Source organism: Phytohabitans houttuyneae (genome assembly GCF_011764425.1).
GTDB classification, from domain to species: domain Bacteria; phylum Actinomycetota; class Actinomycetes; order Mycobacteriales; family Micromonosporaceae; genus Phytohabitans; species Phytohabitans houttuyneae.
In genome coordinates, this window is record NZ_BLPF01000001.1 from 960,795 (window position 1) to 1,017,716 (window position 56,922).

The 56,922-nt window shown below is 71.3% G+C and carries 49 protein-coding genes, 1 tRNA gene and 5 pseudogenes (2 of these 55 running past the window's edge); 18 read left to right on the forward strand and 37 right to left on the reverse strand.

What is annotated here, in order from left to right; translation table 11 throughout:
- The 10 genes and pseudogenes from Phou_RS55315 to Phou_RS04525 all read right to left on the reverse strand — a co-directional run.
- Nucleotides 1-405 (reverse strand): annotated as a pseudogene (locus Phou_RS55315) (Gfo/Idh/MocA family protein) (its annotated part extends 207 nt beyond the left edge of the window); the annotation flags it as partial.
- A gap of 11 nt (nt 406-416) precedes the next feature.
- Nucleotides 417-1,187, reverse strand: a complete 771-nt coding sequence (locus tag Phou_RS04485) for an ATP-binding cassette domain-containing protein (protein WP_173053789.1) — start codon at nt 1,185-1,187, stop codon at nt 417-419.
- A gap of 2 nt (nt 1,188-1,189) precedes the next feature.
- Nucleotides 1,190-2,176, reverse strand: coding sequence for an ABC transporter permease (locus Phou_RS04490; RefSeq protein ID WP_173053791.1), 987 nt, complete (start codon nt 2,174-2,176; stop codon nt 1,190-1,192).
- A complete protein-coding gene (locus Phou_RS04495) occupies nt 2,173-3,177 on the reverse strand; it encodes a sugar ABC transporter substrate-binding protein (protein ID WP_246273225.1) in 1,005 nt (334 codons plus the stop codon). Before Phou_RS04495 ends, Phou_RS04490 begins: the two co-directional genes overlap by 4 nt.
- A 13-nt stretch (nt 3,178-3,190) precedes the next feature.
- Nucleotides 3,191-5,071, reverse strand: a complete 1,881-nt coding sequence (iolD, locus tag Phou_RS04500; RefSeq protein WP_173053793.1) for a 3D-(3,5/4)-trihydroxycyclohexane-1,2-dione acylhydrolase (decyclizing) — start codon at nt 5,069-5,071, stop codon at nt 3,191-3,193.
- Nucleotides 5,068-5,853: a 5-deoxy-glucuronate isomerase gene (iolB, locus tag Phou_RS04505; protein WP_173053795.1), complete on the reverse strand. Its 786-nt coding sequence runs from the start codon at nt 5,851-5,853 to the stop codon at nt 5,068-5,070. The genes iolD and iolB overlap by 4 nt, the downstream gene beginning before the upstream one ends.
- Nucleotides 5,850-6,728: a Cgl0159 family (beta/alpha)8-fold protein gene (locus tag Phou_RS04510; protein ID WP_173053798.1), complete on the reverse strand. Its 879-nt coding sequence runs from the start codon at nt 6,726-6,728 to the stop codon at nt 5,850-5,852. Before Phou_RS04510 ends, iolB begins: the two co-directional genes overlap by 4 nt.
- Nucleotides 6,718-7,713 (reverse strand): 5-dehydro-2-deoxygluconokinase, encoded by a 996-nt coding sequence (gene iolC, locus Phou_RS04515; protein ID WP_173053800.1) that lies wholly within the window; start codon nt 7,711-7,713, stop codon nt 6,718-6,720. Before iolC ends, Phou_RS04510 begins: the two co-directional genes overlap by 11 nt.
- Nucleotides 7,713-8,558, reverse strand: coding sequence for a TIM barrel protein (locus Phou_RS04520; RefSeq protein WP_246273227.1), 846 nt, complete (start codon nt 8,556-8,558; stop codon nt 7,713-7,715). Before Phou_RS04520 ends, iolC begins: the two co-directional genes overlap by 1 nt.
- 86 nt (nt 8,559-8,644) lie before the next feature.
- Nucleotides 8,645-9,460 (reverse strand): phosphatase PAP2 family protein, encoded by an 816-nt coding sequence (locus Phou_RS04525; RefSeq protein WP_246273229.1) that lies wholly within the window; start codon nt 9,458-9,460, stop codon nt 8,645-8,647.
- A gap of 120 nt (nt 9,461-9,580) precedes the next feature.
- Between Phou_RS04525 and Phou_RS04530 the strand changes: the two genes are divergently transcribed.
- Nucleotides 9,581-10,768, forward strand: a complete 1,188-nt coding sequence (locus Phou_RS04530) for a GNAT family N-acetyltransferase (protein WP_173053802.1) — start codon at nt 9,581-9,583, stop codon at nt 10,766-10,768.
- Here the strand turns inward: Phou_RS04530 and Phou_RS04535 are convergent.
- Together Phou_RS04535 and Phou_RS04540 are read right to left on the reverse strand one after the other, a co-directional pair.
- On the reverse strand, nt 10,676-11,611 hold the full coding sequence (locus tag Phou_RS04535; protein WP_173053804.1) for a cytochrome c biogenesis CcdA family protein: 936 nt from the start codon (nt 11,609-11,611) through the stop codon (nt 10,676-10,678). The two genes, Phou_RS04530 and Phou_RS04535, sit on opposite strands and share 93 nt — an antisense overlap.
- Nucleotides 11,612-11,614: 3 nt before the next feature.
- Nucleotides 11,615-12,193 carry a redoxin domain-containing protein gene (locus tag Phou_RS04540; RefSeq protein ID WP_173053806.1) on the reverse strand — a complete coding sequence of 193 codons (579 nt, stop codon included), beginning with the start codon at nt 12,191-12,193 and terminating at the stop codon, nt 11,615-11,617.
- A gap of 162 nt (nt 12,194-12,355) precedes the next feature.
- Here Phou_RS04540 and Phou_RS04545 point away from each other — a divergent pair, with 162 nt between their 5' ends.
- The 3 genes from Phou_RS04545 (at nt 12,356) to Phou_RS04555 (ending at nt 14,931) form a co-directional block, all read left to right on the forward strand.
- A complete protein-coding gene (locus tag Phou_RS04545) occupies nt 12,356-13,129 on the forward strand; it encodes a hypothetical protein (protein ID WP_218578726.1) in 774 nt (257 codons plus the stop codon).
- A 73-nt stretch (nt 13,130-13,202) separates the two neighbouring features.
- Complete coding sequence (locus Phou_RS04550) at nt 13,203-14,099, forward strand: aminoglycoside phosphotransferase family protein (RefSeq protein WP_173053808.1); 897 nt, start codon at nt 13,203-13,205, stop codon at nt 14,097-14,099.
- A gap of 28 nt (nt 14,100-14,127) precedes the next feature.
- Nucleotides 14,128-14,931 (forward strand): class I SAM-dependent methyltransferase, encoded by an 804-nt coding sequence (locus tag Phou_RS04555; RefSeq protein WP_173053810.1) that lies wholly within the window; start codon nt 14,128-14,130, stop codon nt 14,929-14,931.
- Between the two features lie 5 nt (nt 14,932-14,936).
- On the opposite strand, the gene gsmA is transcribed toward Phou_RS04555, so the two are convergent.
- From gsmA to Phou_RS04570, 3 genes and pseudogenes are all read right to left on the reverse strand, one after another.
- Complete coding sequence (gene gsmA, locus Phou_RS04560) at nt 14,937-16,007, reverse strand: sporangiospore maturation cell wall hydrolase GsmA (RefSeq protein ID WP_173053812.1); 1,071 nt, start codon at nt 16,005-16,007, stop codon at nt 14,937-14,939.
- Between the two features lie 103 nt (nt 16,008-16,110).
- Nucleotides 16,111-16,899, reverse strand: coding sequence for a lytic transglycosylase domain-containing protein (locus Phou_RS04565; protein ID WP_173058113.1), 789 nt, complete (start codon nt 16,897-16,899; stop codon nt 16,111-16,113).
- Between the two features lie 138 nt (nt 16,900-17,037).
- Nucleotides 17,038-18,417, reverse strand: a pseudogene (locus tag Phou_RS04570) (DedA family protein); the annotation flags it as partial.
- 118 nt (nt 18,418-18,535) lie between these two features.
- Between Phou_RS04570 and typA the strand changes: the two are divergent.
- Genes typA through Phou_RS04590 form a run of 4 tightly spaced genes read left to right on the forward strand, consistent with a single transcriptional unit; the run spans nt 18,536 to nt 23,123 of the window.
- On the forward strand, nt 18,536-20,398 hold the full coding sequence (gene typA, locus Phou_RS04575) for a translational GTPase TypA (RefSeq protein WP_173053814.1): 1,863 nt from the start codon (nt 18,536-18,538) through the stop codon (nt 20,396-20,398).
- On the forward strand, nt 20,388-21,146 hold the full coding sequence (locus Phou_RS04580) for a serine hydrolase (RefSeq protein ID WP_173053816.1): 759 nt from the start codon (nt 20,388-20,390) through the stop codon (nt 21,144-21,146). The genes typA and Phou_RS04580 overlap by 11 nt, the downstream gene beginning before the upstream one ends.
- Nucleotides 21,143-22,225 (forward strand): mandelate racemase/muconate lactonizing enzyme family protein, encoded by a 1,083-nt coding sequence (locus Phou_RS04585; RefSeq protein WP_173053818.1) that lies wholly within the window; start codon nt 21,143-21,145, stop codon nt 22,223-22,225. Before Phou_RS04580 ends, Phou_RS04585 begins: the two co-directional genes overlap by 4 nt.
- Nucleotides 22,215-23,123, forward strand: a complete 909-nt coding sequence (locus Phou_RS04590) for a C40 family peptidase (RefSeq protein WP_173053820.1) — start codon at nt 22,215-22,217, stop codon at nt 23,121-23,123. The genes Phou_RS04585 and Phou_RS04590 overlap by 11 nt, the downstream gene beginning before the upstream one ends.
- On the opposite strand, the gene Phou_RS04595 is transcribed toward Phou_RS04590, so the two are convergent.
- Nucleotides 23,107-24,108 (reverse strand): TerC family protein, encoded by a 1,002-nt coding sequence (locus Phou_RS04595; protein WP_173053822.1) that lies wholly within the window; start codon nt 24,106-24,108, stop codon nt 23,107-23,109. The two genes, Phou_RS04590 and Phou_RS04595, sit on opposite strands and share 17 nt — an antisense overlap.
- Nucleotides 24,109-24,406: 298 nt before the next feature.
- On the opposite strand from Phou_RS04595, the gene Phou_RS04600 reads away from it, so the two are divergent.
- The gene (locus Phou_RS04600) at nt 24,407-24,700 is read left to right on the forward strand and encodes an antibiotic biosynthesis monooxygenase family protein (protein WP_173053824.1); all 294 of its coding nucleotides are present in this window, start codon (nt 24,407-24,409) and stop codon (nt 24,698-24,700) included.
- 671 nt (nt 24,701-25,371) lie between these two features.
- Here Phou_RS04600 and Phou_RS04605 read toward each other — a convergent pair.
- A complete protein-coding gene (locus Phou_RS04605) occupies nt 25,372-25,818 on the reverse strand; it encodes an SRPBCC family protein (protein ID WP_173053827.1) in 447 nt (148 codons plus the stop codon).
- Nucleotides 25,819-25,832: 14 nt separating this feature from the next.
- Here Phou_RS04605 and Phou_RS04610 point away from each other — a divergent pair, with 14 nt between their 5' ends.
- On the forward strand, nt 25,833-26,420 hold the full coding sequence (locus Phou_RS04610) for a TetR/AcrR family transcriptional regulator (RefSeq protein WP_173053829.1): 588 nt from the start codon (nt 25,833-25,835) through the stop codon (nt 26,418-26,420).
- Here Phou_RS04610 and Phou_RS04615 read toward each other — a convergent pair.
- Genes Phou_RS04615 through uvrB form a run of 4 tightly spaced genes read right to left on the reverse strand, consistent with a single transcriptional unit; the run spans nt 26,383 to nt 30,602 of the window.
- On the reverse strand, nt 26,383-27,234 hold the full coding sequence (locus Phou_RS04615; RefSeq protein WP_173053831.1) for a GNAT family N-acetyltransferase: 852 nt from the start codon (nt 27,232-27,234) through the stop codon (nt 26,383-26,385). The two genes, Phou_RS04610 and Phou_RS04615, sit on opposite strands and share 38 nt — an antisense overlap.
- Before the next feature lie 60 nt (nt 27,235-27,294).
- On the reverse strand, nt 27,295-27,666 hold the full coding sequence (locus tag Phou_RS04620; protein WP_173053833.1) for a VOC family protein: 372 nt from the start codon (nt 27,664-27,666) through the stop codon (nt 27,295-27,297).
- A gap of 5 nt (nt 27,667-27,671) precedes the next feature.
- Nucleotides 27,672-28,469 (reverse strand): helix-turn-helix domain-containing protein, encoded by a 798-nt coding sequence (locus Phou_RS04625; RefSeq protein WP_173053835.1) that lies wholly within the window; start codon nt 28,467-28,469, stop codon nt 27,672-27,674.
- 3 nt (nt 28,470-28,472) lie between these two features.
- Nucleotides 28,473-30,602 (reverse strand): excinuclease ABC subunit UvrB, encoded by a 2,130-nt coding sequence (gene uvrB, locus Phou_RS04630; protein ID WP_173053837.1) that lies wholly within the window; start codon nt 30,600-30,602, stop codon nt 28,473-28,475.
- 371 nt (nt 30,603-30,973) lie between these two features.
- On the opposite strand from uvrB, the gene Phou_RS04635 reads away from it, so the two are divergent.
- Nucleotides 30,974-32,428 carry a hypothetical protein gene (locus Phou_RS04635; RefSeq protein ID WP_173053839.1) on the forward strand — a complete coding sequence of 485 codons (1,455 nt, stop codon included), beginning with the start codon at nt 30,974-30,976 and terminating at the stop codon, nt 32,426-32,428.
- On the opposite strand, the gene coaE is transcribed toward Phou_RS04635, so the two are convergent.
- Together coaE and rpsA are read right to left on the reverse strand one after the other, a co-directional pair.
- A complete protein-coding gene (coaE, locus tag Phou_RS04640) occupies nt 32,409-33,260 on the reverse strand; it encodes a dephospho-CoA kinase (RefSeq protein WP_173053842.1) in 852 nt (283 codons plus the stop codon). The two genes, Phou_RS04635 and coaE, sit on opposite strands and share 20 nt — an antisense overlap.
- Nucleotides 33,261-33,420: 160 nt before the next feature.
- Nucleotides 33,421-34,917, reverse strand: a complete 1,497-nt coding sequence (gene rpsA / locus Phou_RS04645; protein WP_173053844.1) for a 30S ribosomal protein S1 — start codon at nt 34,915-34,917, stop codon at nt 33,421-33,423.
- A 271-nt stretch (nt 34,918-35,188) separates the two neighbouring features.
- Between rpsA and Phou_RS04650 the strand changes: the two are divergent.
- Nucleotides 35,189-35,988: pseudogene (locus Phou_RS04650) on the forward strand (class I SAM-dependent methyltransferase).
- A gap of 4 nt (nt 35,989-35,992) precedes the next feature.
- Here the strand turns inward: Phou_RS04650 and Phou_RS50905 are convergent.
- Entirely contained in the window at nt 35,993-36,574 is a 582-nt protein-coding gene (locus tag Phou_RS50905) for a DUF7144 family membrane protein (RefSeq protein WP_218578735.1), read from the reverse strand.
- Between the two features lie 84 nt (nt 36,575-36,658).
- On the opposite strand from Phou_RS50905, the pseudogene Phou_RS04660 reads away from it, so the two are divergent.
- Together Phou_RS04660 and Phou_RS04670 are read left to right on the forward strand one after the other, a co-directional pair.
- Nucleotides 36,659-37,701, forward strand: a pseudogene (locus Phou_RS04660) (AI-2E family transporter).
- Nucleotides 37,702-37,789: 88 nt separating this feature from the next.
- On the forward strand, nt 37,790-38,299 hold the full coding sequence (locus Phou_RS04670) for a DUF1269 domain-containing protein (protein WP_173053850.1): 510 nt from the start codon (nt 37,790-37,792) through the stop codon (nt 38,297-38,299).
- A 202-nt stretch (nt 38,300-38,501) separates the two neighbouring features.
- Here Phou_RS04670 and polA read toward each other — a convergent pair.
- A pseudogene (gene polA, locus Phou_RS04675) lies at nt 38,502-41,191 on the reverse strand (DNA polymerase I).
- Between the two features lie 158 nt (nt 41,192-41,349).
- Here polA and Phou_RS04680 point away from each other — a divergent pair.
- Complete coding sequence (locus Phou_RS04680) at nt 41,350-42,141, forward strand: SAM-dependent methyltransferase (RefSeq protein ID WP_173053852.1); 792 nt, start codon at nt 41,350-41,352, stop codon at nt 42,139-42,141.
- A 280-nt stretch (nt 42,142-42,421) separates the two neighbouring features.
- On the opposite strand, the gene Phou_RS04685 is transcribed toward Phou_RS04680, so the two are convergent.
- The 6 genes from Phou_RS04685 to Phou_RS04710 all read right to left on the reverse strand — a co-directional run bounded on the left by Phou_RS04685 (nt 42,422) and on the right by Phou_RS04710 (nt 48,127).
- Nucleotides 42,422-43,132, reverse strand: coding sequence for an ABC transporter ATP-binding protein (locus tag Phou_RS04685; protein ID WP_173053854.1), 711 nt, complete (start codon nt 43,130-43,132; stop codon nt 42,422-42,424).
- Complete coding sequence (locus Phou_RS04690; RefSeq protein ID WP_173053856.1) at nt 43,122-43,940, reverse strand: ABC transporter ATP-binding protein; 819 nt, start codon at nt 43,938-43,940, stop codon at nt 43,122-43,124. The genes Phou_RS04685 and Phou_RS04690 overlap by 11 nt, the downstream gene beginning before the upstream one ends.
- Nucleotides 43,937-45,031: a branched-chain amino acid ABC transporter permease gene (locus Phou_RS04695; protein WP_218578744.1), complete on the reverse strand. Its 1,095-nt coding sequence runs from the start codon at nt 45,029-45,031 to the stop codon at nt 43,937-43,939. Before Phou_RS04695 ends, Phou_RS04690 begins: the two co-directional genes overlap by 4 nt.
- 38 nt (nt 45,032-45,069) lie before the next feature.
- A complete protein-coding gene (locus tag Phou_RS04700) occupies nt 45,070-46,041 on the reverse strand; it encodes a branched-chain amino acid ABC transporter permease (RefSeq protein WP_173053860.1) in 972 nt (323 codons plus the stop codon).
- Nucleotides 46,042-46,135: 94 nt separating this feature from the next.
- Nucleotides 46,136-47,308: a branched-chain amino acid ABC transporter substrate-binding protein gene (locus Phou_RS04705; protein ID WP_173053862.1), complete on the reverse strand. Its 1,173-nt coding sequence runs from the start codon at nt 47,306-47,308 to the stop codon at nt 46,136-46,138.
- A 198-nt stretch (nt 47,309-47,506) separates the two neighbouring features.
- Complete coding sequence (locus tag Phou_RS04710) at nt 47,507-48,127, reverse strand: ANTAR domain-containing response regulator (protein WP_173053864.1); 621 nt, start codon at nt 48,125-48,127, stop codon at nt 47,507-47,509.
- A gap of 103 nt (nt 48,128-48,230) precedes the next feature.
- On the opposite strand from Phou_RS04710, the gene Phou_RS04715 reads away from it, so the two are divergent.
- The 3 genes from Phou_RS04715 (at nt 48,231) to Phou_RS04725 (ending at nt 51,384) form a co-directional block, all read left to right on the forward strand.
- A tRNA-Leu gene (locus Phou_RS04715) sits at nt 48,231-48,304 on the forward strand.
- Between the two features lie 223 nt (nt 48,305-48,527).
- Entirely contained in the window at nt 48,528-50,015 is a 1,488-nt protein-coding gene (locus tag Phou_RS04720) for a TldD/PmbA family protein (protein WP_173053866.1), read from the forward strand.
- Nucleotides 50,016-50,025: 10 nt separating this feature from the next.
- On the forward strand, nt 50,026-51,384 hold the full coding sequence (locus Phou_RS04725) for a metallopeptidase TldD-related protein (protein WP_173053868.1): 1,359 nt from the start codon (nt 50,026-50,028) through the stop codon (nt 51,382-51,384).
- Nucleotides 51,385-51,390: 6 nt separating this feature from the next.
- On the opposite strand, the gene Phou_RS04730 is transcribed toward Phou_RS04725, so the two are convergent.
- The 6 genes from Phou_RS04730 to desII form a co-directional block, all read right to left on the reverse strand.
- Nucleotides 51,391-52,098, reverse strand: a complete 708-nt coding sequence (locus Phou_RS04730) for a winged helix-turn-helix transcriptional regulator (RefSeq protein ID WP_173053870.1) — start codon at nt 52,096-52,098, stop codon at nt 51,391-51,393.
- A 45-nt stretch (nt 52,099-52,143) separates the two neighbouring features.
- The gene (locus Phou_RS04735) at nt 52,144-53,427 is read right to left on the reverse strand and encodes an ABC1 kinase family protein (RefSeq protein WP_173053872.1); all 1,284 of its coding nucleotides are present in this window, start codon (nt 53,425-53,427) and stop codon (nt 52,144-52,146) included.
- 5 nt (nt 53,428-53,432) lie between these two features.
- Nucleotides 53,433-54,071, reverse strand: coding sequence for an NHL repeat-containing protein (locus tag Phou_RS04740; protein ID WP_173053874.1), 639 nt, complete (start codon nt 54,069-54,071; stop codon nt 53,433-53,435).
- A gap of 3 nt (nt 54,072-54,074) precedes the next feature.
- Complete coding sequence (locus Phou_RS04745) at nt 54,075-54,929, reverse strand: class I SAM-dependent methyltransferase (protein ID WP_246273726.1); 855 nt, start codon at nt 54,927-54,929, stop codon at nt 54,075-54,077.
- Nucleotides 54,930-55,079: 150 nt separating this feature from the next.
- A complete protein-coding gene (locus tag Phou_RS04750; RefSeq protein ID WP_246273232.1) occupies nt 55,080-56,279 on the reverse strand; it encodes a DUF6004 family protein in 1,200 nt (399 codons plus the stop codon).
- 163 nt (nt 56,280-56,442) lie between these two features.
- Nucleotides 56,443-56,922, reverse strand: partial view of a dTDP-4-amino-4,6-dideoxy-D-glucose ammonia-lyase gene (desII, locus tag Phou_RS04755; protein WP_173053880.1) — the 3' end only. The gene runs 954 nt beyond the window's last position; the window shows 480 of its 1,434 coding nt (coding positions 955-1,434); the start codon falls outside the window, past its right edge; it ends in the stop codon at nt 56,443-56,445.

Below are 56,922 nucleotides of genomic sequence, written 5' to 3' on the forward strand. Positions count from 1 at the left end.
CGCGCTCTTCACGGTGAGGTAGCCGACGTCGTACCGGCGCATGAAGCCCACCTGCACCAGCCGCCGCCCGTACGTCATCTCGGCCTCGACCACCTTGAGCGCCGCGCCGGACGTGGTGGCGAGCGGCTTTTCGCACAGCACCGGCTTGCCGGTGGCGACGCAGGCGAGCACGAGGTCGGCATGGGTGTCTCCGGGCGAGGCGATGAGCACCGCGTCGACCGCCGGATCGTCGATGACGTCGTGCCCCTCGCGATGGACGGCCGCCCCGGCGACGGCGGCGACGCCGGCGGCGCGGTCGGTGTCCACATCGAACACGGCGGTCACCCGCGCACCCGCCACCCGGCTCGTCAGCCGGCGCACGTGCTCGGTGCCGATCATTCCCGTGCCGATGACCCCAACGTTCATCGCGTGCTCCCTCAGTTTCGCTGCAGCTCGTGCGTGAGCGCGGTCAGCTCGTCTCCCCCGGCCATCTCGCGGGTCAGGTCGTCGAGGCTGATCTGGTCGCGCTTGCGGTCCAGCCGCATCCGGCCCCGGTTGAGCAGGATGAAGTGGTCGCCGACCAGGTACGCGTGGTGCGGGTTGTGGGTGATGAACACGACGCCGATCCCCGCGTCCCGCGCCGCCGCGACGTACTTGAGCACGACGCCGGACTGCTTGACGCCCAGCGCCGCGGTCGGCTCGTCGAGGATGAGGACCCGCGCTCCGAAGTGGATGGCCCGGGCGATGGCCACGCACTGCCGCTCGCCGCCGGAGAGCTGGCCGATGGGCTGCTCCACGTCGTTGAGGTTGATCCCCATCCGGGCCAGCTCGTCCCGGGTGGTGCGGCGCATGGCGTCGGCGTCGAGGCGGCGCAGCGGACCAAGGCCTTTCGTCTGCTCGGAGCCGAGGAAGAAGTTGCGCCACACCGGCATCAGGGCCACGACCGCCAGGTCCTGGTACACGGTGGCGATGCCCCGGTCGAGCGCGGCGCGCGGCGATCCGAAGCGCGCCGGCTCACCGTCGACCAGCATCTCGCCCTCGTCGTGCTGGTGCAGCCCGGACATTATCTTGATGAGCGTGGACTTGCCGGCGCCGTTGTCGCCCAGCACGCACGTGATCTCGCCGGCGTTGACCCGCAGCGACACGTCCTGCAGCGCGACGATCGTGCCGTACCGCTTGCCCACGCCGGTCATCTCGATGAGCGGCATCGTCACCTCCGTACCGCGAGTCGCCGGACCCACATGTTCAGGACCGTGGCGAAGAGAAGCATCACGCCGAGGAAGAACTTGAACCAGTCGGCGTCCCACCCGGCGTACACGATCCCCTGGTTGGTCATGCCGAAGATGAGCGCACCGAACGCGGCGCCGATCGCCGAGCCGTAGCCGCCGGTGAGCAGGCACCCGCCGATGACGGCCGCGATGATGTAGATGAACTCGTTGCCGACGCCCTCGCCGGACTGCACGGTGCTGAACGCGAAGAGCCGGTGCATGCCCATGAACCACGCGCACAGGCCGACGCCCATGAACAGCGCGATCTTCGTCTGGCGCACCGGCACGCCGACCGCCCGCGCGCTGTCCTCGTTGCCACCCACCGCGAAGATCCAGTTTCCGGCGCGGGTGCGCAGCAGGATCCAGGTGCCGACCGCGACGAACAGTAGCCACCACAGCACGGTGATCCGGATCGTCACGCTGCCGATGTCGAACGAGGACGCGAAGATCGCCTTGGCGGCGCCGAAGCCGTCCATGTCGGAGATGTTGTCCGTGGCCACCTGGCCGCTCACCTGCTTGGTGACCGCGATGTTCGCACCTTGGAGCATGAGGAACGTGCCGAGCGTGACAAGGAAGCTCGGTATCCGCGTCGTCGTCACCAGAAAGCCGTTGAAGAAGCCCACGCCGAGCGCGAAGAGCAGCGAGACGAACACGCCGACCCACACGTTGAGGCTCAGCTGGTAGCTGAGCATCGACGCGGTGAGCGCGGACGCGGTGACGTTGACGCCGGCCGAGAGGTCGAACTCGCCGCCGATCATCAGCAGCGCCACCGGCACCGCCATGATGCCGATCGTCGAGCTGACGTAGAGCACCGTGCCCATCGAGGTCGCCTGCCGGAACGGGTCGGCGATCGCGAAGAAGAACACGAAGATCGCGATGACACCCACCACCGAGCCGAGCTCGGGTCTGGCGAGCAACCGATGAGTCATCGGGTGCCCTTCTCCGCGTACTGCGCGACGCTCTCGATGTTCTTCTGGTCGATGAAGGACGGTCCGGTCAGGACGGTCTGGCCGCCGCCGATGACGTTGCCGTTGGTCAGGTACAGCCAGAGCGAGTCGACCGCGAGGTAGCCCTGCAGGTACGGCTGCTGGTCGATGGCCCACTGCACGTCGCCGGAGCGGATCGAGCCGACGAGCTCCTTGTTGGTGTCGAACGTGACGATCTTCGCGGCGGAACCGGCCTCCTTGGCCGACTCGACGGCGGTGATGGCGATCGGGGCGCCGAGCGTGATGACCCGGTCGACGCTCTTGTCCTGCTGCAGCTTCGCGGTGATGGTCGACTTGACCGACGGCATGTCCTTGCTGTTCACGTTCAGGTTTTCCACGACACCGGCACCGCCGAAGCCCTTCTTCACGCCCGCGCACCGGGCCTCCAGCGCGACGTGGCCCTGCTCGTGGATGACGCACAGCACCTTCTTCGCGCCGTCCTGCGCCAGCCGCTGCCCGGCCGCCTCGCCGGCGATCGACTCGTCCTGCCCGAAGAACTCGGTGACGCCCATCGCCTTCCACTGCTCGAGGCCGGCGTTGAGGGCCACGACCGGGATGCCGGCGGCCACCGCCTTCTGCACGGCGCCCTGCAGCGCGTCCGGCTTGGCGAGCGTGACCGCGATGCCGTTCACCTTGCTGTCGATCGCGGTCTGGATCAGGTTTGCCTGCTCGGGGCCGTCGGCGTTGTTGGAGTAGCGCAGCTCGATGTTGTCCTTCTTGGCCGCGGCCTCGGCACCCTTGCGGACCAGGTCCCAGAACGTGTCGCCGGGCACCTCGTGCGTGATCATCGCGATCGTGTACCGCGGGGTGTCGGCCACGCCGGTGTTGCCGGAGTCGCTCTTCTCCTCCTCCTGCTTGCCGCCCTCGCTGCTGCAGCCGGCCGCGGCGAGGGTCAGGACAGCGGCGATGGCGAGCATTCTGCTGGCAGTGCGGTGCGTGGTCACGGGTGTTCCCTCCTCAGCGTCGGGGTGGGGGTGCCAGATACGGCCGCTGGTTGCCCTTCGCGGCCTCGTACGACTTGCGGGCCTGGCGCGTCGCGTCCAGGGTGGACACCTCGGCGACGGGCACGTCCCACCAGGCTCCGCCGTCCGGCGCGGGCACGAGCGGGTCGGTCTCGACGTGCACGAGGATCGGGCCGTCGTGGGCTTTCGCGTCCCGCAGGGCGGCGCGCAGGTCCTCGATGGTCCTGGCCCGCAGCACGGGCACGCCGAGGCTGGCCGCGTTGGCCGCGAGGTCCACCGGGAGGACGTCGCCGTCGAGGCGGCCGGTGTCCGGGTTTCGGTAGCGGTAGCGGGTGCCGAAGCGCGGTGCGCCGACCGTCTCGGAGAGCGCGCCGATGGAGGCGAAGCCGTGGTTCTGCACGAGGACCACGATGAGCTTGACGCCTTCCTGCACGGCGGTGACAAGCTCGGAGGACATCATCAGGTACGAGCCGTCGCCGACGAGCACGAAGACGTCCCGGTCCGGGGCCGCCATTTTCGCGCCGAGGCCTCCCGCGATCTCGTAGCCCATGCAGGAGTACCCGTACTCCACGTGGTAGCCCTTCGGGTCCCGGCTGCGCCACAGCTTGTGCAGATCGCCGGGCATCGAGCCGGCCGCGCAGACGACCACGTCGCGGGGCGCGGAGACCTCGTTGACCGCGCCGATCACCTCCGACTGGGCGGGCAGCGGGCCGTGGCCGAGGTGGTACGCCCGCTCGACCGTCCCGTCCCACTCGGCGGCGAGCCGGCGGGCCTCCTCGCGGTACCCGTCGCCGACCGACCATCCGGTCAGCGCGCCGGTGAGGGCCCGCAGCGCCTGCCGGGCGTCGGCGACGACGCTCAGGCCGGCGTGCTTGGCGGCGTCGAAGGCGGCCACGTTCACGTTGACGAAGGCCGCCTGCCCGAACGCGCTCCGCGACGCGGTGGTGAAGTCGCTGTACCGGGTGCCGACGCCGATGACGAGGTCGGCCTCGCGGGCCATGTGCACGGCGGCGGTGGTGCCGGTCGCGCCGGCGGCGCCGAGGGCGAGCGGATGGTCGTACGGCAGCGCGCCCTTGCCCGCCTGGGTCTCCGCGACCGGGATGCCGGTGGCCTCGGCGAGCGAGCGCAGCGCGTCCGTCGCGCCGGAGTAGATGACGCCGCCGCCGGCGACAAGCAGTGGCCGGCGGGCGCCGCGGATGGCCGCGACCGCGCGGGCGAGCGCGGCCGGCTCGGGCACCGGCCGGGGCACGTGCCACACCCGGTGTGCGAACAGCTCCTCGGGCCAGTCGAACGCCTCGGCCTGCACGTCCTGCGGCAGCGCGAGCGTGACCGCGCCGGTCTCCGCCGGGTCGGTCAGCACCCGCATCGCGCCGAGCAGTGCGGACGGCAGCTGCTCGGGCCGCCACACCCGGTCGAAGAAGCGGGACACCGGCCGGAGCGCGTCGTTGACCGACACGTCCCCGGCGCGCGGGTCCTCCAGCTGCTGGAGCACGGGGTCGGCGACGCGGGTGGCGAAGACGTCGCCGGGCAGCAGCAGGACGGGCAGCCGGTTGATGGTGGCGAGCGCCGCGCCGGTCACCATGTTGGTGGCGCCGGGCCCGATCGACGAGGTACAGGCGAGCGTGCTGAGCCGGTCGCGCATCCGGGCGAACGCGGCGGCCGCGTGCACCATGGCCTGCTCGTTGCGGGACTGGTAGTACGGCAGCGCGCCCGGCTCGCGCTGCTCCGCCTCGTAGAGCGCCTGGCCGATGCCGGCGACGTTGCCGTGGCCGAAGATGCCGAAGCAGCCGGCGAAAAGCCTGTGCTCCACGCCGTCCCGCTCGGTGTGCTGGGCGGCGAGGAAGCGCACGAGCGCCTGGGCGACGGTGAGCCTCATGTGGTCACTCCACTTCGGAACGGCAGCCTGGGGTCGACGGCCTGGGAAGCCCAGGTGTCCCGGATCCAGGCGTGTGCCGGGTCGTCGCAGATCTCCCAGGCGCGGCGGGGGCCGGCCATCACGTTGAGGTAGTAGAGGTCGTAGCCGGGCGCGGCCATCGACGGCCCGTGCCAGCCCCGCGGGATCAGCACCACGTCGCCGCCGCGGACCTCGGCGAGCACGTCGACGTCCGGGCCGTAGACGCGCTGGTACGCCATGCCGGAGCCGCGCACCTCGAAGTAGTAGATCTCCTCCAGCACGGACTCGCCGGGCCGGTCCTCGTCGTGCTTGTGCGGCGGGTACGACGACCAGTTGCCGCCGGGTGTCAGCACCTCGCAGGCGATCAGCCGGTCGGCCTCGAAGACGCCGGGCGTGCAGAAGTTGTTGACCTGCCGCGAGCAGCTGCCCGCCCCGCGCAGCTCGACGGGGACGCCGGCGGCCGGTCCGTAGCGAGGCGGGAGGCGCCGCGAGGCCCGTGCGGTGGGTACCGCGAAACGCCCCTGCCCGGTCACGGTGACGGCGGCGTCGCGGGGCGCGTACGCGAAGTCGGTCACCCCGGCGAAGACGTCCTCCCGACCGTCCAGAGTGAACACCTCGCCGTCACACTCCACAGTGCACGATCCGGACAGCGGCACGACGAGCACCTCGTCCTCGCCGGTCTCGAAGGTGACCGCCCCGTCGAGGTCGAGCACGCGCAGGCCGGAGTACCGCCAGCCGGCCGACTCGGGGGTCACGGAGGTCACAGCAGGCTCACCGCCGTGTCGACCGCGCCGGCCACGTCGTCGTCGGCCGGGTAGAGCAGCGAACGGCCGGCCACGATCCCCTTGACGGTCGGCAGGCGCAGCGCCTTCTGCCAGCCCTCGAACGCGGCGTCGCGGTCGGCCGGCACCTCGCCGCCGAGCAGCAGCGCGGGGAGCGTGGACGCGGCCATCACGCGCTCCATGTCGTCGACGACCGGCACCTTCAGCCACGTGTACGCCGAGGTCCCGCCCAGCCCGGACGCGACCGAGATGGCGCGCACCATCGCGTCGGGGGTCAGCTCGTTTGTCGAGCGGCCGTCGACGCGGCGGCTGACGAACGGCTCCACCATCGCCATCAGCCGCCGCCCGGCGAGCGCGTCGACCGCCCGCGCGCACGCCTCCATCGTGGACACCGTGGCCGCGTCGTCCGGGTCGATGCGCAGGAGCATCTTGCCGCCGTCGAAGCCGGCCGCGGCGATCGCCTCCGCGCCGTACCCCGTGAAGCGGTCGTCGATCTCGAACGCGCTGCCGGAGAGCCCTCCCCGGTTCATCGAGCCGACCACCACCTTGCCGTCGAGCGCGCCGAGCAGCAGCAGGTCCTCCAGCACGTCGGCGGTGCCGAGGACGCCGTCGACGCCGGGGCGGGCGAGCGCCACGCAGAGCCGCTCGAGCAGGTCGGCGCGGTCCGCCATCGCGGTCGGGCGGCGGCCGGCGCCGAGCGAGCCGCGCGCCGGGTGGTCGGCGGCGACAAGGACCAGCCGGTCGTGGCCGCCGCCGGTGAACAGCAGGGCCCGGTGCCGCGCGGCGGCCGCCTCGGCGATGGCCCGCGGGCGGTGCACCCGGGCGTCGATGACGGCGGCGAGCCGCTCAGCGAACATGCTCTTCGACCTCGTCCACAGTGGGCATCGCGTCGGAGCACGCGAGGCGCCCGGCGACGATCGCGCCGGCGGCGTTGGCGAAGCGCATGACCCGGGCGGTCTCCCACCCGGCGAGCAGGCCGTGGCAGAGGGCACCGCCGAACGCGTCGCCCGCGCCCAGCCCGTTCACCACCTCGACGGGCACCGGCGGCACCTCGACCGCGCCGGAGGCGTCGACGGCCAGTACCCCTCGCGGGCCCTGCTTGACGACGGCGAGCTCGGCGCCCCGGTCGCGGAGCGCCTTCGCCGCGGCGGCCGGGTCCCGCTCGGCGACGGCGGTGTGGCACTCGTCGAGGTTGCCGACGGCGACCGTGGCGTAGGGCAGCGCCTGCTGGAGCCAGCGCCGCGCCTCCTCGCGCGACGGCCAGAACATCTCCCGGTAGTCGAGGTCGAGCACCGTGATCCCGGCCCGGTCGCGCAGGCGCAACGCGGCGAGCGTGGCGGATCGGCTCGGCTCCTCGCACAGCCCGGTGCCGGTCACCCAGAAGACGCCCGCGCCGCGGATCGCCTCGGCGTCCAGCTCGTCGGCTCTGATCTGCAGGTCAGGGGCGCTGGGCAGGCGGTAGAAGTAGAGCGGGAAGTCGTCCGGCGGGAAGATCTCGCAGAACGTCACGGGCGTCGGCAGGTGCGGGACCGCCGTCACGTACCGGTCGTCCACGCCGTAGCCGCGCAGTGCGCTGTGGACGAAGTCGCCGAACGGGTCGGCGCCGGTGCGGGTGATGACCGCGACCCGCCGCCCGTAGCGGGCGGCGGCGACCGCGACGTTGGTGGGGCTGCCTCCCAGGTACTTGCCGAACGTCTCCACCTCCGCCAGCCCGACGCCCACCTGGAGCGGGTAGATGTCCACACCGACCCGGCCCATCGTGAGAACGTCAAGGTTTTCTGGACGCTTCTCGTCGTTTCGCGGGCCCGCGAAACGACGGCCAGCGCCGGGAGGGTTGCCCATCAGAGGCTCCGCAGGTATTCCACGCTCGCGGCCACGTCCGGCAGCGGGTCGGCGTCGGGCCCGGTGAGCACGACGTCCTGCTCCAGCACGAACCACCCGTCGTAGCCGGCGGCGTCGAGCGAGCGCACGATGCCGGCGATGTCGACGTCGCCCTTGCCCAGCGGGCGGAACATGCCCGCGCGCACCGCCTCCGTGTACGACACGTCGCCGCCCCGCACCCGCGCGGCGAGCCCGGCGTCGACGTCCTTGAGGTGCACGTGCGCGACCCGCCCCGGGTGCTCGGCGGCGATCCCGGCCGGGTCGGCGCCGCCGACCGTGAGGTGGCCGGTGTCCAGGCAGAGCGGGACCGCGCAGCCGGCGAGGACCCGCTCGACGTCGTCCGCCGTCTCCACCATCGTGCCGACGTGCGGGTGGAGCGTGGGTGTGAGGCCGGCGGCGGTCACCGCGGCCGCGGCACCGTCCAGGTTGGACAGCAGCGTGGCCCAGCCGGCCGTGTCGAGCTGCGGACGTGCGTCGTACCCCTGGCGGCCGGTGTCCGCGGCGAGCACCACGGTGTCGGCGCCGGCGGCCGCGTAGCGCGTGGCGACCGCGCCCACTTCCGGCCGGGGATCGTGGCCGGGCTCGTGCAGGACGGCCGGCACGAAACCGCCGACCGCGCGCAGGCCGTGCGCGGCGAGCAGGCCGGCGGGATCATCGGGGAGGTATCCCACCGGCCCGAACTCGGTGGCCGCGAGGCCCAGGGAGTGCATCTCGCCGAGCACGCGCCCGGCCGGCAGCTGGAAGCCCCAGCCGGGCACCTCACACACGCCCCAGGAGATGGGTGCGCCCGCGATGCGCAACTCCACGTAGTCCCTCCCCAGGATTAGCAGAAAGTGACACCCGTGTTACGGGTCACACTCCCCGGGTCGGAGACTTTGTCAATACATTCTGACTAAGTGCCAGCCAGCTGGCGCTGCAGCTCGCGCCGCCTTGTCCACCAGCGGACGGCAAACCAGCAGCTCGTGGTCAGTGCGGCACCGGCGACCGCATCGACGATGTAGTGGTTCGCGGTGAGCACGACCGCGAGTGTCATCGCCACCGGCATCGCCACGCCGAGCACCTTCACCCACAGCCGCCTCGCGGCGACCGCGATCGCGATGCCCATCAGCAGGTCCCAGCCGACGTGGAGGCTGGGCACGGCCGCGTACTGGTTGGTGAACATGGGCGGCTGCAGCACCCGGTACGCGTGGGAGCTGACCGTCACGGTGTCGACCATGCCCATCGGCGCCAGCCGCGGCGGCGCGACCGGAAACGTCGCGAAGATCACCATGCCGATCGCCCCGGAGAGGATCATCGCGTTGCGCGTGCGGAGGTAGATGACCGGGTGCCGCCGGGCCAGCCAGATGAGCGTGACCGCGATGACCGGCCAGTGGCCCCAGATGTAGATCCAGTTGAACACGGTGCTGACCCGCGAGGAGCTCGCGAACGTGTCCTGCAGCCACTGCTCGTGGTGCAGCCCGAGCGCCGCCTCGAGGTCGACCACGCGGGCCGCGTTCGCGACCGCCGTCGTGACTGAGCCCTCAGTCAGGTGCCGGACGCCGAAGTAGATGACAATGGCTCCCAGCAAGATGATGATCTGCTGCCCGAGCCGGACCGGTGGATGCGTGCGCGCGGTGCCGGTATCCACCGTGGTCTCGGCCCGCGCCCTCGTCATGGGCGGTGCGCCGGCACCCGGCCGGACCTGCCCCGTCCCCGTAATGACCGCCATGAGCACAGCCTCCAACCTGATCTTCACACTTCCATCCGGGCCCGGCACCGACTTCCCCTGATTCCGGAATGGGACTGGAGGGTGAGAACGCCCTAGGGGTTACGTGGTTTGCTGGTGCGCATGAAGATCCGGCGGATCAATGGAGACGAGCGGCTCACACACGCTTTCCCCCTTCAGGCGTACGCCTTCGAGGCGAGCCCGGCTCCCCTGGAAGACGCAGCCAAGTACCGCGGCTATCTCCCCTTCCAGGAGGACAGCGTCACCCTGGTGGCGGAGGAGGACGGCACCTCCCTCGCCGCCGTCTCCGCCGTCCCGATGCGGCAGAACGTGCGCGGCACGCTCCACCCCATGGCCGGGGTCGCGAGCGTGGCCGTGCACCCCCTCGCCCGCCGCCGCGGCCACGTCCGCACATTGCTCACCCGCCTGCTCGGCGACATGCGTGACGGCGGTCACGCGGTCAGCGCGCTGTACCCGTTCCGGCCCTCGTTCTACGAGCGCTTCGGGTACGTCGGGCTGCCGAAGCGGCGCCGGGTCACGTTCGCGCCACGCGACCTCGCCTCCCTCGTCCGCGCCGACCTGCCCGGCGAGGTCACGTGGGAGCGGATCGGCACGGGGTACGACGCGTACCGCGCGTTCACGCTGCGGCTGGCCGAGCGGCGGCACGGGTTCGCGGTGTTTCCCGACTCCCGCGCCGAGCGGCTACGCGCGGACGACGCGCACTGGGTCCTCACCGCTCGGGTGGATGGCGAGGTGGCCGCCGCGGCGACGTACCGGATCACCGGCTTCGGCGCCGAGATGGAGGTGGACGACCTGCTCACCACCACGCCGCTGAGCCGCACGCTGCTGCTGCAGTTCTTCGCGCGGCACGTCGACCAGGTCGAGAAGGTCACCGCCCGCGTGGCGGCGGACGAGTTGCCCGAGCTGTGGGCCACCGACCTGGAGGTGGTCACCGAGTCACGCACGCGGATACCCAACATGAACGCGCCGATGGCGCGCGTCCTGGCCGTCGCACCACTCGCCGGCACCGCGGTGGGGCCGGGCCGCGTGGTGGTCGAGGTGGTCGACGACCCCTTCATCGCCGGTACGTACCTGCTGGACGGCCACGGCGGCCGGCTGGAGGTGGGCGGCGACGCGTCCGGCGTGCCCCGGGCGACGCTGCGGGCGGCCGGCCTTTCCGCGCTCGTGTACGGCGTGCTGGACCCGGACGAGCTGCCGCTACGCGGGTTCGGCGCCGTGCCCGCCGACGCCGGCGCCGAGCTGCGGACGCTCTTCCCGCGCGCCGTCCCCTACGTCTTCGCCGACTTCTGACCGGCCTCCCCGTGACCGACCGGTCAGTCGGCGTGTGACGAGCGCGGCGGCGAGCAGCACGGCGAACACGCCCGCCACCACCTCGACGCCGGCCGCGCTGAGCGCGGACGAGAGCGAGTGCTGTATCTGCCCGGCGGCACCCACCACCGGATCGTCCACTGTGGAGCGGTCGGCGCTGAGCCGGATCTCGTACCAGCCGTAGTACGCGACGTAGGCGCCGGCGAGCAGCAGCAGGACGCCGCCCAGCCGGGAGATCGCCGTGCCGGCCCGCCGCACGAACCGGATCAGCGAGGTGCGCAGCAGCCCGACGGCGAGCGCGGCGGCGCCGACGGCCAGTCCCATGCCGGCCGCGTACGCCAGGAAGAGCCCGACCCCGGCGCCGGTCGAGCCGGCCCGCATGCTGGCCACGACGATGGCCAGGAACGGCCCGATCGTGCAGCTCAGCGACGCCGCGGCGTAGGCGGCGCCGAACATGGCCATCGACGGCAGCGTGCGGCGCAGCTCCGGTGCGCGCGGACCGCGCCACGGCGCCGGCAGCGTCCGGCCGGCGGCCAGCCACGCGCCCATCGCCACCAGCAGTGCGCCGAGGCCGACGGTCACCCACGGCAGCCGCTCCTGGATCCAGCCGGCGGCCGGTGCGACCGCGAGGCCGAACGCGCCGAACACGAGGACGAACCCCGCGGTCATGGCCGCCGTCGAGGCCAGGGCCCGCCGGACGGTGTCGCCTGTGGACTCACCGGCGACGAGCAGCGACAGGTACGCCGGCAGGAGCGCGAACCCGCACGGGTTGACCGCCGCGAGCATGCCCGCGGTCAGCGCAAGGACCACTGTGGTCTGTGTCATCGCTCAGCCGGCCAGCTCGGCGACCTTGCCCTCGAAGTCGACGCTGTCCATCCACCCCTTGCTGAGCACCTTGCCGTCCCGGTCGAGGAAGACATACGTGCTCTGCTCGGTGATTTTGAACTTCTTCCACACCGCGCCGGCCTGGTCGTTGAGGTGGGTGACGTCGCCGACCTGCCCATCGGTGACAAACTCTTTCATCTCGTCGGCGTTTCCCAACCCCGCGACGCCCAACAGGTTGACCTTGGTACCGAACTCGTCCTGCATGTCCGACACGGACGCCGCCTGCCCGAAGCACGTGGCGCACCACGGCGCCCAGAACCACAGCACGGTCGGCTTGCCGGCAAAGCTGGCCGCGTCGAACGCCTTGCCGTCGAGCGTGGTCCCGCTGAACTTCAGCGTGGCGGGAACGGGACCGGCCGCCTGGTCGGCCGCGGCCTGCTGGTCGGCGGCCGGCGCGGCGCCAGCGGCGGGCGGCCGGCCGGCACCCCGGTCCGCACTCGGCACGTCACCCCCGGTGCAGCCGCCACCCGCGACAACGACAGCGGCGGCGGCCATGGCCGCCACGACCAGCCGGACACGCATGCGAAACCTCCCCGGGAGTGGGCTGCGCCCGTGAGTACGGCGCCCAACCCCGTAAGGTTCAAAACCACAGGACCATCCATCCGCCTCGTCGTTGGGTGCCACCGACCAAGAGAACTTCTTCTACCGTCCCCACCCATGCCAAGCGCGGAACACGAGTCGCAGGTGGCTCTGACCAAGCAGGACCATGAACTCGTCGCGTTCCTGCTGATGAACGTTTTCGAAATGAAGGTGCCCTTCTACGCCCACGCACACCCCCACGCCAGCGATGTGCGCGCTCAGCGGCCGGTGTTAGCAACGGTGATGGAGGTCCAGCGCGGCTGGGATCCCAGCAAGCGGCGGACCTGGAAGCTCTACGTCGCCGCGATCGAGGCGGAGCTCAACGTCGACACCGCACTGCTCGCCTACTGCCCCGACCCGCGGCTGGCCCGCCGCTACCGCGACATGTTCGACGCCCCAGGCTGGAGCCTCTCCATGCGGCCATTCATCTTCACGCCCGACGATGTGCCGCTCGTCGTCAACGTGGACGAGGCGAGAAAGAATCCTTCGCTGGCCGTGCTCGCGGCCATCTGCCACGGAAGCCGGACCGACGTGGACGAGGCCTTTCCGGCGCTGATCGCGGCGATGCGAGCGGCCGGCGCTCGCCAGGCAACCTTGTACGATGACATCGTGCTGGCCGGGCTGCCCGCGGCGGCCCGGGCCCGTCGGGAGGCGTTCATGATCACCACCGTGGGTTACGAATACCGCAGCGAGCTGTTCCGTAACCTTGCGGCTCAGGCTGAGGCACGAGCGATCCTGACCCTGCTCAAGGCACGTGGCATCGCGGTGCCGGACGACGTCCGCGAGGAGATCCTCGGGTGCACCGATCTCACGCAGCTTGACGCCTGGCTGCTCCGCGCGGCCAGCGCGTCCACGATCGAGGATGTCACCCGCGCGTAGGGTTCCAAATCTGGTCGTGGGTGGGACCCCTGGCGTGGCAGGCTCGGTCAATGCCCCTACGCCCCTCCCGGCCGTGCTGGAGCGGAACGTCGTCGGGGTCTGGGGTGCCGAAGGCGCGGCCTGGCTGGCCGGGCTGCCGGCGCTGCGTGACCGCGTGGCGCGGACCTGGGGGCTGACCCTCGGCGAGCCGTACCCGCTCAGCTACCACTGGGTGGCGCCGGCCACCCGTCCCGACGGCACGGCCGCCGTGCTCAAGCTCGGCGTGCCCGGAGCCGACCACCTGCCGGTCGAGGCGGCCACGCTGGAGTGCTGGGACGGTGCGGGCGCGGTGCGGCTGCTGGCCTACGAGCCGGCGTGGGGTGCGCTGCTGCTGGAGCGGGCCGACCCCGGCACGGCGGCCAGCGCGCTCGTGCCCGGCCGGGACGCGGAGGCCACCGCGGCGATCATCGCGGTGATGCGGCGGCTGCACGCGGTGCCGGTACCCGATGGGGGTCTGCCGCCGCTGGAGTCGCAGGGTGAGGCGTTCGCGCGGCATCTGCGCGTCTATCCGGGCGACCACCCGCTGCCGCGCGCGCTGGTCGAGCGGGCGGGTCGGCTCTTCGACGAGCTCTGCGCCTCGGCGACCGCGCGGGTGTTGCTCCACGGCGACCTGCACCACGACAACGTGCTGCGCGCGAAGCGCGAGCCGTGGCTGGCCATCGACCCGCACGGCGTGGTGGGCGACCCGGGGTACGAGGCCGGCTCGATGGTGCACAACCCCGACCCCGACCGCCGCGAGGACGAGCTGCTCGCACTGGTACCGGCCCGGATCGAGCAGCTGGCCGACGGGATGGGGCTGCCGGTCGAGCGGGTCACGGCGTGGGCGTTCGTGAAGGCGGTCCTCTCCGAGGTGTGGAGCGGCGAGTCAGGCCCCGAGATGGTGGGCAGCCGTGCGCTCGACGTCGCCCTGCGGTTATTGCCGCGACTGTGAGGGCGCCCACCCGTTATCGTCGGGCGCCATGAGCGATGACTGGCTCATCGACAACCAGGCCTACTGGGACGAGCGGGCGCCGCTGCACACCACGAGCGACTTCTACGCGATGGCCCGGTTCCGGGAGGGTGCGACGTCGCTGCGGCCGTTCGAGATCGCGGAGCTGGGCGACGTGGCCGGGCGGCGGCTGCTGCACCTGCAGTGCCACTTCGGGCAGGACACGCTTTCGTGGGCCCGCCTCGGCGCGCAGGTGACCGGCCTCGACTTCGCGCCCGCGGCGGTCGAGGCGGCCCGCGCGCTCGCGACCGAGCTCGGCGTTAGCGGCGCGCGGTTCGTGGAGTCCAATGTGTACGATGCGCCGGCCGCGCTGGGCGAGCGGTTCGACGTCGTCTACACGGGACTCGGCGTGCTCGGCTGGCTGCCGGACATCGACGCGTGGGCGCGCGTGGTGGCCGACCTGCTGGAGCCGGGCGGGGTCTTCTACATCGCCGAGTTCCACCCGTTCATGGGCGTGCTCGACGACGAGACCGGCACCACCGTGACGCGCGACTACCTTCCGGACAAGCCCACGACGTTCGACGAGCCGGGCAGCTACGCCGACTGGCACCTGCCCACCGTCCACAATCGAGCGACGGTGTGGCGGCACACACTCGGCGAGATCGTGAGCGCGCTGTGCGCGGCGGGGCTGCGGATCGAGTTTCTGCACGAGCACCAGGTCACCTACTTCGACCAGTTCTACAACCTCGTCCGCGACGAGGACGGCACGTTCCACCGTCCCGACGGCCTGCCCCGCCTGCCGCTGATGTTCTCCATCCGGGCTACCCGCTCGTAGCCGGGCTACTTGTCGTACCGGTAGAGGTTGTACTTCTTCATCAGGTCGATGAGGTTCTGCGCGTAGGTGGGCGACGTGGCGTACCCCGCCTTGTGGATCTCGATGGCGAAGCGGTTCGGGTCCCGGCTGTACGCGAACGCCTTCTTGTACCGGGGGTTGACCGTCAGGAAGCGGCCGTGGTCGGCGAACGAGCCGGTCGCGTTGCGGTACGCGCGGAACGACGCGCTCGTGCGGTAGCACTTGTTGCCGTCGCACTCGGTCGTCGCGTACGTGCGGCATCCCACCGCGATCCCGCCGGGGCTGCCGAAGCACTTGATGCCGAAGTAGCTGTGGTCGCGGCGGGTCAGCCAGCTGCCGCCCCACCCGGACTCCAGGATGGCCTGCGCGATCGTCACCGAGGCGGGCACCTTGTACTGCCGGAAGCCGGCCTGGGCCGGACCCACGGTACGGGCGATGAACTGGCCCGCGTTGGCCGGCGGCACGGTCGGCGCCGCCTGGCCGCACCATGGGAGCGTGGGCGAGTTGCCGCGCCAGTCCACGTTGGCGTCGGCGACGTACCGGTTGCCGGTGATCCTGTTCCACGCGGCGGAGCGGCGCATCTTGCCGCTCACCAGCTCGCCCCACACCTGGCACTCGACCGGCAGCACGCTGCCCTCGGCGAGGGTGCCGGCGCGGGCGAAGCGGGTGCTCGGGCCGGTGCGCACGTTGACCGGGCCGGTGCCGGTGCGCACGGCCGGCCGCGCGGCGCCCTTGGGGCCGCACCAGTGCACCCAGGGGCGCGCGGGGCGCCAGCGCACGTACGCGTCGGAGACGTAGCGGCCGTTCGACAGGCGGTTCCAGCCCGGCGTGCGGCGTTCGGTGCCGACGATGAACTGCCCGTACACCTGGCACACCACGACGAGGCGGCTGCCTTCCGCCAGGCGGCCGACCGAGGCGTCGGCCGTGGAGGGGCCGGCGCGCAGGTTGAGGCCGGTACCGCCGGAACGCACGCTGGCGGTGGTGCCGGCGGCGACCGCCGGCGTTGGCACGAGGAGGGACACGACCACGACCGTCAGGCTCATTCGGGCGTACCTCATGCACTACACGGTATTTGCCCGAATTGCTACTCAGGAGAAAATTGTGAAAAAAGTCCTGAGAAGACACCGGCGTGCCTACGGGACAAGGCGGCGGCGCCCCGACTCAGAAGGAGAGGCACTCGCAGCCGGTCATCAGGGCGCGGACGTTTTCCACGTACCGCGGGTTGGGGATCACCAGCCCCGCGTCGGTGTCGACGGCGCCGAACCCGAAGTTGTACGACGCGATGACCGCGTTGACGAGGCACGGCGCGGTGTGGCTCGCGCAGCCACCGCTCGTGTCGAGTGTGTAGTCGCCCTCGAAGTAGACGTCGCCGAAGTACTTGATGAGCCAGGCAAGGTAGTTGGCGCCCAGCGAGGCGTTGTCGGTGTACGTGCGGATGTCGTACGACTTGCCGAAGCGCTGGTTGACGAACGCGGCAGTGTCCGGCATCACCTGCATCAGCCCGATCCCGCCGTCGCACGCGATAATGTTCGACTGCCAGCCGCTCTCCTGCCACGCCGTGGCCTTGACGAGGTTGACCGGCACCTTGATGCTCGGCGCCGAGGTCGGCCAGTACGTGCGGCCGGCCGCCGCGGTCAGGGCCTCCTTGACCTGGGCGCGGGTGGCCGCGGTCCCCTCGTACTTCGGGCTGGTGCACCCGGACACCGGCGGCTTCGGCGGCGTGGGCGGCGGCAGCTGGGTCTCCACCGGCGGCTTGCGCTTGGGCTTCGGCTTGGCCGGCGGGCGCGTGGTCGGCGACTTCTTCGGCGTGGGCGAGGCCGACGCGCTCGGCGTGGGCGCGGCACCCCACTCCTGCGCCAGGGGCTCGACCTGCGTCCCCTCGGTGGTGACCGCGGAGTCGGGCGGCGCACCGCCCGTCGCGCTCGGCGTCTGCTCCAGGCAACCCGCCATCGCGAACAACGTAAGAACCGCGACGACCCCCGTGCGCACCCTCACCGTGCCTACCTCTCGCTTGCGGCCGCGAGGCTCGCACCATGGCCGATCGGGCCGTGGCAGCTGACGCCCCCGCGTAGCACGCTGCGCACCATAACAGCTCGTCGTGGGGCTACCGGGGGCTGAACCCGACATGTCTGGCACATCGGGCGACCGGTTTTCGACGCGGCCCCGCGTGGCCCAAGCGACCATGAAGACGGCCGTCCACAGCACGCCGAGCAGCACCGACGTGACGAGCTGGCTGGCCGTGTTCCAGCCGACGTAGAGGCGCGCGGCCGTGACCGTCACCACGGCGACGACCGCCGCGGTCCACACGGCCACACCGATCATCCACCGGGTGCGGCGCGCGAACAGCCAGGCCAGCGTGCAGAGGCTCGCGGTGACGACCGCGTGCTGGGTCAGGAAGAACCGCTCGGCGAGGGCCCGCTCCGCGACGGCGAGCAGCAACAGCGGCAGGAACGCGCCGGCCGTCGCCACGAGCGTGACAAGGTCGCCCCGCCACGACCGGCGGCGCCAGCCGAGCAGGAGCGCGGCCAGCGCCACGACGACCACGAGGCTCTTGGGTCCGAACACGTCGACCACCACGTCCGCCGCGTGGGCGAAGCCGTCGGTGCGCCGCGCGGCGAGCCAGTTGGCGATCGCGTCGTCCACCACGGACAGTCCACTGTGGCGCACCACGGCGTTGACGACGAAAGCCATCGCGAACGCGAACAGCAGCAGCAGGGCCAGGCCGAAGACGAGGTTGGCCACGAACGCCCAGCCCGGTCCGAAGCGCATGGAGAGCAGGAAGAACAGCAGCCCGTACCGCTGGGTGACCCACCGCATCGGCGGGAGTGCCCCCGCCCTGCGGGCCAGCGCGAACGCCGGGTCCGGGTTGCGGCCCAGCCACCGTCCAAGTAGGACAATGGCGATGACGGCGACGAGCAGGATCAGCACCGCGCCGGTGGCCTTGCCGAGGTAGCGGGAGACCGTCTCGTAGGACTCGCCGGCCAGGAAACCGACGGCGACGGAGGTGCCGACCCAGGTGACCACGCCCAGTGCGTTCCACGGGGCGAAGCGCCGGTACGGCATGCCCGCGCCGCCGGCAAGGCGCGGGGCGAGCGTGCGCACGAACGCCACCCACCGCGCGCCGAACATCGCCCGCCCGCCGAGCCGCTCCAGCATCGCGTCGGCCTTACGCCAGCGCTCGTGCCCGATCCGCGCACCCCAGCGCCCGGAGCGCAGCTTGGGTCCGTAGCGGCGGCCGCTGCGGAAGGCGAGCGCGTCGCCGGTCAGCGCGGCGACGATCATGACGGCCACGGCCGGGCCGAGGCGGAGCGTGCCGAGGTAGGCCAGGAAGCCGACGGTGAGCAGCGTGGCCTCGGCCGGCACCATCAAACCGACGATGACCGCAGTCTCGCCCGCGACGAGGACCGCCGCGACGATGTAGACGAGCAGCGGCGGTAGGTCGGTCAGGAGGTTTACCAGCTCTTGCACGCGTGCCCCGGTACACGTACGACAGCATGCCAGGCCAATGTGACAGCTTGGGCGCGTGTCCCACGGGCGCCAACCCCCGGCGCTGGCCGATGATCACAGGTTCGGGACAATGGACGGTATGCAGACCCGCTCGGACCTCCGGAACGTCGCGATCATCGCCCACGTCGACCACGGCAAGACGACCTTGGTCGACGCCATGCTGCGGCAAGCCGGGGCCATCCACAGCCGCGGCGAGATGGCCGACCGGGTGATGGACTCGATGGACCTTGAGCGGGAAAAGGGCATCACGATCCTCGCCAAGAACACCGCCGTCCGTTATGTACCGGCTGACGGCACCCCCGTCACCATCAACATCATCGACACGCCTGGCCACGCCGACTTCGGCGGCGAGGTCGAGCGCGGCCTCACGATGGTCGACGGCGTGCTGCTGCTTGTCGACGCGAGCGAGGGGCCGCTGCCGCAGACGCGCTTCGTGCTGCGCAAGGCGCTCAAGGCCCGCCTGCCGATCATCCTGGTGATCAACAAGGTCGACCGGCCGGACGCGCGGATCAAAGAAGTGGTCGACGACACGTACGAGCTCTTCCTCGACCTCGACGCCGACGAGGCCCAGATCGACTTCCCGATCGTGTACGCGTGCGCCCGCGACGGCCTCGCCTCCCTCAGCCAGCCGGCCGACGGGGCGATGCCCGACTCCACCGACCTCCAGCCGCTCTTCCAGACGCTGCTCGACACGATCCCCGCCCCGGCGTACGACGAGGAGGCGCCACTGCAGGCGCACGTCACCAACCTCGACGCCTCGCCGTTCCTGGGCCGGCTCGCGCTGTGCCGGGTGCGGCAGGGCACGATCCGCAAGGGGCAGACGGTGGTCTGGTGCCGCGAGGGCGGCGCCGAGGAGAAGGTGCGCATCTCCGAGCTGCTGATGACCGACGGGCTGGAGCGCAAGCCGGCCGACGAGGCCGGGCCGGGCGACATCATCGCGGTCGCCGGCATCCCCGAGATCATGATCGGTGACACGCTCGCCGACGCGGAAAACCCCATCGCGCTCCCCCGCATCACCGTCGACGAGCCGGCCATCTCGATGACCATCGGCACCAACACCTCGCCGCTGGTCGGCCGGGTCAAGGGCGCGAAGGTCACCGCCCGCATGGTCAAGGACCGCCTCGACCGCGAGCTGGTCGGCAACGTCTCGCTCCGCGTCCTGCCCACCGAACGCCCGGACACCTGGGAGGTGCAGGGCCGCGGCGAGCTGGCCCTCGCCATCCTGGTCGAGCAGATGCGCCGCGAGCAGTACGAGCTGACCGTCGGCAAGCCACAGGTGGTGACCCGGGTGGTCGACGGCAAGATCTACGAGCCGGTGGAGCGCCTCACCATCGACGCGCCCGACGAGCACCTCGGCGCGATCACCCAGCTCCTGGCCACCCGCAAGGGCCGCATGGAGCAGCTCGTCAACCACGGCACCGGCTGGATCCGGATGGAGTGGCTGGTGCCGGCGCGCGGCCTGATCGGCTTCCGCACCGAGTTCCTGACCGACACCCGCGGCACCGGCATCCTGCACCACGTCTTCGAGTCGTACGAGCCGTGGGCCGGCGAGCTGCGCACCCGCAACACCGGGTCGCTTGTCGCCGACCGGTCGGGCGCGGTCACCGCGTTCGCGATGCTCAACCTCCAGGAGCGGGGCACGCTGTTCGTCGAGCCGTCCACCGAGGTGTACGAGGGCATGATCGTCGGGGAAAACTCGCGCTCCGACGACATGGACGTCAACATCACCAAGGAGAAGAAGCTCACCAACATGCGCGCCTCCACGTCCGAGGAGACGGAGAAGGTGATCCCGCCGCGCAAGCTCTCGCTGGAACAGGCGCTGGAGTTCTGCCGCGAGGACGAGTGCGTCGAGGTGACGCCGGCCGCGGTGCGCCTGCGGAAGGTCGTGCTCGAGGCCACCCAGCGGGCCCGGGAGACCGCCCGGCGCAAGCATGCTGGATAGCCTGCCACCAGGCGTGTCTGTCTACATCGGACCATTGGACGGACCGGCGCGCCGCACGCGGCTGCCGGACGAGACCCACTACGCCGCGAGCACGATGAAGGTCGCCGTGCTCGCGGCGCTGCACCGCTCGGGCGCGGACCTCGACGCCGCGGTGCCGGTACACAACGTGTTCAGGTCGGCGGCGGGCGGGCTGTTCGGCTGCACCCGCGACTACGACAGCGACAAGGGCGTGTGGGAGCGGATCGGCGGCACCGCCCCGCTCGGCTGGCTGGCCGACCGCATGATCACGAAGTCGAGCAACCTCGCCACCAACATCGTGCTCGGCCACGTCGGGCTGGACGCGGTCGCCGAGGTGTGGGCGCTGGCCGGCGCGCGGCACAGCGTGACCGCCCGCGGCATCGAAGACTACGCGGCGCGCGAGGCCGGCCTCACCAACCTGGTCACCGCCGCCGACCTCGCCGCGCTGTTCACCGCGATCGTGGCGGGCACGCTCGGGCCGCCGGACGCGATGCTGGACACGCTGCTGCGGCAGGAACGCACCGAGGACCTCGCCGCCGGCCTGCCCGCCGGCACCCGCGTCGCGCACAAGAACGGCTGGGTCGACGGCGTGCGCCACGGTGCCGGCGTGGTCTTCCCGGACGACGCGCCGCCGTACGCGATCGCCGTCTGCACCACCACGGACCTGCCCGACGCCGACGCCTGCGGGGTCATCGCGCGGGTCTCCGCCTGGGCCTGGGAGCACCGATGATCGCGGCCGTGCGCACCCACCGGCTCTCGGCGCCGCTGCACACGCCGTTCGTGACCGCGCTGCGCCGCGCGACGACCGTCGAGACGCTGGTGGTCGAGGTCGTCGATGCCGACGGGCGGTCGGGCTTCGGCGAGGCGCCGCAGGTGTGGCAGGTCACCGGCGCCTCGGTGCCTGGCAGCGAGGCGTGCGTGCGCGAGATCCTCGCGCCGCTGCTCACCGGCCGCGACCCGGACGACCTGCGGGCCAGGCTCGCCGAGGTGGGGCGCGCGGTCGCCGGCAACGAGGCGGCCAAGGCAGCCGTCGACACCGCACTGCACGACCTCGCCGCGCGCCGGCTCGGCGTACCCCTGGCGCGTTTTCTGGGTGGGACGGCGCCGCGGGTTCCCACGGACGTCACGCTCTCCGCCGGCGAGGCCGGCGCCCTCGCCGCGGCGGCCCGGGACCGGGTGGCCGAGGGGTTCGCGGTGCTCAAGCTCAAGGTCGGGCTCGATGCCGCGGGCGACATTTCGCGGGTACGGGAGGTGCGCGCGGCCGGCGGTCCCGCGGTGCGCATCCGGCTCGACGCCAACCAGGGGTGGACGCCGCGCGAGGCGGTGCGGGTGATCCGGGGCATCGAGGACGCGGGGCTCGACGTCGAGCTCGTGGAGCAGCCGGTGCCCGCGTGGGACCTCGCCGGGCTGGCCTGGGTGAGCGAGCGGGTGTCGCTGCCGATCCTGGCCGACGAGGCGGTGTACGGCGTGCGCGACCTCGTCGAGGTGATCCGCCGGCGGGCCGCCGACATGGTCAACGTGAAGCTCGCCAAGTGCGGCGGCCTCGGCCCCGCCCGCACGCTGCTGGAGCTGGCCGCCGCGCACGGCATGGGCACTGTCGTCGGCTCGATGATGGAGAGCCAGGTGGGCATCGGGGCGGCGGCGAGCCTCGTCGCGGCGTACGGCACCACGGCCGTGCCGGACCTGGACGCCGCGTGGTGGCTCGCCTCGTCGCCGGTGGAGGGCGGCATCCGGTACGAGGGCGCGGAGGTCGTCCTGCCGGAGGCGCCGGGACTGGGCTTGAAGATAATATCCACGGATGGTATCTGAGCCGGCAGTTGGTTTCATAGCGACCGCGGTGGCGACACTGTGGTCGGATCCGGCCGCGGTCCGCCCGGTCGACGCGCCCGCCCTGGCGCCCCGCGCCGATGTCGCGGCCTGGGTGTCCAGGTTGGACCGTGACCAGCGCGTGGGTGACTGTGTCGTCAGTCAGCTGCTGCTGGGCGAGCGGGTGCTCGTCGAGCAGGTACGCCCGGACGGCTGGGCCCGCGTCGTCGCGGTCGAGCAGCCCGCCGCGCCGCTGGACGCGCGTGGCTACCCGGGTTGGCTGCCGGCGTCGCAGCTCGCCTTCGGCGCGCTCCCCGAGCCGTCACTCGTCGTCGACGCCGTCGAGACCGCGCTGCTGGACGCGCCCGGCGGGGAGGTCGCGCTGCCCGGCGTGGTCCTCGGCACCCGCCTCGCCCCGGCCGGCGCACCGGTCGACGGCTTCGCGCCGGTGCACGTGCCGGGTCAGGACCGTCCGCTGTGGGTGGAGTCGGGCGCGGTGCTGCCCCTGCCGTACGCGGCGCCCGCCACCGACGTGCTCGTGCAGGCGCGCCGGCTGCTCGACTCCGTGTACGTGTGGGGCGGCATGTCCGGTCACGGCATCGACTGCTCCGGGCTGGTCCACCTGGCGTGGCGGCGCCTCGGCGTGCGGCTGCCCCGCGACGCGAGCGACCAGGCGGACGCGACCGAGCCGGTGCCGCCGGGCGAGGAGCAGCCAGGTGACCTGTACTTTTTCGCCCACCCCGGCCGGCCCGCGCACCATGTGGGCTTCGTGTCCGACCGAGGGCCCGGCCACGTGCTGCACGCCTGCTCCGAGCGGCGCCTCGTGGTCGAGGAGCCGATGCCCCCGCAGCGGGTCGCCACGCTGGCGGCGACCCACCGCGTCGTCAGTGGTCGGCGCTGACCAGCTCTTTCTTGCTGTCCCGCGACGACTTGACGAGGCTGGCCACGGTCGCGATCACCAGCGTGCCAATGATGACGGTCAGCGACAGCCAGATCGGGATGTGCGGCGCCCAGCCGACGTGCTCGCCGCCGTTGATGAACGGCACGTTGTTGTCGGCGAGCGCCTCGAGCACCAGCTTGACGCCGATGAAGCCGAGGATCACCGAGAGCCCCAGCGACAGGTAGACAAGCCGCTCCAGGAGGCCGCCGAGCAGGAAGTACAGCTGGCGCAGGCCCATCAGCGCGAACACGTTGGCGGTGAAGACCAGGTACGGCTCGTCGGTGATGCCGAAGATCGCCGGGATCGAGTCGAGCGCGAAGATGAGGTCGGTCGTGCCGATCGCGATCATCACGAGCAGCAGCGGCGTGAACATGCGCCGTCCGGCGCTGTTTGTCGTCGTGAAGCGGCCGGTGCCGTAGTCGTTGGAGACCCGCAGAGCCCTCCGCGCGTAGCGGATGACGACGTTTTCCTTGTAGTCCTCGGCGTCCATCTCGCCCTCGCGTGCGAGGTTGATGGCCGTGTAGATCAGGAACGCCCCGAAGATGTAGAACACCCAGGCGAACTGCGAGATCAGCGCCGCGCCCGCCGCGATGAAGCCACCCCGCATCACCAGCGCCAGGATGATGCCGATGAGCAGCACTTCCTGCTGGAACTTACGGGGCACCGCGAAGCGGCTCATGATGATCACGAAGACGAACAGGTTGTCGACCGAAAGGCTGTACTCCGTGAGCCAGCCAGCGTAGAACTCGCCCGCGATCGTGCCGCCGGTGGTCACCCAGACCCCGACGCCGAAGAGCAGCGCGAGGGCGACGTAGAAGCTCACCCAGATGCTGGACTCTTTGATGCTGGGCTCGTGTGGGCGGCGACCGATGATGAGCAGGTCGACAGCGAGCACCGCGCCGAGAACGACGAGGGTGACGACCCACACCCCGGTGGACACGTCCAAAAGAAACCTCCGGCAGACATACGACATCGCCCCGTCATGGACGAAGCGATGTGAACTCTGTCGGAGGTCTCTTCCGCCGCCCGCGGGAGAACCCCGGTGGACTGGCGACCGACAATGCCGGGTCCTCGGCCGGCTTGCACCGGTGACGACCGTGTTGACGACAAAGTCGCGGGGGAATACTCCCCTCCTACAGCCCCCATCATCCACCATCGGCGCGGGTTTTGGCACACCCACGCCCTGCGACTCCTAGCACAGCCACTCAAGCTTCCTAGGAGGCTAGGTCCGGTAGGCTGCCCGCATGGTGCTCGAAGTCGCGTTGATCGACGTCAACCCAGGTCAGGAGGACGACTTCGCGGCTGCGTACGCGAAGGGTCACCCGGTCCTCGCCAGCACGCCCGGCTGCCGTTCCGTCCGCATGACCCGCGGCGTCGAGTCGCCCTCACGCTTCGTGCTCCTCGTGGAGTGGGACTCGATCGAAGCGCACACGCAAAACTTCCGGGAGAGCGAGCGCTTCACGACGTGGCGCTCGCACATCGGGCCGTATTTCGCGTCGCCGCCGGTGGTGGAGCACTTCTTCGACGTGCCCGCCTGACCCAGGCATCTCTCTCCCCTCGGCGGGTTTCGTGACAGCGGCGCGGTCGCTCGGCTTGGCGCTCATCAGGGCCGCGTCAAGGCGGAGGGGTCGGTTCGGCGCGCGCTGCGTGGCCTCCCGCGGCAGCAGCGTGCGGTGCTCTAAGCGCGCTCCCCGATACCGCCGCGACGGACGCGCCGGGGGCCACTTGGCTTGGGTCGTGGCGCCGAGAGGGCACACCTCCGGCCTGTCGGTGCTGATGCTGCGCGAGACCGAGGGGATACCGGCAGCCTGACTCACCCCTCGCGCCCAGGCTCGCGGGCTGACCATGACCGTGGCGGCCGCGGCGGGTGACGGCGACACTGGTGGTGGCCGGCGGCTTCCGATCGCGCAGCGCAGCTCGCGTCGCCGGCATCGGGCGACCCCGGCGACGCGGGACCCGGTCCGCCAAGTGGTCTCCCGGACCGCCGCGACGGTGGCCCGGGAGGACAGGACCCATCACGGTGCACGCCAGTTCGCGGGGCGCGGAACCAACCGAGCTGACCAGATCTGGATCAAGGTGAACCAGCCGGTCGTGCTCGGGTCGGGCGCGCATGTGGCGACCTGGAACCTCGGACCGCACAAACGCAGACCGAACCAACCAGGTCCCCCACGCCGGCGGCAGGCGGTGTCCGTGAGCGGCTCGCGCGCCGCTACAACGTCCGCTGGTGCTTCGCGGCCGCCTCGGCCAACCCCTTGGCGCACCCCTGGATGAAGTAGGCCAGGAAGCGCCGGTAAAAGCCGCCCATCCACGGCCGCCTCGCCGTGAACGTCGAGTGCCACCGGATCAGCGTCCCGTCGCCGTCCGGGGTGAGGTCGACGTCGGCGCGGTAGCCGTCGAGTGCCATGCCCGACAGCAGCCGGTAGCTGAAGCGGCGGCCCGGCACCGCCTCGACGATCTCCTCGCGGTTGGTGAACGGCCAGGTCCGGAAGATCCGCACCGCGCCGACCCCCTCGCCGCCCGTCGCGTCGGGCCGCTCCAGCGTGAACGAGCCCAACCCCGACCACGTCGGCCAGGTCGCGCCGTCCTGAAGCAGCCGGTACACCACATCGGCGCCCGCCGTCGAGCGCGCCGTCACATCGATGTCCTGCACACGCATGTACCATATGGTACATGCCCGATCCCCGGCAGCGCCTCCTCGACGCCGCCATCGACCACCTCGCCGCGCACGGCCTCAGCGACCTGAGCCTGCGGCAGCTCGCGGCGGCGCTCGGCACCAGCCACCGCATGCTCATCTACCACTTCGGCAGCAAGGAAGGGCTGCTGGTCGAGGTGATCCGGGCGGTCGAGCGGCGCCAGCGCGAGGCCTTCGGCGACCTCGGCCTGGACGAGGCGGTCACGCCCGGCGACGCGATCCGGCGCATGTGGCGCCGCTTCGCCGACCCCGCGCTCGCGCCGCACGAGCGGCTGTTCTTCGAGGTGTACGGGCAGGCGCTGCAGGGCCGCACCCACGCGCTGCCGCTGCTGGACGGCATCGTCGAGTCGTGGCTCGCGCCGGCGGTCGAGTTCGCCCGCGCCCGCGGGGTGCCGGAGGAGGTGGCCCGTGCCGACGCGCGGCTGGGCGTGGCGGTCATGCGCGGGCTGCTGCTCGACCTGCTCGCCACCGGCGACCGGGCCGGCGTGGACGCGGCGGCCGAGCGCTTCGCGGCGGCCTACGAGGCGCTCACCGCCGAAACTTCGCCCGCCGACCCAGCGTCGTGAAGCCGAGCCGCCGGTAGAGGTGCGCGGCCGGGTTGTCCACGTGGACGTCGAGCAGCGCGTGCCCCGCGCCCTCGGCCCGCATGCGGCGCAGCGCCTCGGTCACCAGCGCGCCGCCGACGCCCCGGCCGCGCCACGACGGCACCACGCCGACCTGGACGATCCAGCCCTCGCTGCTGGTGACGAAGCCGGCATCGCCGCCCGGCCCGGCCGCCAGCAGTGACCACTGTGGACGAAACTCGTCGTCGCCGGCGGTCCAGGCCACCCACCGCTCGGCCGGCCAGCCGGGATAGCCGGGGCGCTCACGGAAGGCCGCCTCGTACGCGGTGAAGAAGCGGACGGCCAGGTCGGGCGTCCACTCGTGCAGGACGAGGTCCGCCGGGAGCGGCGCGGCCGGCGGGTCGGCGGCGAGGTCGACGCGCATCACGTCTTCGGCGAAGACCTGGCGCAGCCCCCGGCTGGCGAAGAGCCGCTCGCCCTCCGCCGTGAGCGCCTCGGTCTCCACCGTCAGGTCCGGACCCGCCGTGCCGATGCCCCAGTCGAGCAGGGCGGCGCCGGCGCCGCGCCCGCGGTGCTCCGGGTCGACGAGGCCGATGAACGCCGCGCCCGGCGACAGCGGGCGGACGGCGGCCGCCGCGACCAGCACCCCCGTAGCCGTGCGGCCGCCGGTCGTGGTCACGCCGTCGGCCGCGAACCGGCTGGTGGTGACCTCCGGCATCCCGCCGTCCGCCGCGTGGCACCGCTCCGCCAGCGCGGCCACCGCGTCCCGGTCACCGGCACGGTCGAGCGGGCCCCAGGTCAACTCTCCGTCGCGCACGCCATGACCCTACGGCGCATCGAGGCTCATGCGCGCCGGATTTTCCGCCGGCCGGTGCGCTCAGGGGCGGTAGGTACCGAACGACCAGCAGTTGCCCTCCAGGTCGCGGGCACCGTACTCGCGGGAGCCGTACGGCTGGTCGGTCAGCGGCATGATCACCTCGGCGCCGGCCGCGACCGCTCGGGCGTGGTGGGCATCGACGTCGTCCACCGCGAGGTACACGCGCCAGTCGTCCGCGTCCGGCACCGCCGGAACCGGCCCCTGCCGCTGGCTGACCATGACCATGCCCGTGCCGTGGGTCAGCTCGGCGTGTGCCACTGTGCCGTCGGGCCCTTCGCTGACCGAGGTCCGTTCGAACCCGAACGCGTCGACAAGCCAGTCGATCGCGGACTTGGCGTCGGTGTACCGGAAGACCGGGTAGATGCTTCGCATGCGGCTCAGTCTGCGCCGGCAAGCTCCAGCGCGATTGGACGAATGTGACCCGGCGTCGCCCCGGTGAACTCGCGGAAGTCGCGGATCAGGTGCGCCTGGTCGTAGTAGCCACAAGCGGCGGCGACCTCGGCCCACCCGCCCGCCGGGTGCGAGCGCGCGTGCTGGAAACGCACCACCCGGGCGGCGGTCTTCGGCGTCAGGCCGATCTCCCGGCGGAACGTCGCGGCGAGGTGCCGGCGGCTCCAGCCCAGCTCGGCCGCCAGCTCGCCGATCGCGACCCCGCCCCGCGCGCGCAGCAGGCGCCGCCACGCCCATGCCACCCGCGACTCCGGCGGTGGCGCGCCGGCCAGCCGCGCGCCGAGCACCTCGTCCAGCACCGCGAAGCGGCTCGGCCAGTCGGGCTGGGCGGCGAGGCGGTCGGGCAGGTCCGCCCAGCCGCCGGGCAGCGCGTCGAGCGGGACCGCGCGGTTGGTCAGCTCGCCCGCCGGCAGGCCGAAGAGGCGGCCGGCGTCGAGCGGGTCGAGCATCAGCTGCACGCCGCGGCCGGTGCCGGTGAGGGTGGTCTCGGCGTACGTGTCGAAGAGGCCGCTGGCGAACGACGCCACCCCGGCCGCCCCGCCGTCCGTCGCGCGCGGGTGCGCCACGTCGAGCGGGTCGCCCCACCCGACGACGAGCACCACCCGCGAACCGGGCAGCTCCCGCCGGCGCAGCACGCCGCCGGCGCGCTCCACGTAGCCGGTGTACTCACCCACGTACGGCCGGAGCCGGGGGTGCGGACGGCCACGCGTGAACGCCAGCGCCACGGCCTACTTCACCCCGGCCGCGTCCATCCCGCGCAGCTCCTTCTTCAGCTCGTGCACCTCGTCGCGGATCCGGGCCGCCAGCTCGAACTGCAGCTCGCGCGCGGCGGCCAGCATCTGGTCGTTGAGGTCCTGGATGAGCTGGGCCAGGTCGGCGCGGGCCATGCCCTCGCGGGACGGGGTGGCCGCCTTGCCCCGCGAACGCGTCTGCGGCACCGGCGCCTTGCCCCGCGACATCTGCCGCCCCGAGCCGCCGATCACGTGACCGCCCGGGCCGTGGCCGCCGAGCGCGCCCTCGGTGTCGTCGGCCTCGCGGTAGATGTCGTCGAGGATGTCGTGGATCTTCTTGCGGAGTGGCTCCGGGGAGATCCCGTTCGCCTCGTTGTACGCCACCTGCTTGGCGCGCCGCCGGTTGGTCTCGTCGATCGCGGTGGCCATCGACGGCGTGATCTTGTCCGCGTACATGTGGACCTCGCCGGACACGTTTCGCGCGGCACGGCCGATCGTCTGGATCAGCGACGTGCCGCTGCGCAGGAAGCCCTCCTTGTCGGCGTCGAGGATCGCGACCAGCGACACCTCGGGCAGGTCGAGGCCCTCCCGCAGCAGGTTGATGCCGACCAGCACGTCGTAGTCGCCCTTGCGCAGCTCGCGCAGCAGCTCCACCCGACGCAGCGTGTCCACTTCGGAGTGCAGGTAGCGCACCCGGATGCCGTGCTCCAGCAGGTAGTCCGTGAGATCCTCGGCCATCTTCTTGGTGAGCGTGGTGACCAGCACCCGCTCGTCGCGCTCGGTGCGCAGCTGGATCTCGTGCATGAGGTCGTCGATCTGGCCCTTGGTCGGCTTGATCAGCACCTGGGGGTCGACGAGGCCGGTCGGGCGGATCACCTGCTCGACGAACTCGCCGCCGGAGTGCTGCAGCTCCCACGGGCCCGGCGTGGCGGACAGGAACACCATCTGCCCCACGCGCTCCAGGAACTCGTCGAACCGCAGCGGCCTGTTGTCGGCGGCGCTCGGCAGCCGGAAGCCGTGCTCGATCAGCAGCCGCTTGCGCGAGGCGTCGCCCTCGTACATCGCGCCGATCTGCGGGATCGTCTGGTGCGACTCGTCGATGACGGTCATGAAGTCGTCGGGGAAGTAGTCGAGGAGGCAGTGCGGCGGGTCGCCGTGGGTGCGGCCGTCGATGTGCATCGAGTAGTTTTCGATGCCGTTGCAGAAGCCGACCTGGCGCATCATCTCCACGTCGTACGTCGTGCGCATGCGCAGCCGCTGTGCCTCCAGCAGCTTGCCCTGCCCCTCCAGCTCGGCGAGGCGCTCGGCCAGCTCGGCCTCGATGCCACGCAGCGCCCGCTCCATCCGCTCCGGCCCGGCCGTGTAGTGGGTGGCCGGGAAGATGAGCAGCTGGTCGACCTCCTTGACCACGTCGCCGGTGAGCGGGTGCAGGTAGTAGAGCTTTTCCACCTCGTCGCCGAAGAGCTCGACGCGGACGGCCAGCTCCTCGTACGCCGGGATGATCTCGAGCGTGTCGCCGCGTACCCGGAACGTGCCGCGGGAGAACGACATGTCGTTGCGCGTGTACTGGATTTCGACGAGGCGGCGCAGCAGCTTGTCGCGGTCGACCTCCTCGCCGACGCGCACGCGCACCGACCGGTCGAGGTACTCCGACGGGGTGCCCAGGCCGTAGATCGCCGAGACGGTGGCCACCACGATCACGTCGCGCCGGGTGAGCAGCGACATCGTGGCCGAGTGGCGCAGCCGCTCGACCTCTTCGTTGACCGAGGAGTCCTTCTCGATGTACGTGTCCGTCTGCGGGATGTACGCCTCGGGCTGGTAGTAGTCGTAGTACGAGACGAAATACTCCACCGCGTTGTTGGGCATCAGCTCCCGGAACTCCTTGGCGAGCTGCGCACACAGCGTCTTGTTGTGGGCGAGCACCAGCGTGGGACGCTGCATGCGCTCCACCAGCCAGGCGGTGGTCGCGCTCTTGCCCGTGCCGGTGGCGCCCATGAGCACCGTGTGGCGGTCGCCGCGGCGCACTCGACGCTCAAGGTCGTCGATGGCCGTCGGCTGGTCGCCGGAAGGTTTGAAGTCGCTCACGACCGCGAAGCGGCCGTCGAGTCGCGGGATGTCGAGACCCATGCGCTAAACCGTACGCCGCCGGTGTGACAACATCCTCCGCACGGCGTTCCCCATGCGATCAACTTCGATATTGGCGTTGTGTGGGAAAGATCACCGCGCTACCGTTCTACGTGTAGGCCGCTCGCGGCGGCCGACCGGGATCACGATCGGGCCTCCACACCGGCCGATCAGCCCGGCGCAGGGTCGCAGCCCCGGCACCACGCCGGTGAGCGCACCCGACGCGGTCGCGCAGGACGCGCTGACCGGCCGCCGCGAGCGCCCCATCTTTTCCAGGGCCTGCCCGCCACCCATCCGACCCGCAGCGCGTTCAACCTCGCGTGAAGGCAAGCTTCGAACGGCGACGGATCATCGCGCTCGCTGCCCTGGTCTGCGTGGCCGCCGGATCGGCCGCCGGGCTCACCACCGGACTCGTCTCCTGCACCCCGGCCGACAAGCTGGTGGAGGCCCGCCCGCTGTCCGCGTCCGAGGCGGAGCGGCTGGCCGGCATGCGCGCCCGCAACTTCAAGGACGGGCGGGTCGGCGTGCGGGCCACGCTGGGCAAGCCGGGCGCGGAGATCAAGCTCGCCGGGTGGATCGACTGGCGGCGGCCGCTGGCGTACCTCGCGGCCACGGCGCCCGCGCCGGGTCCGGACGACGGGCTGCTCCAGGCGGTACCCGGAATAATCGCGACAAGGCCGGGTCGCGCGGACGGCGGCCTTCCGCCGCAGGCGCCGCCCGGAAAGGATTGGCGGGTACGCCCGTCGACCGCGACGAGCGCCCACCCCGCGCCGATCGACTCCTTCGTGGCGCTGCTCTTCGCGATCGCGAGCGACAAGCCCGACCAGGCCGAACTGCTCGCCCGGAGCGACTCGCGCTGGCTGGGCACCGACCGCATCGCCGACAGGACGGTGGACGTGCTGCTCGGCCCGGCGGTGCCGCCGCAGCCCAAGCCGACCGCGACGCCCACCCGGAGCCTGCGCCCCAGCCCGTCGCCGAAGCGCAGCGCGGTCGGGCCGGCCTCCCCCACCCCCGGGCCGAACTCGCTGGCCGCGATGGGCGGGGCGGTGCGGTACTGGCTGGACGGCGACGGGCGCCTGCACCGCTTCGAGGCGCTGCTGACCAAGGACCTGCCCGTCAAGGTCGACCTCACCCGCGAGGAGCGGCCGGAGCTCGTGGCGATCGACGCGCTGGGCGGCCGCTCCACCAAGCCGCGCCAGGTGACCCCCGACGAGGCGGCCGCGCTCGCCCTGATGCGGCAGCGCAACCGCGCCGCGGGCGGCGGCCGGATCACGCTCACGGTGCCGATGCTGCCCGCCGGCATGCTGCTCGCGACCGGGTGGCTGGACTGGCGCGAGACGGTGGCGTACATCGGCGCGTACGACATGGACAAGAAGGACGAACGCGTCCTCATGCGCGCCAACCGCACCGGCGTGACCGTGCGGAACGACGGCTTCACCGCCGGAAAGCTCCCGCCGCTGCCACCACCGTCCGGTGGCTGGCAGGCGATCCCGTGGTCGGCGCGCGGCGACGCGCTCGGCGGTCTCGACCTCGACCTGCTGCTCAACGAGGCGCTCGCGGTCAGCGGCACCGGGAAGGACGACGCCCAGGCGCTGCGCGAGGCGGCGCTGTGGCTGCGCCGGGACACGCTCGGCGGCGGGCCGGTCAACGTGTACGAGATCGCAAAGGGTGCCGACGTCGGCGGTGCGCGCGGCGCGGCCCGGATCCGCTACTGGATGGACCGCGCCGGCGTGCTGCGGCGGCTGGAGCTTCGGACGCGGACCGGGGCGTTCGCCCAGCTGGACATCACGCCGGGCGACGTACCGACGCTCAGCCGCCCGCGCCTGTGATGGCGATGCGGGCCGGACGGCCGGGGTCGGCGCTGCCGTGGCCCCGGCCGTCGGGCAGCGGGGGGAAGCCGGCGGGACCGAGCGCCTCCGCCCGGTCGGTCTCCACCCGCACCACCCCACCGTCGAGCGACACACTGTCGGTGCCGAGCACGTGCGCCAGGCGGGCGGCGATCCGCGGGTAGTCCTCCGGCGAGGTCGACGCGCCGGGGCAGGGGACGCGCTGGAGCCGGACGTTCTCCTCGAAGGGCGCGAGCCGCTCGTGCCAGAGCGCGTCCACGCGGGTGCGCAGGTCGTCGAGGCTGGAGTCGTTGCGCAGCAGCGAGTCGGCGGCCGCCCGCCGCTCGGCGTCGCCCACCTGGGCGCGGATGCGCGCGTACGCCTGATCGGGTGTCATGCCCCGGTCGCGCACCAGCCGCTGCACGCGGGTCTCCTCGGACGCGTCGACCACGATCACGAGGTGGTACGTCGGCGCGAGCCCCACCTCCACCAGCAGCGGCACGTCGTTGATCACGACGGCGTCGGGTGCCGCGGCGGCGATGAGCGCGGTCGAGCGCTGCCGGACCCGCGGGTGGATGATCCCCTCCAGCCGCCGGCGGGCCTCCTCGTCGCCGAAGACCCGCGCGCCGAGCGCCGGCCGGTCCAGCGCGCCGTCGGCACCCAGGACCCCGTCGCCGAACGCCGAGACGATCTCCGCCAGCCCCTCGGTGCCCGGCGCGACCACCTCCCGCGCCAGCCGATCCGAGTCCACGACGGTGGCCCCATGCGAGGCGAGGCGGGCCGCGACGGCACTCTTGCCCGCCCCGATCCCCCCGGTCAGCCCGATCAGCAGCACGCTCTCATCCTCCCCCGTCCCGCGGTTGATCAGGGAGTTGGTGGGCGTGTCGGTCGGCGCGTCGCGCCACCAGGTCCTGATCAACCGCCGGGGGAGTTGTGGCGCCGCACAAAGACGGGCCCCGCCGCGCTTCGCGCGGCGGGGCCCGTCCTGTCGATCCTTACTTGCCGCCGGCCAGCTTCTCGCGCAGCGCGGCGAGCGCCTCGTCCGTGGCCAGGGTGCCCGAGGGCTCCTCGGCCTGGCGGGCCGGCGCGGCCGAAGCCTGCGGGGCACCGCCACCACTCGCGCCACCCGCCGGAGCGGGGGCCGCGGCGGCCTCGACGTCGGCGGCACGCGCCGTCTGCACCTGCTTGGTGTGGGCCTCCCAGCGCTGGCGGGCCTCGGCGTACTGCCGCTCCCACTCCTCACGCTGCTTTTCGAAGCCCTCGAGCCACTCGCCCGTCTCCGGGTCGAAGCCCTCGGGGTAGATGTAGTTGCCCTCGGTGTCGTAGGTCGCGGCCATGCCGTACTGCGTCGGGTCGAAGTGCTCCTCGCCCTCGACGAAGCCCTCGTTGGCCTGCTTCAGCGACAGCGAGATCCGGCGACGCTCCAGATCGATGTCGATGACCTTGACCATCACGTCGGAACCGACCTGCACCACCTGCTCCGGGATCTCCACGTGGCGCTCGGCCAGCTCGGAGATGTGGACCAGGCCCTCGATGCCGTCGTCGACCCGCACGAACGCGCCGAACGGCACCAGCTTGGTCACCTTGCCCGGCACGATCTGCTGGATCGCGTGGGTGCGGGCGAACTGCCGCCACGGGTCCTCCTGCGTCGCCTTCAGCGACAGCGAGACCCGCTCGCGGTCGAGGTCGACGTCGAGAACCTCGACCTCCACCTCCTGGCCCACCTCGACGACCTCGGACGGGTGGTCGATGTGCTTCCAGGACAGCTCGGAGACGTGCACCAGGCCGTCCACGCCGCCAAGGTCGACGAATGCGCCGAAGTTGACGATCGAGGACACGACGCCCTTGCGGACCTGGCCCTTCTGCAGCTTGTTGAGGAACTCGGTGCGCACCTCGGACTGGGTCTGCTCCAGCCACGCGCGGCGGGACAGAACCACGTTGTTGCGGTTCTTGTCCAGCTCGATGATCTTCGCCTCGAGCTCACGACCCACATAAGGCTGCAGGTCGCGCACGCGCCGCATCTCCACCAGCGAAGCCGGCAGGAAGCCGCGCAGCCCGATGTCGAGGATCAGACCGCCCTTGACCACCTCGATGACGGAGCCGCGCACGACACCGTCCTCGTCCTTGATCTTCTCGATCGTGCCCCAGGCGCGCTCGTACTGCGCCCGCTTCTTCGAGAGGATCAGGCGGCCCTCCTTGTCCTCCTTCTGGAGGACCAGGGCCTCGATGTGGTCACCGACCGACACCACCTCAGCGGGGTCCACGTCATGCTTGATCGACAACTCGCGCGAGGGGATGACGCCCTCGGTCTTGTAGCCGATGTCGAGCAGGACCTCGTCCCGATCGACCTTGACGACGGTGCCTTCGACAATGTCGCCGTCGTTGAAGTACTTGATGGTCTCGTCGATCGCGGCGAGGAACGCCTCCTCGGACCCGAGGTCGTCGACGGTGACCTTGTTGGCGCTCGAGGTGGCCTCGATGCTGCTCGTCATGTGGACTGTTGCTCCGAACGGATGGTGTCGCGGGGACCCTGCTGCGCCCACGGACCCGCCGCCGGGCACAGCTCAGCATCGTTGATGATCTGCAAGATGTGTCCGCCGACCGCGGACCTGCTCCCTGCCGAGGTCACGATCCGCGAGTGCATCGACTAGCTTACCGTGCGCATTACCACAGCGTGCAAGCCCTACCGGGGCCAGATGTGTGCGTGTCGCCAATCGCCGAAAATGTCCCACTCGCCGGGGCCGTACTAATGTTGCGCCCGTGATCGAGGAGGACGCCCGGGTCGCCCGCCACCCGGTGACCGACGCCGAGGCCCGCCGCGCCAACCGCGGCTGGTGGGACGGCGACGCGGACAACTACCAGGCCGAACACGGTGCCTTCCTCGGCGAGGTGGACTTCGTCTGGTGCCCCGAGGGCCTCCGCGAGGCCGACGCCCGCCTGCTCGGCGACGTGGCCGGGCGCCGCGTGCTCGAGGTGGGCTGCGGCGCGGCCTCCGCCGCCCGCTGGCTGGCAAAAGAGGGCGCCGACACCGTCGCCATGGACCTGTCCGCCGGCATGTTGCGGCACGCGGTGGCCGCCGCCGAGGCTTCGGGGGTACGGGTACCGCTGCTCCAGGCCGACGGGCTGGCCCTGCCGTTCCGGGACGGGGTGTTCGACGTGGCGTGTACCGCGTTCGGCGCCGTCCCGTTCGTGGCCGACTCGGGGCCCTGATGCGCGAGGTGGCCCGCGTTTTGCGCCCCGGCGGGAGATGGGTGTTTTCGGTCACTCACCCGATGCGGTGGATATTTCTCGACGACCCGGGTGAGCGGGGCCTGCTCGCCGTCCACTCGTACTTCGACCGCTCCCCCTACGTCGAGCGGGACGCGGACGGCGAGGCCACGTACGTCGAGCAGCACCGCACCCTCGGCGACCGGCTGCGCGAGCTTGTCGCCGCGGGGTTCGTGCTGCGCGATCTGGTGGAGCCGGAGTGGCCGGCCGGCCACGAGCAGCTCTGGGGTCAGTGGAGCCCGCTGCGCGGCCGGCTCTTCCCCGGCACCGCCATCTTCTGCTGCGAGAAGGCCTAGGGCACTAGCCTCGGCCGACTGGTGGGTGTTCGGTGACCTGCTCGACGCCGTTCGCGGTCTGGCCGTTCGGCGCGGGCTGGTCGGTGCGGTGCTGGCCGGCCGGGCGGTTGGTGGGCCACCGGTCCGGCGCCGGGCGGGGTTCGCCGCCGGCGTTGCTGTAGTAGCCGGAACGCTCGCCCGTGATCGAGTCGTCGAACCGGTCCGTGCGTGCGGTGGCCATCGACCAGATGACGAAGACCGCGAGCGCGATCATGGCCAGCGACCACAGCGGGTAGTACGGCAGGAAGATGAAGTTGTTGATCGCGACAAGGGCGGCCAGGCCGATGCCGACTGCCCGTGCCCAGGTGGCGCCGGTGAACAGGAAGAACCCGGCGAGGGCCGCGAGCGCGCCGAGGATGAGGTGGATCCAGCCCCAGGCGGTTGTGTCGATGTCGTAGGTGTAGTTGGGTCCCACGACGAAGAACTCGTCGTTGACGATCGCGGCGATGCCGACAAAGACCTCCCAGATCCCCAACATGATCATCATGGTGGCGGCGAAGACAAGCCCCCCGACCGCCCAGGAGCGGGACGCGCTTGATTTAGCCATGACTTCCTCGCTTCCTCCTCGATCCCCTCACCATAGATACGCAGACCGGGGTAATAAGGGCGAAAGGCAAACTAGGCTGCGATCATGGTCCGTCCGCGTGGCCGCCGGGGGTCGCGGTTGGTCGCGCAGGCGTCCGTTCACCCGTTCCGGTTCGGGCTGCTGGCCGGCGCCGGAGCGCTGGTGGCGTACCTCGGGTACCGCGCGCTCGCCGAGATCACCTCGATCATCGTCATCCTGCTCGCCTCCGCCCTGCTCGCCGTCGCCCAGAACCGCGCGGTGCTCGCCCTCCGCCGCCGCGGGATGCCCCGCCGCGCCGCGGTCGCGGTGGTGCTGGTGGTGGCGCTGGGGCTCGTGGTGGTGGCGATGCTCACGTTCGTGCCGTTTGTGGTCGACCAGGTGGACGGCCTGCTGAACGCGCTCTCCGGCTACCTCGACGGCCTGAAGGGCACCCAGCAGGACGACCTCGTCGACTCGCTCCAGCAGGTGCTCACGCCCGACCGGATCCGCGACGTGGCGAGCGGCGTCTTCGGCGGTGCCAGCGCGGTCGCGGGCGTGGCGGTGGGCGTGTTCAGCACCCTCGCGCTGACGCTCTACCTGCTCGCCGACTTCGACCACCTGAGCCGCGCGTGGCTCCGCCTGCTCCCCCGCAGCCAGCGCGGGCGCGCCGCCGAGATCGGCGACGAGATCCTCACCAAGATCGGCGCCTACGTCGTCGGGGTACTCGCCGTGGCCGCCTGCGCCGGCACGACCGCGCTGCTGTTCATGCTTGTCACCGGCGTCCCGTACCCACTCGTGCTCGCCCTCGTGGTGGCCGCGCTCGACATGATCCCCAGGTCGGCGCGACGCTGGCCGCCACGGTGGTGGCGCTGGTCGCGCTCTCGGAGAGCCTGGCGCTGGCGCTGGCCGCGGTGGCGTTCTTCCTCGTGTACCAGCAGATCGAGAACTGGCTCATCTACCCCCGGGTCATGCGCCAGGCGGTGCGCGTCTCCGGCCTCGCCGCGATCTTGAGCGTGCTGGTGGGTACCGCGATCGCTGGCGTGTTCGGCGCGCTGGTGGCCGTCCCGGTGTACGCGGCCGCCCAGATCGTGGTCCGCCAGGTGTGGCTGCCCCGGCAGGACGCGCGTTGAAGTTCGCTACCCAAATTCCGTATACCGGTGCGTAACTAGCAAGTCGGACGCCAGGATACGGGAGGAATGCTCACGAAAGGGTGATCGCATGAGTGACCTCATCGCCGTTGGCTACCCCGACCCGCAGGCGGCCAAGGCCGCGCTGGCCAAGCTCGGCGAACTACAGAAACAGATGCTCATCCAGCTCGACGACGCCGTCGTGGTCGAACGCAAGGCCGACGGCAAGATCAAGCTGCACCAGACCAGCGGCACGGTCGGCACGGCCGCGGCCGGCGGCGCGCTGTGGGGCGGCCTGATCGGCCTGCTCTTCCTCGCCCCGCTCCTCGGCATGGCGATCGGCGCCGGCACCGGCGCGCTGGCCGGCAAGGCCGTGGACACCGGCGTGGACGACGGCTTCATGCGGCGCCTGGGCGAGCAGCTCCCCCAGGGCGGCGCCGCGCTGGTGCTGCTGGTCCGCACCGTCACCACCGACAAGGTGCTGGAGCAGATGCGCGGGCAGTACGGCGGCGAACTGCTGCAGACCTCCCTCAGCGCGGAAGCGGAAGCCCAGCTCAAGGCGGCGATCGAGGCTTCCCGCCCGGCCACCTCGGTGGCATAGACCCCAGCGGACTGCGGGGGCGCGCGGCCAGCGCGCCCCCTTCGCTTTCCACCCGCCGCCCTCGCGCCGGACGGGTGAGGCCCGCGGAGGGTGAGGCCGCGGGAGCAACGGTCCGGACCACGACGGACGCCGCGGTAGCTCACCGCAATCAGGACAAGAACCGTCCTGTAACCCGGCTCCCGCCGGCGGGCGCCGCGGTGCGTCAGTGGTCGGCGCTGTTCCAGTCCTGGCCGACGCCGACCGAGACCTCCAGCGGCACTGACAGCGGATGCGCGTTGCCCATCTCGCGGCGGACCAGGCCCTCCATCGCCTCGCGCTCCCCCGTCGCGACCTCGAAGACCAGCTCGTCGTGGACCTGCAGCAGCATCCGCGACCGCAGCCCCTCCTCGCGGATCGCCCGGTCGACGTGGAGCATCGCGACCTTGATGATGTCGGCGGCCGAGCCCTGGATGGGCGCGTTGAGCGCCATCCGCTCGGCCATCTCGCGGCGCTGCCGGTTGTCGCTGATCAGGTCGGGCAGGTAGCGGCGGCGGCCCAGGATCGTCTGCGTGTATCCGTCCTGCCGCGCCTGCCCCACGACAGCCTGCAGGTAGTCGCGGACGCCGCCGAAGCGCTCGAAGTACTCGTCCATCAGCGCGCGGGCCTCGTCGGTGGGGATGTTGAGCTGCTGGGAGAGGCCGTAGACGGAGAGGCCGTAGGCGAGGCCGTAGTTCATCGCCTTGATCTTGCGGCGGTGGTCGGCGGTGACCTCCTCCAGCGGGATCGAGAAGACCGACGAGGCGGTCGCGGCGTGGAAGTCGGCGCCGGAGTTGAACGCCTGGATCAGCGCCTCGTCCTTTGACAGGTCGGCCATGATGCGCATCTCGATCTGGCTGTAGTCGGCGCTCATCAGGCACTCGAACCCCGCGCCGACCACGAACGCGCGCCGGATGCGCCGCCCCTCGGCGGTGCGGATCGGGATGTTTTGCAGGTTGGGGTCGGTGGACGAGAGGCGCCCGGTGGCCGCGACCGTCTGGAAGTACGTCGTGTGGATGCGGCCGTCGTCGGAGACCGACTTGAGCAGACCGTCCACCGTGGACTTGAGCTTGGCCACGTCGCGGTGGCGCAGCAGGTGCTCCAGCAGCGGGTGGCCGGTCTGCGCGAAGAGGCCCTGCAGCGCGTCGGCGTCGGTCGTGTACCCGCTCTTGATGCGCTTGGTCTTCGGCAGGTCGAGCTCGCCGAAGAGGATCTCCTGCAGCTGCTTGGGCGAGCCGAGGTTGAACTCGCGCCCCACCACCGAATACGCCGCCTGGGCGGCCGCCTTCACCTCGGCCGCGAAGTTGCTCTCCAGGTCGGAGAGGTATTCCGTGTCGGCCGTGATGCCGGTGCGCTCCATCTCGGCGAGCACCTCGACAAGCGGCAGCTCCACGTCGGCCATCAGCCGAGAGGACAGCTCGCCGTCGCGGGACAGCTCGGCGTCGATCGCGCCGGCGAGGTCGAGCGTCGCGCGCGCCCGCAGCATCAGGTTTTGCTCGACCGCCTCGCCGTCGTCGCCGAGCCCTTCGAGCGTGAGCTGGCCGTTGTCCGGGGCGTCGACCTTGAGCTCGCGGTGCAGGTAGCGCAGGGCGAGGTCGGTCAGGTCGTAGGTGCGCTGGTCGGGACGGGCCAGGTAGGCCGCGATCGCGGTGTCGCGGGTGACGCCGCGCAGCTGCCAGCCGCGGGCCCGGAAGGCGAGCAGCGCCGGCTTGCTGTCGTGGATCACCTTGGGACGCTTTTCGTCGGCGAGCCAGGCGCCCACCGCCGCCTCGTCGCCCTCGTCGAGCTCGGCCGGATCGAACCAGGCGGCCGCCCCCTCGCCGTTTGCCAGGGCGACGCCGGTCAGCTCGCCGGTGCCGCGGCCGAAGCGGCCGGAGACGGCGACGCCGAGCGGCACACCGGCCGCCGCGTAGGTCTCCAGCCAGCCCGACACCTCGCCGCCGCCCAGGACCGAGCCGTCGAGCTCGAACCCCGCCTCGGCCTCCGGCTCGACGGCGTCAAGGTACTGGTACAGCCGCTCGCGCAGCACCCGGAACTCGAGCGCGTCGAAGACCTGGTGCACGGCCTCGCGGTCCCACCCCTGCCAGCGGGCGTCCTCGGGGCGCAGCGGCAGCTCGAGGTCGCACACGAGCTGGTTGATCTCGTAGTTGCGCATCACGTCGGCCAGGTGCGCGCGGAGGTTGTCGCCGGCCTTGCCCTTGATCTTGTCGGCGTTGGCGATGACGCCCTCCAGCCCGCCGTACTCCTTGATCCACTTGGCGGCGGTCTTGTCGCCCACGCCGGGCACGCCGGGCAGGTTGTCGCTGGTCTCGCCGACCAGCGCGGCCTTGTCGCGGTACTGCGAGGGGGCACGAAGTACTTCGCCTCGACCGCGGCCGCGTCCATCCGCCAGACCTCGGAGACGCCGCGCACCGGGTAGAGCACCGTCACGTGATCCTCGACAAGCTGGAACGCGTCGCGGTCGCCGGTGCTGATCACCACCTCCATGCCGGCCTCGCGGCCCTGCTTGGTCAGCGTGCCGATCACGTCGTCGGCCTCGTAGCCCGGCTTTTCCACGATCGGGATGCGCAGCGCGCCGAGCACCTCCTTGACCAGGCTCACCTGGCCCTGGAACGGCGCGGGTGTCTCCGAGCGCCCCGCCTTGTACTCCGTGTACTTCTCTGTCCGAAACGACTGCCGTGACACGTCGAACGACACGATGATGTGCGTGGGCCGCTCGTCGCGCAGCATGTTGATCAGCATCGACGTGAAGCCGAAGACCGCGTTGGTCGGCTGCCCCGTGGCCGTCGAGAAGTTTTCCACGGGCAGGGCGAAGAACGCCCGGTATGCGAGTGAATGCCCGTCGAGCAGGAGCAGGCGCGGCGTGGACTCTGTCACAGAAAGCGACTCTAGTCCGCACCCCCGACACTCCTTCGGCGGGCACGCGCGGGCGGCTGCGAACCCCGTAAGGTGAAGCGCCGACGGTGGCACGAGCGAGCTATGGCCACGGCCACGACGGCGGACGAGCGCAGTGGGCACAGCGAGGAGGCGACGCGATGGACCGGCCGGCTTGGGCGCCACCCGAGGTCGACCTGGAGCGTCCGAGCACCGCTCGGATCTACGACTACATGCTCGGTGGCCTGCACAACTTCGCGATCGACCGGCAGATGGCCGAGCAGGTGCTCGCGGTCGGCCCCCAGATCCGCCTGGCCGCGCACGCCAACCGCGGCTTCCTGCGCCGCGCGGTGGAGTACCTGGCGGGTGCGGGCATCCGGCAGTTCCTCGACCTGGGCTCCGGCATCCCCACGGTCGGTAACGTCCACGAGGCGGCACACCACGTCGCGCCGGACGCGAAGGTGGTCTACGTCGACGCCGACCCGGTGGCGGTGGCACACAGCGTGGCGATCGTCGAGGGGGACGAGCGCGTCACGGTGGTGCAGGCCGACATCCGCGACCCCGACGCCATCCTCAAAGACCCGCGCGTCACCGCCGCGCTCGACTTCACCCAGCCGGTCGCCGTGCTGATCGTGGCCGTCCTGCACTTCGTGCCGGACGCCGACAACCCGGCCGGCATCGTGGCCCGCCTGCGCGACGCGATCGTGCCGGGCAGCTACATCGGGATCTCGCAGGTGGCCACCATCCCGAATGTGACGCCCGAGCAGCAGGAGGTCGCCAACCGGTACACGCAGGCCAATGCGGTGGCACTGCGCGACCGCGAGCAGATCGCGACCTTTTTCGATGGGCTGGAGCTCGTGGAGCCGGGCCTTGTTGACCCGGCGAAGTGGCGCGCCGACGATGACGTCACGGAGATGGTGCCTTCGTTTGCGGGTGTGGGCCGCAAGCCCTGACCCTCGGCCGCCTGCGGCGGTGGTGGGTTGTTCGCGGTGCGCGGCTGGCACGGGAGCGGTTGGCCCGCGCAGCGCTCGGCCCGGTAGACCCGGCGCTCGGTCCGCAGGACGCTCCGCCCGCCGGCCCTTGCACTCACCGCTCGCGGCTGTCCAGGTCTGGTCGCCAAGCACGAGCGCCGCAGAGCGCGACGGGCCCGCGAAACGCGAAAGGGCCTGCCCGCAAGCCCCCGCCGGTAGCTACCGGCAGAACTCCCGCGAACAGGCCCCTGCGCAACAAGCGTCAGGCGACGCCCAGGTACGCCTCCTTGACCGCCGGGTCGTGGAGGAGCTCCTGCCCGCTGCCCTCCTTCACGATCGACCCGGTCTCCAGCACGTAGCCGCGGTGGGCCCGAGAGAGCGCCTGCTGGGCGTTCTGCTCCACCAGCAGCACCGTGGTGCCCTGCTCGTTGATCCGGGTAATGATCTCGAAGATCTGCTGGATCAGCATCGGCGCCAGACCCATCGAAGGCTCGTCGAGCAGTAGCAGCTTGGGCCGGGTCATCATCGCCCGCCCCACGGCCAGCATCTGCTGCTCGCCGCCGGAAAGCGTGCCGCCGGCCTGCCGCTGCCGCTCCCTGAGCCGCGGAAACAGGTCGAACACCATCGCCAGGTCCTGCGCGATGCCTCCCCGGTCGCGCCGGGTGTACGCGCCCATCTCCAGGTTTTCCTGCACCGACATGCCCGGGAACACTCCCCGGCCCTCGGGCGCCTGCCCGATGCCACGGATCACGCGCAGATCGGCCCGCATCTTCGTGACGTCCTGGCCGGCGAAGAGGATCTTTCCGCTCGCCACCGGGCGGAGGCCGGAGATGGCCCGCATGGTGGTGGTCTTGCCGGCACCGTTGGCCCCGATGAGCGCGACGACCTCGCCCTCGTTGACGTGCAGGCTGATCCCGTGCAGGGCCTGGATCCGCCCGTACAGCAGGGTCAGGTTTTCGATCTCAAGCAGCATCGGTCGGCACTCCCAGGTACGCGGCGATGACGGCGGGGTTGTCCCGAACCTCGGCGGGCAGGCCCTCGGCGATCTTCTTGCCGAACTCCAGCACCACGATCCGGTCGGTGACGCCCATGACCAGCCGCATGTCGTGCTCGATCAGCAGCACCGTGACGCCCGTGTCGCGGATCTTGCGGATGAGCTTGAGCAGCGAGTCCTTTTCCGCCGGGTTGAAGCCGGCGGCCGGCTCGTCGAGGCACAGCAGCGTCGGGCTGGTCGCCAGTGCCCGGGCGATCTCCAGCCGCCGCTGCTCGCCGTACGACAGGTTGCGCGCCAGCTCGCCCGGCCGCTCGATGCCCACGAAGCGGAGCAGGTCGTGTGCCCTGTCGCGCCCGCTGCGCTCCTCCTTCCAAAACCGCGGCAGCCGGAAGAGCGCCGAGATCACGCTGGCCTTGTGGTGCGCGTCGGCACCGACCATGACGTTTTCGAGGGCGGTCATCTCGGGGAAGAGCCGGATGTTCTGGAACGTGCGGGCGATGCCCATCCGCGTGATCCGGTGCCGAGCACGGCCGCTGACCCGCTCGCCCTTGAACCGGATCTCGCCCTGCGTCGGCGTGTACACACCCGTCATCGCGTTGAAGCAGGTGGTCTTGCCGGCGCCGTTGGGTCCGATCAGGCCGAGGATCTCGCCCTTGTAAAGCGTGAAGTCGACGTCGTTGAGGGCGACCACGCCACCGAAGCGGAGCGTGACGTGATCGACCTCGAGCAGCGCCTCCCGCTGTGGTGTGGCAGCCGGCGTCGTCGTGTCCGGAGCGGTGTCGCTCATGTGCTCGCCTCCGTCGGTGCCGCCTCCTGACGCCGGTCGGCGAACTCCGCCGCCCGCCGTCTGCTCGGCAGGATGCCTTGCGGCCGGAAGATCATCATGATGATCAGCACGGCCCCGAAGATCAGGATTCGGTACTCCGCGACGTTGATCTCAAGGCCGATCACACCGCCGATGCCGCGCACCCACTCCGGCAGGTACCAGGTGATGAACGCGCCGACCACCGCGCCGTAGATGTTGCCCGCGCCACCCAGGATGACGGCGGCCAGCACCAGGATCGAGTTGGTCAGCTGGAAGCTGTCGGAGTTGATGAAGCTCTGCTTCCCGGCGAAGAGCGCACCGGAGAGGCCGCCCACCGCCGCGCCGATCGCGAACGCCCACAGCTTGTACTTGAACGTGGGCACGCCCATGATCTGCGCCGCGTCCTCGTCCTCGCGGATCGCCACCCAGGCCCGCCCGACCCGGCTGCGGGCGAGGTTTCGCACGCCGAGGATCACGAAGATGATGATCGTGAGCGTCAGCCAGTAGTACGGCCGCGCGTCGACCACCCCGAACAGCGACTGCCCGTCGCTGCCCTTCACGCCCGGCACCGGGTGCGGGATCTCCGGGATGCCGCGCTGCCCGTTCGCGATGCCTTCGTTGCGCGCCGCGTACAGGCGGATCATCTCGGCGAAGCCGAGCGTCACGATCGCCAGATAGTCGCCGCGCAATCGAAGTGTCGGACCGCCGAGTATGACGCCGGAGAGCATCGTGACCGCGATCGCCACCGGCACCGCCGCCAGCCAGGGCCACCCGATGTCGAAGCGGCTCTCCGGTGAGGTGAGGAGGGCCACCGTGTACGCGCCGACCGCGAAGAAGCCGAAGTATCCAAGGTCGAGCAGGCCGGCGAAGCCGACCACGACGTTGAGTCCGACCGCCAGCAGGACGAAGAACGAGGTCTCGAACAGGACCGTGGCCATGTCCGATTCCATCGTGCGGAAGTACCAGAGGTTGATGTAGAACCAGCGGTTGGGCAGCAGGTACAGGAAGACGAGCAACGCGATGATCGCGACCCAGCGCACCTGGCGCGGCATGTTGTCCCAGCGCGCACGCATCCGGGCTCCGCGGGACCTGACCTTTTCGACGTGTGCGTTCATGCCCGAGCCCTCCCGAGCGACTCGCCCAGCAGGCCCGTGGGCCGGAACATCAGCAGCACGATGAGCACGACGAAGCCGGTGAAGTCCTTCCACTCGCCGCCGAACAATCCGGATGCGTAGTTTTCCACCACGCCGAGGAGCAGGCCGCCGACCAGCGCGCCGCGCAGGTTGCCGATGCCGCCCAGGACCGCCGCGGAGAACGCCTTCAGGCCGATCAGGAAGCCGACGTCGAAGCGGCTGAAGGCGTAGGTGACGTTCCAGAGCAGGGCGGCGGCGCCGGCCATGATGCCGCCGAGCACGAAGACGAGCAGGATCACCCGGTCCTTGTTGACGCCCATCAGCGCCGCGGTGTCCGGGTCCTGAGCCACCGCGCGGATGCCCCGGCCGAGCCGGCTGCGGTTGATGAAGAGGTCGAGGGCGACCAGCATGCCGACCGCGGAGAGGATCACCAGCAGCTGCGTGTTGGTGATGTGCCACGCGCCAATATTGATCACGTCTTTGGAGGCGATGACGTCCACCATCCCGAACGGTCCCCGCTCACCGCCGATGCCGAGGTCGTCGCTGAAGAGGCCGACCGCCTCGAAGAGGACGAACGACGCGCCGATCGCGGTGATCAGGAACGCCAGAGGTGGGGCGTTGCGGCGGCGGAGCGGCCGGTAGGCCACCCGTTCCACCGCGACCGCGGTCAGTGTGGAGGCCACCACGGCGGCTAGGAGGCCGGCGAGGAGGAGGAGCAGGACGGTCCCGATCCCGCTGACAGATGAGTTTTGGTTGTAGCCAATCGCCTGCCAGGTCCCCAGAGCGGCAACCGTGCCGATCATGAAGACCTCGGAGTGCGCGAAGTTGATGAGGCGCAGGACACCGTACACCAGCGTGTAGCCAAGAGCGACGAGCGCGTAGATGGCGCCCTGCTCGAGGCCTGTGGTGGTCAGGTCGGGGAAGTCCCGCAGCAAGCCGTCGAAGTCCAAGTAGTGCTCCAGGGGAAAGAGTATGCATAGTCAGGTGCGGCCGGGAGCGCCTGCTCCCGGCCGCACCCACTTGACTCGGTGACCCGATCGGCCGTCAGGCCTTCGGGATCTCCACGTCCGGAACAACCTTTCCGGCCTGCACCTTGAACGCCCAGACGATGACCTGGGTGGGGTCAAGCTCGCCGTTGCTCTCGAACTTGTAGGTCACACCCGTGGCCGTACCCGCCTTGTTGTAGGCCTTGATCCAGGACAGCATGTCGGCACGCGTCGCCTTGCCGTCCTTCAGGCCCTCGAGCACGATCTTGGTGATGTCGAACGACACGTCCGCGTAGGTGCCCGGCTCGGCGTTGTCGAACGCGGCCTTGTAGTCGGTCACGAACGTGCCCTTGGCGGCCGTGGCCGGCGCGCAGGGGCAGGTCAGGATCGTGCCCTCGGCCACCGCCTGGCCGGCGACCGTGATGAAGTTGGCGTCGTTGACGCCGTCACCAGCGATCATCGTGCCCTGCCAGCCCGCACCCTTGAGCTGCTTGAGCAGCAGGCCCGCCTCGGTGTAGTAGCCACCGAAGAACAGCGCCGTGGCGCCGGAGTTACGGATCTTGGTCACGACCGCGGAGAAGTTGGTCTGCTTGACCTGGACCTTGTCCTCGCCGACCGGGGTGCCGATGACCTTCTTGACCTCGTCGGCAAGACCAGCGCCGTACGCCGACTGGTCGTCCACGACGTAGACCTTCTCGGCCTTCAGCACGTTCTTGATGTACCGACCGGCGGCCGGGCCCTGCGACTCGTCGTTACCCACGCCGCGGTGGAAGACGCTCCAGCCCTTGGTGCTCAGGCTCGGGCGGGTCGCGGACGGGGTGATGGTCGGCAGGTTGCCCGACTGGAAGATCGGGTCGGCGACCTCGGACTCACCCGAGAACGCGGGGCCGATGACCGCGATGACCTTCTGGTCGCCGACGGCCTGCGTCGCGAGGGCCGGCGCCTTGGCCGGGTCGCCCTGCGAGTCGTACTCCACCAGCTCCGCGGTGCAGTCTGCGTTTTCCTTGTTGTACTGGTCAATGGCGAGCTTGGTGCCATTGCGCATGTGAATACCCAAGCCGGCCGCGTCACCGGTCAGCGCGCCGAAGAAGCCGATCTTCATGCCACACGCGGCGTTGCTACCGCTACCGCTGTCCCCGCCGTCGTCTTCCCCGGCCTGGCACGCGGCGCCACCGAATACGAGCGCGGCGATGGCGATGCCACCGAACGCCCGCGCGAGCTTCTGCCTCAAGGCTCGAACCCTCCTCCATCAAATGGCCCGAACCACCCGCTGCCGATTGGCTCTTGCGGGACAGACGAGCCCGACCGCTATCTCGGTCTGCGCGGGGACGTTATCCCACCAGGCGGGCAGCCCGTAAGGGCTTGGCGGAGCAGTTGACGAAACCGTTACGTAGCGTGCTCGGTCTGACGATAACGCTGTCATAAAGCTTTACTGTTTTGGCTGCTCAGAGCCCTCGCTCGGGGTCTCGGTCAAAATCCGCTCAGCCACCTCACGCATGGTCATCCGGTGGTCCATCGCGGTGCGCTGAATCCACTTGAAAGCCTGTGGCTCCGTCATCCCGTATGTGGTCATGAGTGTCCCCTTGGCCCGCTCCACGGCCTTTCGGGTCTCCAGGCGGTCGGTCAGCCCGGCCACCTCGGACTCAAGGGCGGCGATCTCCTGGTACCGGGAGAGGGCGATCTCGATCGCCGGCACAAGGTCGCTCTTCTGGAACGGCTTCACCAGGTAGGCCATCGCGCCGGCTGCACGGGCCCGCTCCACAAGGTCGCGCTGGCTGAACGCGGTGAGGATGACGACCGGCGCCACCCGCTCCCCCGCGATCCGCTCGGCGGCGGCCAGTCCATCCATGATCGGCATTTTGATGTCGAGGATGACGAGGTCGGGCTTGAGATCGAGGGCCAGGCGCACGGCCGTCTCGCCGTCGCCGGCCTCGCCGACCACGTCGTAGCCCTCTTCGACCAGCATCTCGGCCAGATCCAGGCGGATCAGCGCCTCGTCCTCGGCGATCAGCACCCGCCTGCGCTCGGCACCCGCCTGCGTGTCGGCCACGAACCCCTACCCCTCACCTTGCCCCGACACTCCGACCGGTCGGGTGCCGCCGCCATCAGCGTAGTGGGTAGTCTGGTCGCGGTCAGTTCCCGACCCGACCGTCGTCCCCGTATCCCAACCGGCAGAGGAACGGAGCTCAAACCTCCGACAGTGTGGGTTCGAATCCCACCGGGGGCACGACTTACCAGGGAAAACCCGGCCGCAGGGCCGGGACAGCCCGGGTCGCGCGGGACGACTTTTGTCCGCTTCCCGACCGTTCGCCGCCTTCTCACTATCGGAAAAGCAAGCTCGGAGTGGAAGGGGCCCCTCGCCAGCCGCGACGATTGTGCGCAGTCAAGACCCGCTGGCGACGGGAGAGGCGTGTACTCGACGGTGAGCCCGACGGCACCCGCGGCGCGGCATGCGATCGACGAGGTGTTCGGGCCCTCCCCTGCACCGGCTGGCCGACGCCGCGCTGTCCCGCGCCCGCGCGCTCGGCGGCGGGTACGCGAGCTGCCGCATCCAGCGCGTCCGCTCGGCCCGCCTGGAGGTCGCGGACGGCGCGGTGCGCGGCAGCGAGGACACCACCCGCACCGGGCTTGGCGTACGCGTCTTCTGGGGCGGCGGCTGGGGCTTCGCGGCGGTACCCGAGCTCACCCCGCGGGCCGCCGCGGCCGCGGTCGACCGGGCGGTCACGCTCGCCAAGGCCTGCCCCGGCGGCGACGCCGACCTGGCCGCCGAGCCGGTGTACCCCGAAGCGACCTGGGTCTCGCCGTACCGGACGAACCCCTTCGATCTGCCGGAGGCCGACCGCGTCGCGGTGCTCGCCGGCTGGAGCGCCCGGCTGCTGCGCGCCCCGCACGTGCGCACCGTCGTGGCGTACCTCTCGACCGTCCAGGACAACACCTTCTACGCCGACCTCGCCGGCACCACCGCGCTGCAGCAGCGGGTACGCGTGCACCCGGTGCTGTTCGCGTTCGGCGAGGACCCCCGCACCGGCGCACGGGCCGCGCTGCGCACGCTCGGCCCGCCCACCGCCCGCGGCTGGGAGTACCTGGAAGGCGACGGCTGGGACTGGGACGCCGAGCTCGCCTCGGTCCCCGAGGAGCTGGCCGCCAAGCTGCGCGCCACCCCTGTCGAGCCGGGCCGGTACGACCTGGTGATGGACCCCTCCCACCTGTGGCTGACGATCCACGAGACGGTCGGGCACGCGACCGAGGCGGACCGGGCGCTCGGGCACGAGATGTCGTACGCGGGCGGCACGTTCGTGCGGCCGGAGGACGTCGGCTCGCTCCGCTTCGGCTCCCCGCTCATGCACGTCACCGCGGACCGCACGTCGGCGCACGGGCTGGCCACCGTCGGGTACGACGACGAGGGTGTCGCGGCGCGATCCTGGGACCTGGTCCGGGACGGCGTCCTCACCGGGCTGCAGCACGACCGGCGCACCGCGGCGCGGACCGGCGCCGGCCGCTCCACCGGCTGCGCCTACGCGGAGTCCGCCACGCACGTGCCGCTGCCCCGCATGCCGAACGTCTCACTCCGCCCGGCCACCGGCGGCCCCGGCACCGGCGCGCTGATCGCCGGCGTCGAGGACGGCATCTACCTCGTCGGCTCCGACGCGTGGTCGATCGACACCCGGCGGCACAGCTTCCAGTTCACCGCCCAGCGCTGCTACCGGATCCGCCACGGCCGGCTGGCCGGCCAGCTCGCCGGCGTGGCGTACCAGGGCGACACCACCGGCTTCTGGGGCGCGCTGCGCGGCGTCGGCGGGCCGGACACGTACGGGGTCTTCGGCGCCGACCAGTGCGGCAAGGGACAGCCCCTCCAGCTCGCCGCGACCAGCCACGGCTGCCCGGCCACGCTCTTCGGCGGCGTGCGCGTGGTCAACACCGGGACGGCCGCGCCGTGACCCCCGGGAGGTGGTCGAGACCGCCCTGGCCGCCGCCGGGGCCCGGGGCACCGAGGTCGTGGCGATCCTCGACGAGGTCTCCTCCGCGCACGTCCGGTGGGCGCGGAACGCGTTCACCACCAACGGCATCGCGGACGACCGCCGGCTGACCGTGGTGGCTCTCGGCGCGGGCCGGCCGCCCGGCGTGGCCACCGTCTCCGGCGCCCTGACCGGCGAGGCGGTCACCGCGATCGTCGCCGCCGCGGACGCCGCGCGCGGCCGTGGGGACGAGCCGGAACCCCCGCCGCCGGTCACCACGGACGAGGGTGACGGCTGGGCCCGGCCACCGGCCGCACCGGCCGCGGGCGGGCTGCCCACGTTCGCCGCACGGCTCGCGGCCTCCTTCAGGTCCGCGGCGGCCGCCAGCCATTCCCTCCATGGGTACGCCGAGCAGCGCACCCGCACCACGTACGTGGCCTCGTCGGCGGGGCTGCGCCGCCGGCACGAGGAGTCCAGCGCGCTGCTGGACCACACCGTCCGGTCCACGGACGGGACGGCGTCGACCTGGACGGGCACCACCGCCCGCGAACTGTCCCAGCTGGACCTCGACGCGGCGTACGACGGGGCGCGCCGCCGGCTCGGCTGGTGGCGCCGGCGGGTGGCGCTGCCCACCGGCGAGTACGAGGTGCTGCTGACGCCCTCCTGCGTCGCCGACCTGATGCTCCGCCTCTACAAGGCCGCCGACGCGCGGGCGACCCTGGACGGGCGGACCGTGTTCGCGGCGGACGGCGGCGGCACCCGGGCCGGCGAGCGGCTGGCACCGGCGCCGCTCACGCTGCACAGCGACCCGCGCAAGCCGGGGCTCGAGTGCGCGCCGTTCACGGTCGCGCGGGGCACCGGCGCCGCCTCCGTGTACGACAACGGGCTGCCGCTGACCCGGACCGGCTGGATCGACCGCGGCGTCCTCTCCACCCTCGTGGGCGGCAGGCAGGTCGCCGCGGGCGGCGTGCCGGCGGCTCCGGAGATCGGCAACCTCGTGCTCTCCGCCGAGGGCGGCGGCGTGGGCACGCTGGACGAGCTCGTCGCCCGGACCGCGCGCGGCCTGCTGGTCACCTCGCTCTGGTACCTGCGCGAGGTCGACCCCCGCTCGCTGCTGCTGACCGGGCTCACCCGGGACGGCGTCTACCTTGTCGAGGACGGCGAGGTACGCGCCGCGACAAACCCGTTCCGCTTCAACGCGAGCCCGCTCGACGTGCTCGCCCGGGTGCGCGAGGCCGGCCGTACCGAACCGACGCTGCCCCGCGAGCACGACGAAAGCACGCCGCGCACCGCGATGCCACCGTTGCGGGTGGCCGGGTTCGCCATGTCGGCGGTCAGCGATGCCGTGTAGCTGCCGCTACTCCCGCCCCGCCGCCGCGGACAGCGGCCGCATCGCGCCGGCCTCCAGCCCGAGCAGCTCGCAGCAGCGCAGCACCGCCTCGATGTCGCCCTCCATCTTCAGCCGGCCGGTCACCATCGCGGCGAGGGGCGTCTGCTGCCCGGCGCCGATCTCGATGAATGTGGCGGCGTCGACTCGGACGATCATCGCGGGCGACTCGGCCGGACCCTTGAGCGCCCTGGCATCGCCGTCGCGCACGTCGATGTGGAAGATCTCGTCGTCCACCTCGAACTGGTACGCCTCGTCGAAACCGGGGACCCGCTCCTGGTCGAGCATCGCCTCGACGGCGAGGAAGCCCCAGTGCGGGCGGACGACCTCGTTCGGCGAATACGCCCCGACGAACTCCATGCCCCACTTGGCCAGCCCGAGCACCATCGGGCGGAGCTCCTGCCCCACCTCGGTCAGCTCGTACGCCAAGCGGGCACCGCCGCTGGGCAGGTGGACCTGCCGGGCCACCCCCCGGTCGACCAGGGACTTGAGCCGCTCGGCGAGCAGGTTGGTCCCGAGACCGGGGAGGTCGTTCAGCAGGTCGATGTAGCGCCTGGGGCCCATCAGGAGCTCCCGGACGATCAGCAGGGTCCAGCGTTCGCCCAGAACATCGAGGGCGGACGCGAGCCCGCAGTACTGGTTGTAGGTACGTCGCGTACCCGTGCTGGTTTTGCTCACCCAGCTATCGTAACTAATAGTGTTCGGTCTCGCCTACCGCATCCCTCACGCGGCGTTGCGATGGCCGAATAGCCCACGCATAAGTACCGGTTTGGCCGTCTCCTGGAAGTCCATGTCGGGGTCCAGCTCGCGGACGGTCCCTTCAATCACCAGTAGGGACAGCAGGGGAAAGATCAGCTCGGGAGCGGCGTGGACGCCGAACTTGCGCTGCAGGTCGAACATCTCGCTCGCGAACGCGATCAGGCTGAACTCCTTGGCCGGCACCTTGTGGTTGCGGTGCACGAGGTCGGCCATCCGCACCTGGAAGCCCTCCGGGTCGGCGTTGTCGCGCAGCCCTTCCGCGCTCTCCAGCACGATCTCGGCGCACCGGTCGCCGCGCCCGATCGACATGTTCATGAAGAACTCGGCGAAGAGGCGGCGCAGCCGCTCGGTCAGCTGCACGCTGAAGCCGGCGTCGAGCACGACCACCTGGGCGCGCTCGGTGAAGTACAGGTTGCCCGGATGCATGTCGCAGTGCACGAACCCGTCCACGAACAGCATCTGGTAGATGGACGTGAGTCCGGAGGCGGCGAACCGGCGCCGCGCGGCCGGGCTGCAGCGCCGGGGGGCGTCGACGTCGAGCCCGGGGATGAACTCCATGACGATGCACCGCGGCCGCGACTGCTCGAGGTGGACAAGCGGCACCCACACGCGGGGTACGACCGCGAGGTTGGCGCGCAGCCGCCGCAGGCTCGCCGCCTCGCGCGCGAAGTCGAGCTGCCCCAGCACGGCACCGCCCATGTGCCGCATCACGTCGTTGACCGGCAGGTCCCGCATGACCGGCAGGCGGGCCATCACCGCGGCGACCCGCTGGATGACCGTGACGTCGAGCGTCATCAGGCGCTCCACGTCCGGCCGGCGCAGCTTCACCGCGACCTCGCGTCCGGAGTGGAGCTTCGCCTTGTACACGCAGGCGACGCTGCCGCTGGCCACCGGCTCGGTGTCGAACTCGGCGAAGACGGCGTCCGGGTCGTCGTACGCCTCGCGCAGCGCCCGCGCGGTCTCCGCCGGGCGCAGCGGCGGCACGCTGTCCTGCAGCACCGAGAGCTCGTCGCAGAGCGCGGCGGGCAGCACGTCGCGGCGGGTGCCGAGCACCTGGCCGGCCTTGACGAACGTCGGCCCCAGGACGGTGACCAGGTGCACGAGCCGGCGGTACAGGTGACGGCGGCCGGCGGCCCGGCCCCGGAACACTGTCCGGGCCAGGGCGCCGAAGGTGGCGGGGATGAGGACGGCGGCGGCGACCGCGCAGACGTACACCGCCCGGACGGCTAGCGCTCTCCTGGTCGGCACGGCACTCAACCCTTCGTTATGCCCGGTACCTCGATCGCTCTGAGCTGGAGTGTCGTGAAGTCGCAGTACCAGATCCGGCGCCCGTCCCAGGTGACGCCGGTGGGGTTGCCGGCCACCGAGTACGAGGCCACGTCGCGCCGCGCGTCGAGGTCGAGGATGTTGACCGTGCCGGCGTGGTGGTCGGCGTAGACGACGTAGCTGTCCGAGACCGTGAGGCCGGCGATGGGGTGCCGCACCCGGTACGTCTCCAGCAGCTCGAACGTCCGCTTGTCACGCAGGTCGACGATGCGCAGGTCCTCGTACCCCATCCAGATCCCGTGTCCGGTGGCCTCCAGGCCGCAGAGCAGGTTGCCCGGCCGGGGGTTGGGCAGCTCGGCCATCACCTGCCCGTCCTCGGGGTCGATGACCCGCAGCGCGCGCTCCTTGCCGACAACCTGGACGAGGTTTCCATCCACAGTGGTCAGATCGGTGCGCACGCCGGTGCAGGACACCCGGTGCTCCACCTTCCCGGTGTACGGGTCGAGCGCCATGATCTGGTTGGACACGGCCTCGGAGAACCAGAGGAACTGGCCGGTCCAGGTGAGCCCGCACAGCTTCAACGCGCGGACCGGGATGTCACGCACGGAGCCTGCCGAGAAGTGCATTGCCTACCTCCCCTGGCGGTTGATGCCGCAGTCGAGCCGCCACTGCGTGGCCAGGCGCGCCTGCCCGCGCGCCGGCGGCCGGATCTGCATGCGGACCTCGTCGCCGGCCTCCACAGTGGTGTGTCGCAGCGGCCAGACCCACACCGCCCAGTTGCATCCCGGGTACGACGGGAAGTTGGCGAGCGTCTCGTCGCCGAGGTCGGCGCTGAAGTAGCCGAGGATGGCGTCCAGCCGCCCGGACCGGGTCACCGGGACGCGCGCGAGCCGCGGCGGGTCGGCCGGCGGGCCGCCGAGCCTGCTGTCCACCACCGCCACGGGGTCGGCGAGCAGCGCCGGCTCCCGCTGGAAAAAGTGCATGTGTGCCTCGGCGAGCGCGTCCTCGGCGACGGCGTCCAGCCGGTACCCGAAGAAGTCGTCCTGCCACAGGCCCCAGCCCTCGTTGTCGAACTGGACCGGCACCAGCCAGGTGCGCAGCCGGCTCGGCACCACCCGGCCCTCGGGCCGCAGGTTGCGCCGGGCGACCGCGCCGACCACCTCGGACATCGCCTCCTCCGGGCCGAGGTTGCCCATCAGCTCGGCGACGAGGACGTCCGCGCGCTCCGGCAGCCGCACCGCGCGGGCGTCGCCCTGGATCAGCGTGACCCGGCCGGTGAGGTCGTTGGCCTTGACCACGCGCTCGGCCACCTCGGCCATCTGCGGGTCGGCCTCGATCGCGTACACGTGGCCGGCGCCGTGCCGGAGGGCGAGCAGCGACAGGGCGAGCGTGCCCGCGCCCACGTCGATGACCACGTCGTCCGGCTTGACCGCCTGCTCCAAGGCGCGGTCGTACGCCCTTAGCCGGGGTCGGTCGCCGAGCATCACTTGGTGCATGAGAAGAAGGCGTTGATCCACGTGGCGTCCCCCAGTTACGGGCATCCCTCCCGGACGCGAGGACCGGGAGGGATGCCGTCACGAGCGCGGCACTACTGGAAATTCCAGTAAACCTGCTGCTCCGAGTGCCGTCAAGCGTCAGACGGCGACGGTCGCGTGCTCGCCCACGAGGGCGTCGCGCATGACCAGGTTGACGCCCGTGATGCGGGCCTTGACCTCGTCGTTGGTGGTGACGAGGGCGGTGTCCCCGCCGTCGAGCTTGAGCTCGGTGCCGGTCGCGTCCATGTCGCTCAGCTTGCCGGCCACGTGGACGGCGTTCGTCGCGTACAGGGTGTGCGCCGGGGTGACGAGCTCGAACTCGGCGTCGATGTGCAGCTCGCTCGGGAACTTGACGCGGCTGATGCTGTCCTCGTTGCCCTCGCCCAGCGTGCCGCCGGAAACCCGCGGCCAGCTCGCGCGCAACATGACCCGGCCGCCCAGCTCGGCGCACTCGCCCACGACGGCCACGCGGGCCATCTGGGCCAGCACACCGGAGCCGCCGTCGTGCTTGTCCGGGCCGAACAGCAGGATCTCGGTGCCCGCGGCCTGCCGGTAGTCACCGGCCAGCTCGATGCGCGCCGTCTTGCCGTTGACCTCGACCTCAAGCTGGCCCTCGAGCGAGACCTGCATGATCATCGAGGGGTCCACCAGCATCGACATGCACGGACCCGCGCTGGGCGCGAAGAACATGCTCGGGGTGATGCCCACGGGCTCGTTCTCGTCGTTGGCCGGGTACCACGCCTCGGGCAGCGTCGTGCCCTTGACGACGTTCGGGGCCTGCGCGACGTCGAACGGACCGTCGCCGCGCGGCTTGCCGAGGTAGGGACCGGTCAGCGGCTTCTTGAACGGCGGCACCGCGTCGACCACGCCGTAGATGTCGATGACGTTGCGGTGCGCCAGCCGGAGCGTGCTCGACTCCAGGATGCCGAACCGGCGGATGTAGAACTCGGCCGGGAAGTTCTTGCCCGGCACGATCTGGCGGACGTGCCCGCTGTTGGGCAGGAACGGGTTCGACAGCACCTGGATGCGGTCGTTCAGCTCGTAGCTGAAGCCCTTGATGCCGACCTCGGGGGCACTGATGAGCTCGGTCGCAAACTCGGCGTACCCCTTCTCGTCGACCTTGTGCTCGAAGCCGGGCATCGGCCACTTGTTGAGCTGCACGAAGCCGGACAGGTTGATCGTCTCACGGCGGCCGTTGTAGTAGTCGTCACCGAAGACGACCGTGCTGGCGGCCAGGATGTGCGGGCGGATCGGCTTGGGCTCGAGGTTGAGCGACTCGTAGGTCTCCCTGATCGACAAGGCAGACACCTCCAACATGGGGTTGAGCGATGGACGAGGATCGCCGACGCCCCAGGCGTACGACGGTGGAGCGCGCCCCACGACCATACGCTATATATTTTTAAACTAAGTCGTCAACCGGCTGGGCCTTATATACGCTGCACCATTTGAAATGAATGGCCCGTCAGCGCAGCAGACCGCGGGCGACACCCCACCCCGCGGCCAGGTCGCTCTCCAGCTGCCGCAGCCGCGCGGTGACCACCTGGTCGAAGCCGTCCAGGAACAGCTCGTCGCCCGGCTCGGCCTCGATCCGCCGCCCCGAGGCGACGAACTCCTCGATGACCTGGCCCAGCCCGACGGCCGGCGAAACCCGCCCGGCGACGTACCGGTCGGTCCGGGCCAGCCCGGGGAAGGCCGCCTCGCGGTACAAAAACACGTTGCCTAGCGGGTCGACCTGGAGAGCCACCTGCGGGTGCGCGCCGGGCCGCAGCTCGGCGTGCCCGAGCCGGGGCAGCACCGCTGGCGTCCCCTCGCGCAGGGCGTGCAGCGCGTACCCGTAGTCGACGCGCAGGCCGGGCGCGCGCTCGCGGACCCGCCGCTCGAACGCGCCCAGCGCCACGCGCAGCTCCTCGCGGTCCTCGGTGGACAGTCCGCCGGCGCCGGG

Excerpts from the sequence above, each read along its gene's own strand:
- Phou_RS04485 (WP_173053789.1), bottom strand. The coding sequence starts at position 1,187 with ATGCCGCTCATCGAGATGACCGGCGTGGGCAAGCGGTACGGCACGATC.
- Phou_RS04490 (WP_173053791.1), bottom strand. The coding sequence starts at position 2,176 with ATGACTCATCGGTTGCTCGCCAGACCCGAGCTCGGCTCGGTGGTGGGT.
- iolD (WP_173053793.1), bottom strand. The coding sequence starts at position 5,071 with ATGAGGCTCACCGTCGCCCAGGCGCTCGTGCGCTTCCTCGCCGCCCAG.
- Phou_RS04510 (WP_173053798.1), bottom strand. The coding sequence starts at position 6,728 with ATGTTCGCTGAGCGGCTCGCCGCCGTCATCGACGCCCGGGTGCACCGC.
- iolC (WP_173053800.1), bottom strand. The coding sequence starts at position 7,713 with ATGGGCAACCCTCCCGGCGCTGGCCGTCGTTTCGCGGGCCCGCGAAAC.
- Phou_RS04525 (WP_246273229.1), bottom strand. The coding sequence starts at position 9,460 with ATGGCGGTCATTACGGGGACGGGGCAGGTCCGGCCGGGTGCCGGCGCA.
- Phou_RS04530 (WP_173053802.1), top strand. The coding sequence starts at position 9,581 with ATGAAGATCCGGCGGATCAATGGAGACGAGCGGCTCACACACGCTTTC.
- Phou_RS04535 (WP_173053804.1), bottom strand. The coding sequence starts at position 11,611 with ATGACACAGACCACAGTGGTCCTTGCGCTGACCGCGGGCATGCTCGCG.
- Phou_RS04540 (WP_173053806.1), bottom strand. The coding sequence starts at position 12,193 with ATGCGTGTCCGGCTGGTCGTGGCGGCCATGGCCGCCGCCGCTGTCGTT.
- Phou_RS04555 (WP_173053810.1), top strand. The coding sequence starts at position 14,128 with ATGAGCGATGACTGGCTCATCGACAACCAGGCCTACTGGGACGAGCGG.
- gsmA (WP_173053812.1), bottom strand. The coding sequence starts at position 16,007 with ATGAGGTACGCCCGAATGAGCCTGACGGTCGTGGTCGTGTCCCTCCTC.
- Phou_RS04565 (WP_173058113.1), bottom strand. The coding sequence starts at position 16,899 with ATGGCGGGTTGCCTGGAGCAGACGCCGAGCGCGACGGGCGGTGCGCCG.
- typA (WP_173053814.1), top strand. The coding sequence starts at position 18,536 with ATGCAGACCCGCTCGGACCTCCGGAACGTCGCGATCATCGCCCACGTC.
- Phou_RS04580 (WP_173053816.1), top strand. The coding sequence starts at position 20,388 with ATGCTGGATAGCCTGCCACCAGGCGTGTCTGTCTACATCGGACCATTG.
- Phou_RS04585 (WP_173053818.1), top strand. The coding sequence starts at position 21,143 with ATGATCGCGGCCGTGCGCACCCACCGGCTCTCGGCGCCGCTGCACACG.
- Phou_RS04590 (WP_173053820.1), top strand. The coding sequence starts at position 22,215 with ATGGTATCTGAGCCGGCAGTTGGTTTCATAGCGACCGCGGTGGCGACA.
- Phou_RS04600 (WP_173053824.1), top strand. The coding sequence starts at position 24,407 with ATGGTGCTCGAAGTCGCGTTGATCGACGTCAACCCAGGTCAGGAGGAC.
- Phou_RS04605 (WP_173053827.1), bottom strand. The coding sequence starts at position 25,818 with ATGCGTGTGCAGGACATCGATGTGACGGCGCGCTCGACGGCGGGCGCC.
- Phou_RS04610 (WP_173053829.1), top strand. The coding sequence starts at position 25,833 with ATGCCCGATCCCCGGCAGCGCCTCCTCGACGCCGCCATCGACCACCTC.
- Phou_RS04620 (WP_173053833.1), bottom strand. The coding sequence starts at position 27,666 with ATGCGAAGCATCTACCCGGTCTTCCGGTACACCGACGCCAAGTCCGCG.
- uvrB (WP_173053837.1), bottom strand. The coding sequence starts at position 30,602 with ATGGGTCTCGACATCCCGCGACTCGACGGCCGCTTCGCGGTCGTGAGC.
- rpsA (WP_173053844.1), bottom strand. The coding sequence starts at position 34,917 with ATGACGAGCAGCATCGAGGCCACCTCGAGCGCCAACAAGGTCACCGTC.
- Phou_RS50905 (WP_218578735.1), bottom strand. The coding sequence starts at position 36,574 with ATGGCTAAATCAAGCGCGTCCCGCTCCTGGGCGGTCGGGGGGCTTGTC.
- Phou_RS04670 (WP_173053850.1), top strand. The coding sequence starts at position 37,790 with ATGAGTGACCTCATCGCCGTTGGCTACCCCGACCCGCAGGCGGCCAAG.
- Phou_RS04680 (WP_173053852.1), top strand. The coding sequence starts at position 41,350 with ATGGACCGGCCGGCTTGGGCGCCACCCGAGGTCGACCTGGAGCGTCCG.
- Phou_RS04685 (WP_173053854.1), bottom strand. The coding sequence starts at position 43,132 with ATGCTGCTTGAGATCGAAAACCTGACCCTGCTGTACGGGCGGATCCAG.
- Phou_RS04690 (WP_173053856.1), bottom strand. The coding sequence starts at position 43,940 with ATGAGCGACACCGCTCCGGACACGACGACGCCGGCTGCCACACCACAG.
- Phou_RS04695 (WP_218578744.1), bottom strand. The coding sequence starts at position 45,031 with ATGCGTGCGCGCTGGGACAACATGCCGCGCCAGGTGCGCTGGGTCGCG.
- Phou_RS04720 (WP_173053866.1), top strand. The coding sequence starts at position 48,528 with ATGCGATCGACGAGGTGTTCGGGCCCTCCCCTGCACCGGCTGGCCGAC.
- Phou_RS04740 (WP_173053874.1), bottom strand. The coding sequence starts at position 54,071 with ATGCACTTCTCGGCAGGCTCCGTGCGTGACATCCCGGTCCGCGCGTTG.
- Phou_RS04745 (WP_246273726.1), bottom strand. The coding sequence starts at position 54,929 with ATGCTCGGCGACCGACCCCGGCTAAGGGCGTACGACCGCGCCTTGGAG.